The sequence below is a fragment of the Leptospira alstonii serovar Sichuan str. 79601 genome (genome assembly GCF_000347175.1).
Lineage (GTDB): Bacteria > Spirochaetota > Leptospiria > Leptospirales > Leptospiraceae > Leptospira > Leptospira alstonii.
Genome location: NZ_ANIK01000003.1, coordinates 1 through 57,671, shown reverse-complemented (window position 1 = coordinate 57,671; position 57,671 = coordinate 1). Strand labels below are relative to the sequence as shown.

Genomic DNA, 57,671 nt, shown 5'->3' with positions numbered 1-57,671 from the left:
TCCAATTCAGAAACGATCTCATACAAAAAGATCAGGAAAGAATTTCGGGACGCGATCTTCAGGATTTGGACCTTGCGATGGAGAATATTCTTCGTTACCGCGCTATCGTAGGCGCGAGAATGAATCGAATGGATGAACACGCACAGAGAGTGGACTTTGACAAATCTTATATGACCGAACTTCTTTCCAAAAACGAAGGGGTCGATTTTCCCGAAACCATTATGAACATGAAGTGGTTGGAAACCGTCCATCAGTACGCTCTCAACGTCGGATCGAAGATTATTAAACAGACATTGATGGATTTTCTGAGATAAATCATAAAGATAGAATATTCAGAAACGAAATTTCGAAGGTAAAAATTTAGAATGGGAATCGAGATTCAAACAAAGCCGTTTGGGAAAATGCAAATATCGGAGAAACAAATCCTGTCCTTTCCGGAAGGATTGCTCGGATTTGAAGACTATAAAAAATTTGCGTTGATCGAGGAAGAAGAGGAATCCGTTTTTAAATGGCTTCAATCGGTCGAAGAGGTGGATCTTGCCTTTGTGGTAATCCCGCCTTCCCTTTTTAAAAAAGAATACAAACCTTTGATTCCGGAACAGGAACTACAGGGAATCGGAATCGTCGAGATGAAAGATGGTCTAACGTTGGTGATCGTAACGATTCCGGGCGAAGATCCTTCCCTCATGACCGCAAATATGCAGGGTCCGATTCTGATTAATAAGGAAACACTTTTAGGAAAGCAGTTCATATCAAGAAACGAATCTCATTCGGTTCGGGAAAAAATCCTTGAGTCGGCCGCCGTGGAGATGGGTTAAGTGCTGGTCTTAGCGAGGCGAACGAACGAATCGATCATGATCGGCGACGACATAGAAATCGTCATCGTGGATATAAAAGGCGACCAGGTAAAGATCGGCGTTAAGGCTCCGAGAAATGTTTCCGTTCACAGAGCGGAAGTTTATAAGGACATTCAGGAAGAAAATAAAAAGGCCGCAGGAACGAAAATTAAACCGGAGGATCTCGGTAAGATCGGAGATATTCTCAAAAGGAAAGATTCCGAAAAAAAAGAATAGTCCTACTTCAAATGCGCTTCGTAGGGCTATAACCTTATATGAGTTAGGTGATAGTAATTTCCATCCTGCCGGATTTCATCTTTCTAAGGACCGTTCGGCAAATTACATTATGAATCGATTGTGTATTTTCTTTCTTTCCGTTCTTTTGTTTTCCTGTTTTGCTGGAATTCGCAAGGAACTCAATTATTCAACCGATTCGATCGCGTTCTATTCTTTTGAAAACGGTCCCGATCTTCCTTCTTGGTTGGATCGTAACGTTTCCTATCTTCAAAACCAAGAAAGAAATAATTTTAAAAATTTAATCGCGGACGCATTGTATCAAATGGGAAACAGAAATGATTCCTTATTTAACGATTCAGCGCTGCGAATTTTTTCGAAAGAATTGAGTAAAGAGATCGGAGAGCGCTCCTACGAAAAATTCGAAAGCTCTCCGTCTCATACTTATCAACTTTGGATATTAAAAAAAGAAGATATGATCAATCCGGGGAGGAGAATACGGAGAACGGTATTTCTAATTTATCCAACGGACGATTCCATTCACTTTATCTTTTTTGAATTGAATCAATTCATAGATTTTCAAATCCCGTATACGTTTCAAGATTGGTCCAATTATTCGTTATCGGAATCGAATATCAAACCCTCATTGGAAGTTTTTATTCCGACCTCCGCAATCGGAACATTATCTTATTATAAAGACGTTATGGGCGAGCCTAAAAAATTTCACATCGTTTATAAAACTCGTATTTCAGCATCCGAGCAATATAAAATGAAAGAACTACGGAAAGAAACGGAAGCGAATGCGAAGGACGTCGAAAAAAGATTGATGGAACTGAAAAACCTACTCGATAAAAAATTGATTTCCGAAGAGGAATTTAAGAAAAAGCGGGAAGAGATTCTGAAATCACTTTAGGGTTTTTGAATTGAATTCGACAGAATCAATCAAACGGTTCATCAAAATATTTAAATGCCAAAGTATAATCTTCCGTAATTTTGCTCATTGCTAAATATAAAAAAAGAAAACAAATACAAACTACTTTAAAAAAGGATAAAGTATTTTCGAAGCGGAAGATATTTTAAAAAATCGGAGCGGCTCTGTAAAAAGCCGCTCCGAAGAGAATAGTGAAGAGAATTGGATTTTCCGTTTTGAGCGGTATAGGCCGGTTCAAAACGGAAAAGTTTCCAATAATGAACATATCCACCGAACTAAGCCTAAAAGACAAAGAAAAACCGATTGTACGGATCTATTTTTTGTAGAATCGCATTTTTTGGATTCGATTCGAAATAATTTATTGAGTATTTTTTATAAGATCGAACATTCTTCTATTACTCGGGTGAAGCGCCGTGTTTTATAAAAAAGAGCGCCTTTAACCGGCCGCTTTTCCCTCTTTCTCTTGACGGTCGGCTTCGAAAGCCACTTCCAACTGGCGCATCGAGTTTTTTGAGAATTTGATAAATTCCTTTTCATCGTCTCGAATTTGGAACTGCCCTTTCAAAGTCAATTCGTCGTGGGCTCTGAATTTTTTGACTTTTTTTTCCACTTCGGAATCCATAAAACCTAATTTGCTCAGCGTTTCCCCCGCCAATTCAAGCGCGGATGCAAAAGTGTCCCTGCGAATGATTTGAATCCCGAGTTCCATGAGTTTAAAAACGTGCTCTCGATTTCGCGCTCTTGCGATGATCGTCAAATTCGGGAAATGTTTTTTAACCAGTTCAGCGACTTTTACGGAAACATCTATATCTTGAATCGCTAATATAAATAAATCCGCATGTTCGGCGCCCGCCGATCGTAAAAGACTCAGTTTGCTCGAGTCTCCGTAATAGATCTTATAGCCGAATTTTCTTGCCAAGTTGACTTGGTCCGGATTGTGTTCCAACGCGGTAAAACCGATCCTATGAACGAACAGCATCCTAGCGATGATTTGCCCGAATCTTCCGAAACCCGCGACGATGACTCGGTTCTGTTCTTCAATCGCATCTTCCTCTAAATTTTGATTTTTTTTGAAAATCAATTCGGACGTTTTATCTTTGAGGATTCCTAGGATCGGAGTTAAACCCATGGAAAGAGTGACGACTGCAACGACTAAATCGGCTTTTTCTTTCGGAAGAATGGATAAGGATACGCTCACTCCTAATATTACGAACGCAAATTCCCCACCTTGGGAAATTGTCGCGGAGAGATTTAAGGAAACCTCTGCGGAATGTTTGGAAATTCTTCCTAAAAAATAAAGTATTGTCGCTTTAACGGACATTAAGAGGAATGCGAATAAAATCACAAGAATCGGGTCTTTTAATACTTCTCCTAGGTTGATCGACATCCCCACGGCTAAAAAGAATAATCCGAGCAGAAGACCTTTGAACGGTTCTAGATTGGATTCCAATTCGTGTCTGTACTCCGAGTCCGCAAGAATCACTCCGCCTAAAAAAGATCCAAGCGCCATCGATAGACCTACTTGATCCATAAGTAAGGAAACTCCGATCACGATCAGTAGCGACAAGGCCGTGAAAATTTCGTGATTTCCGCTGGACGCGACGAGTTTGAACAAAGGTCTCGCTAGAAATCTTCCCGCTAAAACGACCGCAAGAATCGTTCCGATAGCGATTAAAATTTGTTTCATACTTCCTTGCGATCCCGGATCTGCGACCGATTCCGCTAAAAACGGAAGTATCGCCATGATCGGAATTACGGCCAAGTCCTGAAATAAAAGGATCGCAAAAGCGCTTCTTCCGTGTGTGGTATTGAGTTCGTTTTTTTCTCCCAGTGTTTGAAGGGCGAAAGCGGTGGAAGATAATGAAATGCTAATACTGATTACGATCGCTTGGGACTTTTCCAGACCTAAAAAAGAAAGAATCATAAAAAAAACGAGCGAGGTTAGAGTTACTTGAAGTCCGCCTAAACCAAAAACGGGTCTTCTCAAGACCCAAAGTCTTTGCGGTTTTAATTCGAGTCCGATTAAAAATAAAAGTAAAACGACTCCGAACTCGGAAAGATGAAGTATGCTATCCACGTCGGCGATCAATCCGATTCCCCAAGGACCGATGATCGTACCGCCGATGAGATAACCTACGACGGAACCTAATCCGATTTTTTTAAAAAGCGGTACCGAAATTACCGCGGCGGTAAGAAATACGACTAGGGTAATGAGTAAACTATGATCTTGCATTTTTTATCCTACTGATTCCTACATAATAGGGTAACATCAATTTGAACACAAATCGTCGTTTAGACCCAGAATTTCTTAGGCCGAATTTACGTTAAAACACTTAGACTTTTCTCCTTAACGATCCGAAAACAATTTCATAAAAGAGATTGTGAAAGAATGCGCGTCTCCGGGCCATCGAGAAGAAACGTAATTTCCGTCCGTAATTGCATGACCTCTTTTCAGTCTTTTGTGATTATCTCTGAAAATCGGTTTTGGTCCGAAGTGAAAATCGTTCGGATCCTTTAAGGTCGACTTGACTTCCTCTTCAACGGATTGGGGATAAGTTCGATAATAATTTCCCAACCACAATCGCGTAAGATTCCAAGCCGCCATCTCCTGCGATTTTAGAAGCGCGGTCGTTTTTTTTCCGTAAAGAATGGATCGATCCGAACCGGGAAGTTTACTTCGAGCCGCTAAAACGACTCCGTGGCAAATCGCTCCCAACGGTTTGCCGGTTGCAAAAAACGAACCTACGAATTCTTGTAGTTCCTTTGATTCCAAGTATTCTTTCATTCCAGGAGCGTGTCCGCCGGGAAGAATCAATCCTTCAAAGTTTTCGGATTTTAAATCCTTATAAGACAAAGGATTTTGATAGTGAGGATCGGAGATCATTTCATCATAAGCGGCTCTCGCTTTTTTATGAGCGATCAAAATCGGTTTCCAAATTCCAAGGCCTTTGCCGGTGAGCATTCTAAAATCGGCCGATCCGGGTTTACCGTTCGGAGTCGCAAAGAAAACTTCATAGCCGTTTTCCTTTAAAATTTTCCAAGGAATCGAGCTTTCCGAAGGATCAAAATCAACGGAAGGTATCGGGATGAGAATCTTATACTTAGGGATCATAGGATCGATTCTAACCTTTCTTTTAAAAAATCAACACCTTAAAAAAAAGGATTCGGGCGCATGGTCGGGCTAAACATTTCGATAAAAAGAAAGCCTTTTTAAAACCGCCCGACCACCAGGCTCTCTGCTCTGGTCAAGTTATTGCAAAACGATCCGATCACGGGATGGGATTTTAAAACCCAATAACTTGACCTCGCTTCGATCCTTTGCGCGGGGATTTTTGTGGGTGTTCCGACTTTTCAAGGAGTTAGTGAATAGGGTTTAGGGGTAAGGACTTTACGTACATAACATACAGCTGTTCCTAATTCCTATCCACTCGTCCCTAACATCTAATATGCAAGTGTTCCGACAAGAATGAGGTTTTTTACTTGCAAAAAGTATGATTTTCTGATAGAGAAAAATCTCCGAAATTTTCCCGCCTCCTCTCCCCTCCACCCAAAATCAGGGTGGGGCCGATCTTTTCACAGAGGATTGTCGGAATTCCGACAGATTTATCTTGCGATCCTTTGCGCGGGGGGTTTACTAAAAAATCGATATAAGATTTCGGCTCGTTTTGTAATGGAAAAATCGAGTTTTGGGAATAGCCGTAAAAATTCTCTTGACTAAAATAAAAAATTTATATTTTATAAAATTAAATTGTGCACAATCTAAATGGAGATTGAAATGAACCAGACATTATATGATTTAACGGCAACTCTGAATAACGGCAAAGAACAAAAGTTGCAGGATTATAGGGGAAAAGTTCTGTTAATCGTAAATACCGCCAGCGAATGTTCTTTTACTCCTCAATACGCGGGTTTACAAAACCTGTATAGTAAGTACAAAGCGGAAGGATTGGAAGTTCTCGGCTTTCCTTGCGATCAATTCAAACATCAGGAACCCGGTTCGGACGAGGCGATCAAAAATTTCTGTCAAAAAAATTACGGGGTTGAGTTTCCGATTTTCAAAAAGATCGAAGTGAACGGCGATAACGCTCATCCAGTGTTTCGATTTTTGACAAAGAAGGCTTCGGGGTTTTTCGGAAATTCGATCAAGTGGAATTTTACTAAGTTCATCGTGGACAAAGAGGGAAACGTAATCAAACGTTATTCTCCCATTACGACTCCGGAAAAGATCGAAAAGGAAATTCAAGAGCTTTTAAAAAAATAAAAATGGGTCCCGCCTCGGGCAGATGAGACGAGCTTTTTATGGCCGCCAAAGATCTCTTTTTAGAAAATCAAATTTGTTTTCCTCTCTATGCTTGTTCGAGAGCGGTGACGGCGCTTTATCGTCCGATTCTCGACGAAATGGGTTTAACGTATCCTCAATATCTCGTTCTTCTTGTGTTATGGAAAGAAGACGGATGTAACGTGAAAGAGATCGGGAAAAAATTATATTTGGATTCCGGAACTTTGACTCCTTTGCTGAAACGTTTGGAAGATTCGGAGCTTGTTGTACGAAAGCGTTCCGAAGAAGACGAACGTTCGGTGCGGATTTTCCTTTCCTGGAAAGGAAAGAAGCTGAAAGAAAAGGCGGCCGGAGTTCCGACCAAACTTCTCGAGAACTTAGAAGTCGATAAAAAAAGTCTTACCGATTTGAAGAAAGATTTGGATCGATTGTTACTCGTTCTTTCCGAAAGAATGGAATAAGTTTTTTGTTCAAAGGGATTTGAGTTGCGAAATCGGTAGAAAGCCGGGAGATTTTCTAATATCAGAAAATCATAATTTTTGCAAGTAACAAATCTTCCTTTTATGGGAATTCCCGCAAAAATCCCTCTTTGGATCGTTTTGATTCCAAAATCTTTCTCAACTTAGTGCGGAGTCGCTAGATCTTCCCTACTCGAAACGAATGCCTTCTTCGAAGTCGGTTTTAAACCGAAAACCCAATTCTTTTTGAATTTGATCCGAGACGACGATCGAAGATTCTTGGATGTATTCCAAATTGATTTTCTTATTTGTAAATTTTGTTAAAAGTTTGTTAACGAGGTTGAATAAAAAAAGAATCCAACCTTTGAGTTTCAATCGGAGAAAAATTTTTCCGGGTTTCAGTTTTAAAAAAAGAATTTCTACGTCTTTGGAAGATAAGGCTCTCGGATGGGCGACGTTGAATACTTTTCCGGATGATTTATTCCATTTTTGTAATATTATTAAAATGGCGGCGACTACGTCGGAAGAATGAACCATGGATTTTTTAAAGTTCGGATTTCCGGAATAAAGAAGAATTCCGTATCGAAATAATTTCAGAAGTTTATTCAAAAAACTTTTATTGGTGGGCCCGTAAACCGATGCGATTCTGAGAATTACAAAAGGGTTTTTGGATTTTCGCACCAGAGATTCGCATTCAATTTTTGAAATCGCGTAAAACGTATTTCCGTTTAACGCCGATGTTTCGGTAACCGGTCGATTCGAAAATCCGTAAACGGAAGAGGAACTCGAAAATAAAATTCTCGTCGTCCGATTTTTGGAAGCGAATTGAAGAATTTTTCGGGTCGAAAGTTCGTTTCCTCTTCTATACTCTTCCAAAGTATCCGCTTCACCGCTGACCTTTCCCGCAAGATGAACGATGAATTCCGGTTTTTCATTGAGGGAAATTTCCGAATCGTTTTCAAGATCGACTTCGTAAAAAACAAAATTGGAATGAAATCGAATCGTATCCGGAAAGGAGGAAAGTTTTCTTCCGATACAAACCGCTCTGTAAGTTTTGAGCAATTCCGGAACGAGTATTAGGCCCAGGGAACCGCTACCGCCGGTCACTAAGATCGTTTTTATGGAAACGCCTTTCTCGTTCATGCGACCATGATGATTCTTTGATAAGGATAAAGAAGAATTTTTTGAACTTTACTTCGATTTTTACTCTCGACAGATCAAAAATAAGAATCATAGTCGTGGATCAAAATCCAAACTTAGGGAAGATTACGATGAAAAAAATTTTTTCGGCACTTTTGATCTTAACTTGTATCTCGGCGCTTTCTTTTTGCAGTTCCGAAGATAAAAAACAACCTCCTAGACAAGAGTTTCAACCTAACTCCGATATCAGAACGTTCGAAGTCGGAATGATAAAAGAAGGAGACAAACGAATCAAAGCGGAAGCAGTTTTGGGAACTCCGTCCGTGGAACTGAACACGCAAGACGGCGCGGTCTTGGAATGGTACTTGGTTTCCACCGATTATCAAAAGAATTCTTATAAAACTCTGACTGAAAGACCCGCGTCGATCACGGAAGATACGAAGTTCATCAAACTTACGATCGATAAGAAAGGCGTGATTAAAAAGATGGAATATAAACTTTAAACAAAGGGTTTAATCCGCAGTATCGTCTTCCAGTAGATCCAATCCCGCGAGTCCGACTAAAAAGTCGAGAAGTTCCACGGGGTTGAATCCGATTCTAAGTCCGACATAAAGACCCAAATAAATTTCCATCTGATAAAGAAAACTTTTCGGATAACCGTCCTTCTTTTTGTTAAGCGCTTGTAACGCGTTTTGAACGGCCGGATCGTTTCGATCGAAATTTTGCCCTTCGATAAATCTTCTGTAAAACTCTTCCTTCTTTCTCTTTCTTCTTTCCGCGACGGGAATATTGTAAAAGGAAAGATAACGCAGTTTTTGGCTTTTGATATTGTATCTTTCGTTTAGGAATTCCGGAACCTGATCGCCGGGTGTTTTTGAGTTTTCCGAATTTTTTAATTCTTCGGCGGCTTCAGAAGAAATTTCTTCGGACGATTCTTCCGTTTCGGATGTTTGTGTTTCCACTCCCAAAGGAAAAAAAGTATCACCTCCTAAAATTCCAAAGATGAGTTGTTGCGATCGATACGAACCGAAGTAGCCGCCTCGAAGTCCGTAACCTTTTCCTAAATCTCTTTTTCCCGGCGAAGATTCTCCGCCTTGAAAGACAAACCCCGCCGCTAAAGGACCGATCCGGAGTCCCGCACCGTAACCCGGAGTTTCCACTCCCGCCGTAAAGATGTCTTTGAGATCGTTTTTTCTGTTTTGAAGATACGTGGCACAATTGGTCGAACTGATAAAAAAATAACTTAAGAATAATAGAAAAAGAAAAAATCCGTTGTGCTTCTTTTTGAAATTCGATAAATTCACAAACCCACTCTCTTGCGATTTGTCGGTTAGGCAACCCGGAAAAAGAAAACGAAAGTTCAGTTTTCTGATTGTTTCCGAAATTCTTAGGGTCTCAATAGCGAACAAAATGGAAGAAATAAAATCATCCGAATTCGTTTCTGCAAATATCGCGGTTTTGGGAGGCGGGCCGATGGGAATTTATCTTTCCACGTATCTTTCTCCTAAGGCAAAGGAAATTTTTCTTTGGTACGACGATCGTAAAAGGGCCGCAAAAATCGAAAAGGAAAGGGTCGCTTCGATTCTTGAAGATTCCATCACCCTGCCCGAAAACGTTCATATAAGAAGCGAGCTCGATTTTTTAAGAACCGGTTCTTGGATTCTCGTAATCGCGGTTCCATCGAGATTGATGGAAGGGGTTTTGGACGAATTGATCAAGGTCTTGGATAAAAATTCCTCTCATTTTATCTTTACGTTTACGAAAGGACTTTTATCCTCCTCCACAAGAAGAAAAACGAATTGTATTACATATTCTGAATATTTACGAAAACTTTCCGTTACGGGAGAATTCAAGGACATCGAATACACCGCGGTCAACGGTCCTAACATATTGGGAGAATTAAAACGGGGACATCATAGTTTTTACTGTTTGTCTTCTTTCGGATCCAAATCGGTGGAAATCTTTGAGACGTTATTCGACGGCTCTCGCAATCATACAAAAACGTACGAAGATCTTGTCGGTTTGGAAGTGTTCGGAGTTATGAAAAATCCGATCGCGATCGCTTGCGGAATCGCTTCCGGAATTCCCGAATGCGGAAGCAACTTCGAAGGAGAATTGATCAGTCTCGGATATTCCGAAATCATCTCCCTTTTGGAAACGTTAGGAATTCCGACCCGACTTGTTAGCGAATACGGACTTGCGGATCTGATCGTATCCTGCACTTCCCGTTATAGTCGCAACAAAGCCTACGGTCATCGGTTCGTGCATAAATTGATCTCGGGAGAAGACCAACCCAATCTGATCGAAAGGATCGAATTGTTTTTTAATCCCGCCGAGTTCATTCAAAAGGAAGTCAGTCAAAGCGAAAGTCACGTCGAAGGCGCCTTCTCGCTCGCTTCGATCATCGCATTGGCCGAGGAAAAGAATGTGGAGATTCCGCTTTATAATACGTTGTTTCAAATTCTTACGAGGAGGGTTTCTCCTACGGAGTTGATTCGTTTCGTTTCAAAGTCGACTTCCGACGAGGTTCGTCATATTTCCAAAACCGCGACAAAACGTTCCGGTTTGGGAACGGCTTCCGGTAAAAAGTTTCAAGAGGCTTTGAGTAAAAACGTACTTCGTCATATCAACGGACAACCGGGAATGACGGATCGTATCGTCAAACAATCCCCGCTTCTCGTAAAGTCTTTGGAAAAACGTTATAAAGAAGCAGAGGAAGCCGACGATATCACGGATCTTTTACAGATCCCGAAAGAGATACAACTTTGGAACGAAGTCGAAAAAAAGTTTCAGGAAAAAGGGAACAAGGATCTTACAAGAATATTAGATTTTTATGTTTCTGAAATTGCGGACGACTATAAACCGTTTTTACGGGACACACTCATTCATCTGATCGCCCCGGCTCGTTATATTTTAAGCGGTTTTAAACCGGGCGCCGGATTGCCCAAAATCGGAGGTTGTGTAAAAGAGGTAAAGGCGCTTGCTTCGAGATACGATATTCTTTATACGCCGACTCACAGATCTCATTTGGATTCCATCGAAGTCGCCTTCGGTTTAAAATGGCTCGGACTTCCGGTGCCGAGATACGCCGCCGATAAAAAAGTGATGGCGACTCCGGGACTTGCGAGCGTCTTGAAAACTCTGGGCGCCTACATGGTGGATAGAAAACGAAATCGGAATATTCTATATTTGGAATGTTTAACTCAGTATTCTACGATGATGTTGGAGGCGGGAATTCCGACCTTGGTGTATCCGGAAGGAACCCGGTCTCGAACCGGAGGTATACTTCCCATCAAAACGGGAATTTTGTCCACTTCCGTAGAAGCTTACAAACATACCGGTTCCGAAGTTATCGTAGTTCCGATCGCGTTATCTTATGAAAACGTTCCCGAGGACGAAGAGTTTTGCGGAACGGATAATAAAGTCAGCTTTAAGGATTTTTTCTACAAAAGAACCGAAGTGTATATGGATCTTTGCGAACCGATTCCGGTTTCAAGATACATCCACGAAGAAGATCCGACCGGGTTGATCGGGTTTGAAATCACGCAAGGTTGGAAAAAATACAGGAGAATTCTACCGAATCAGCTCGTCGCGCGTTTGCTCACCGGACCTGAAGTGGCGGTGAACGAGTTGAGGAACTTAATCAAAGAAACGATCCTGACTACAAAAGGAAATTATCTCACTCGGGATTCGGACGAGATTTTGAACCGAGGACTTAAGACTTTAAAGCAGAGAAAGATCGTTTCTTTGGAAAAGGAAAACGTAAAAGTATTGGACCGTAACCTGATCCAATACTATGCGAATATGTGCATCGACGAACCTTTTTAATCGACTTTGATTTTAGATGCCAAAAGAATCGCACGTTTACGAAGCGAGGAAATTTCCTCGCCTTTTGCCGAATAAGCGAGTGTGACTCCCATTCTACGATAAGGTCGTGTAACAGGTTTTCCGAATATTCTAAAATCCGATTCGGACATTCCCGATGCGATATCCAACCCTTTGATTTCCGGAGTTTTCCCGTCCGTACTTGCGAGAATCACGGCGCTTGCTCCTTTTCTTTCCTGAGTGATTTCCGGAATCGGAATTCCTAAAATCGCCCGAAGATGAAGTTCGAACTCGTTGAAGTTCTGTGTTCCGGCTAACGTGACCATTCCCGTGTCGTGCGGTCTGGGGGAAAGTTCCGAAAAATAAACCTTATCCTCGGTTAAAAAGAATTCCACGCCCCAAATGCCGAAACCGGTCAGTTCTTTCGTCACAAGATCGGCCATTCTCTCAGCTTCCTTCAGTTGAACGTCGGAGATCGCAGCCGGTTGCCAGCTTTCTTGATAATCTCCTCTTTCTTGTCTGTGGCCGATCGGCGGACAGAAAAGCGTTTTACCGTTTTTCTGAGTTACCGTTAAAAGTGTGATCTCGGATTCAAAAGCAATGAATTCTTCTACGATGACCTCCGCGGCTCCTGCACGACCTTTCGTTTGTGAAGCGTTCCAAGCTTTGGAAATATCTTTCGGAGATTGGATCACAGACTGTCCCTTACCCGATGAAGACATGAGAGGTTTGACTACACAAGGAAAACCTAATGTTTCGGTCGCTTTTATCAGCTCCTCTTCGGAAGAAGCGTATGAATATTTTGCGGTGAGAAGTTTTAGGTCTTTCGCCGCCAGATCTCGAATCGCTTTCCGATTCATCGTAAAGTTGGCGGCCTTTGCCGAAGGGACAACTTGATATCCTTGTTTTTCGTATTCGTAAAAACGTTCCGTTCTTATCGCCTCGATTTCGGGAACGATCAGATCCGGTTTATGTTTTGCTACGACTTGATCCAAAAGATTTGCATCGAGCATGTTGATGATTTCTTTTTCATGAGCCACCTGCATGGCGGGAGCGTTATCGTAAGAATCGACTGCAACGACGTATTGTCCCAACCTTTGAGCCGCGATTACGAATTCTTTGCCGAGTTCCCCGGATCCTAAGAGAAGAATTTTCTTTTTCATCTTACCGACAGATTGGAAGGATCGTTTGAAAGATCAAAAAGAAAATACGAATCCGTCTCAAAATAGTTATCTGTTCCCGCTCGGAGTTTCGAAAGAAAGTAAAAGGTTTTTTTAGGTCTTACTTCGTTTTAGTTCTGATCCGAAAAGATTGATAATCGACGTAATCGATATCGTTTTTGTTAAGACGAATCACTCCGCTCGGAGTATGGAGAATCAACTTGTCCCCGATTTGAGTAATGATCGCTCCTGAAAGTTTCGTGCCGTCGGATTTCACGACGATTTCAAGAACGTTGTAGTATTCCCGAATTTTAACCTCGTTATTAAAACCGTTCGCTTCCGCCTTGGTTTGGATATCGTGCAGGGCCTGATCCAGTTTGGAATTTTGGTCTTGTTGAATTTCGGAAGAAATGGAAGAAATCGTCGGTTGAGTCGAATCCGGATTTTGTTCGTTTAAGGCTTTCTCAATCAGATTCGAATCCGCTTGGACTAGAGTTTCTATCTCCGCGTTTTCTTGAGGAGTTTCGACAAAAGCGGTCTTTTGAAGGTCGCGATTTCCGATTTTCCGAATCGTGTCGAACTCCTTAGAAATATCTTCGTTGTTTTCCATTCTTGTCAAAACGAGTTGGATCATCTGATCGATATTCGGTTTTACGTACGAGGCCTCTCCGTCTTCTAAAACGATCTCGTTCTTCTCCAAGAACGTTATAAATTCCTTATAGAGTTCTTCGTCCTTCGCTTTGTCGACTTCAAGGATTTCCTTCGGAATTTTGAAAGCGATCGCGACCGAGCCTTCGTAAACTTTTACTTTCGGGGATTTTCCCTTCGTAAGTTCGAATGAGAACGTCGTTCCTCGAACGCCCGCAACGGTGGTCGGAGTGGAAATGAAAAAGGATTTGTTCGTTTTGAGCTTGTTAGTTTTAACCAGCAATTCGCCGGCTTGTACATAAAGATTTGTTTCTCCGTGTTGATCGTCGGAAATACTTTTTAACGTAAGTTTGGCGTAGGGCCTTACGCGGATCAACTCTCCGTTTGCGGTTTGAATATCGATCGATCCGGAAGACGTTCGGACGAGATCGTTCTCTTGCAGGATCAGGCCCGGGGTTGATCGTAATTTTTTTTCGTTCCTTGTGATTTCGACATCGCCGCTTTGAAAGATTACGACCATACCCGAAGAAACACGTTCGTTTTTGGTGAACAGGGACGAAATAAAACGGCAGGAGAAACTCGAATTCGATATGAGAAAGAAAAGAAGAAGGATTGAAACAACTCTTACTTGCATTAAAATTTCCTAAATTATATTTTTTTAACGATTTTACCGCACAAAAGAACGGATTTTCCGAAATCGGGAAATATTATATTATAAATTCAAATTATATCAAATCGCTTAAGTAATAAATTCATTCCGATTCGGGTTATTTTTAAAAAGATGGGCGTTCGATAGTATCTCGAAGTTTCATTCGATCGCTATCTCCGGATAAGACAGTGATCGTCGGTATAAAAGATTGTTTTACGGCAAACTTCGAAATTCGTTTCGCACGTATTGATTTTCTGCGTGGTCGGTCATTGTAGCCGAAGAGGGTTCCTTTCGGAGCAGGTTTTGATCCGTATCTAAAATAAAAAATATCGTCAGGACTCCGCGTAAAACGATTCGATCCTTGAGTTCGGTGCATTCGAATGGATCTTGTTTTGAAAATATCGAGATCGGGAGTTTTCGTACGGGCGGGAAAATTTTCGAAAGCGTAAGTTTTGGGAATCTATCGATTTCAGTTGACATCAAATTGGATTCACCTAATGGTTGGCTTAAAGATGAACGATCGGTTTAGACATTCTATGTTTTTATCCAAAAAAATAGCGGTATCGATTGTTTTCACCATCACCTTTCTTTCTCTGATCATCTTTTCCTTCAGCGTTGTCCAGAATCCGAACTATCTGGATAAAAATCCGGGTGTGGAATTTTCGGAGTCCATTTCGGAATCCGAGATTCAATCTTTGGAATTTGTTTTTGTTATCTTCCTCGTTTTTTCGGCGCTTACCCTTTCGAATTCTATCAATCTACTGATCGTTAAAACTAGAGAATTGTTTCTTTGCGATTGTGGTGCGTTTTCGGTATCGAATATTCTTAGAATTGAAAGACTGAATATTCCGCCTCCATACTTTCCGTTTACCTGAAAATCTTAGCTTAGGTTTTCAGGTAATAATTTTCGATTACTCTGAAATTTAGGATAAGTTAATGGAATCATTAAAAAAATCAACTCATGCCGGAGAAGCAAAACTTGTTACTCCGAAGGATTTTCTTCCGGGTCTTCTGGAAAATTGGAAATCGGATATCCTTTCCGGTTTTATCATCTTTCTAATCGCACTTCCGCTTTGTATCGGTATCGCAATCGCATCGGGAGCTCCTCCGATGGCGGGAATTTTATCGGGTATCGTCGGCGGACTTTTAGTTTCGATCTTAGGCGGTTCTTATATAACGATTAACGGTCCCGCTGCGGGTTTGATCGTCATCGTTCTCGGATCTATTGAAACGCTCGGTCACGGAGATCTGGCTGCGGGATTCAAATACACGTTAGCCGCCACCGTGATTGCCGGGGCTTTGCAGATATTCTTCAGTTTTATGAGAGCGGGGGTATTGGCTACGATCTTTCCTTCCGCGGTGATCCACGGGATGTTGGCCGCAATCGGGGTTATCATTTTTCTCAAGCAGTTTTTTACGGCTGTGGGTTATGCTCCGGCGACAAAATCGATCATTGGATTGATAAAAGAACTCCCGATCGGTTTAGTCCATCTCAATCCAGAGATTGCGATCGTCGGATTTATCAGTATTATCGTCTTGGTGGGTATTCCTTTTCTTCCGAATGCCAAACTGAAAAAAATACCGGGACCCTTGGTTGTCGCGAGCCTCGGGATTGCAATGGGAGTTGCATTTCAGTTTAACGTCGAACATACGTACTCGCTTTTGGGTAATGAATTTACGGTCGGACCGAAAAGTTTAGTTTCCATTCCCGCAAACTTCCTGGATGGATTTACGTTTCCGGATTTTAGCCGGGTCAACACCGTGGAATTCTTTTCTCAGGTAATGGCCATCTTTCTCGTCGCGAGTTTGGAATCTCAGCTTACTGTGGCCGCGGTCGATAAGCTGGATCCTTATAGAAGGAATTCCGATCTCAACAGGGATCTTTTTTCAAAAGGTGTGGGGAACTTTGTCCTGGGTTTGATCGGAGGACTGCCGATTATCGCGGAAGTCGTGAGAAGTTCCGCCAACATCCATAACGGGGCTAAAACCCGATGGTCCAATTTTTTCCACGGAGCCTTTCTCCTCATTTTCATTTTGGTTCTGCCCGGTATCGCGAGGATGATTCCGCTTGCTTCGCTCGCGGCGATTCTTATGGTTACGGGTTACCGACTTGCGATTCCCGAGCTTAAGAAAACTTGGAAAGTGGGAATGGACCAAGTATTTCTCTTTTTTATTACGATCTATTTCACGATCGCGGACGATCTCTTGGTGGGTATATTTGCCGGTGTTGTCGCAAAGTTCGCGATACATATCTTGAATATCATTCTGCCTAAGGGAATTACTTTGAATGATTTTTTCAGAATTAGATCCGAAATTCATGAAACCAATCAAAAAATTAGAATCGAATTCTACGGCTTGGCGATATTCCTGAATTTTATATCCATTAGAAAAGTATTATATAGTATTCCGAAAAGTAAAAACGTACAAATTGATTTGTCGGGGATTCTGCTGGTCGATCATTCCGTGATGGAAAATTTACTGACGTTCTCCGAAAAGTACGAAGAGGAAGGCGGAAAGTTCGAACTCGTCGGTTTGGAAAAATTAAAACCCCTTTCCAATCACCCTTCTTCCGGAAGAAAGAACGTGGCTTGGTAAAAGTTTAGCGCTCTTTCTTAAGTTTAACTGAATCAATTAGGGTAGATTTATGAGAAAGATACTTTTCGATTTTATGGGTTTGTTTCAAACGAAACGGAATACGACGAAGCGATACTTTTTTTATATTGTCTTCATATTTCTTCCGTTTGCCGCCTTTGCGCAAACGAGCACGACCGAGCCGATCGTCGAAAATAAAAACGTCGATTCCATAAAATCGACGTCGGAGGAGAGTTCGGAAAATTACGTTTCTTCCATGAAAAAGGAAGGAGTGGGCGCCGAGTACAATCGACATATGTTCATCGATCCGGATCTTTCCAAGACCGTGAACAAATACTCGAATAAACTTTGGATCAACGATTGGATCAAGTTGGGATTTTATCTGAGACCCAGGTACGAGTCCAGAAACAATCTCAACTTCGATAAATCCAATCACGCTTATACGGATCGAATCCTACAAACGTCGGCGTTTTATTTTCTAATCGATCCGAGTCCTTACGTGACTTTTAAGATTACCGTTCAAGATACTCGGGTTTGGGGAGGCGAATCTCCGGCAAACGTAGGAGATATTCGTTCCGGATTTTTCAGTAATACTCCGACTTTGAGTTCCGATCCGAATGTTCCCGGCAGACCGAATAACTCGATCGCTTCCAATAATACCAACATTCGAGAAGCGTTCGTGATGATCAAAAAACTTCCTTTGGACGCTAAGGTACAAGTCGGTAGACAGGTTTGGGCGTACGGAGATCAGCGTATGATCGGCGGAGCGAACTGGACGATCAACGGTCTTTCTTTTGACGGCGCTCGGATCATGTTCGACTATGAGAAAGTTAACGTCCATTTTTTTGCCGCAAGACCTTATTGGACTCAAAGCGGCGTGAACGGCGTGCTTTCCTCGAACGATCCTAAACTGAATTCCACTCCCGGAAATACCAACCCTTCCGCATCTCAATCGGATACGACACTTTTCGGCACATACAATAGTTTCAAAATCTTGAATGAAATCGTTTTAGACGTTTATAATATAGATGTGGTTAAAAAATGGATTCCGCAAACCGTTCCCCCTTCCTCCGCAGACGACGTTCTGGCGCAAAACCGCAAGAGACAAAACGATATGTTATATACGACGGGTTTTAGGCTTACAAACAGAACTAACAAGAACAACCTTCCGCAGGGAAAGGCCTGGGATTGGACGATCGAAAGCGCTTGGCAGAACGGTTATAACGGTCAAAGAATTCATCAACGATATTTAGGTTACGATCTTCCGGCTACGACCGAGGACGGTATTCCTCTCGCCAATTCAAGAACCGAAAGAGTCAAGTATTCGGGGCGGTTTCACGTCTTTCAAACCGGTTATACTTTTGCGGAAAAGTTGAGGGTGGGCGCTCAGTATACCTATGCGTCGGGGGATAATAACAGGGCCGACGGAAGTGTTTCCACTTTCCAAACGCTCGTCAATCCTCGTTTTGGTGTCATTCCTTATTGGAACAACGTTGCGGGCCTTTCCGAAAACATAGATACGAAAAACCTGAGTTCCTGGAATGCGAATGTCACTTACAAAAGCGAAAAATGGGGTATGTTCCAAATCGCTTATATAATCAACGACAAGGTTCAGAAAAACGACGCTTGGTATGCGATCAACGGAGGCGCAAATTCCATCGCAGGTTCCGCGCTTTCATCTCCCGTTGCTGTGTCGACTAACGCGGCAGGAGGAACCACCTCTGCGGGTTCGACCGAAAATTACACCGGAAATTCTTTAACACAATCGTACACGACGGGTAGAAACATTTATAACGAATTGGATTTAACCTGGATGTTTCAGATAAACGATAACGTTTCCGTCTGGACGGGCGCCGGTTTTTTAGTCGCGGGTAACTCCGTGAGAAATTATAGGAACAGCCCTCTACTCTATAATGGAACCACCAATCAATTCGAACTGAACGTAGCGGCGTTTGCAAAACAACATACGTCCGCAAACAGCGCTAACGTTTATTTTTTCCAAGTGAATGCGGCACTATAGATAAAGGAGATTGAATATATCGATGGTAATTTTATCCTATTTACTCGTCTTGATGAGTCTTATCGCTCCTTTCCTAATCGGTAAAGCGCTCGGTAAGAATTTTTTCGACCAGGACAGCGCTATTCTCATCGGCTTGAGTCTCCAAGCAATAGTCGGTCTGATTATCTCCGTATTCGTAGGCGGATACGAACGACTCAAAAAGAAAACGGTCCTTTTGGGATATGCCGTATTCTTTTTGAGTACGGGACTTTGTTTTTTTGCGGGAAAGACGATCTGGTTGGTTTTGTTTTGGGAATTATCCACGGTTAGCGGATTTCTTCTTTATCAGGGAGAAAATTGGACCTCTTCGTCCGCAAAAAGTTTTATCGCGCTGTTACTTGCGAGCGGGGTCGGAATTTTATGTTTCACCTATTGGATTTATTCTCCGGACGACGACCTTGGAAAATTCTTCCTTGTGTTAGGTTTGTTGGTTAAGGCGGAATTTTTCGGACTCCACTTTTGGCTTCCGGAAGTCCACGCCGGGGCTCCGCCGCACGCGTCGGCGGCGTATTCGGGAGTTTTAGTCAATCTTCCCTTGATTCTTTTTCACCAACTCGTCGTTCCTTGGATCGGAAACTCGGTGATCATAAAGATACTGATTCCATTGGCCGGATTCGGCGTTTTGTGGGCGGGACTTAGTTCCGTATTTGCAAAAGACGTAAGAAAGGCGATCGCTTACAGCACGGTTGAAAATACGAATTTTCTAATGTTGTGTTTGTTACTTTCCGCATTGTGGAAGGACAGCAACGTGGAAGGACTCAAGGTTTTGAGCGTATCCTTTTCCTTTCTTTTCTTTATCTCGCTCATTCATCATAGCATCAGTAAGACGTTTCAATTCCTATCCATCGGTTACCTTATTAGACTTTCAGGAAGTTCTAATATAGATCAGAATACGGGAATCGGAAAAAATTCCGGACTTTCCACCGCATTGTTAAGTTTAGGAACCATTAGTTTTCTCGCGTTACCCGGAACGACGGGTTTTCTTACCGAGGCGACGTTTGTCAAACTTGTTGCGGGTGTTTTGGAAATTCCGGGACAAAGTGCGATTCTGATTCTCCCTCTTTTGATATTGGTTTCGTCGGGTTTGGCATTGGGTGCGGTCGGCCATTTGAGAATCTTTTTGGGAATGGTCATTTCCAGACCTAGGACGAATTGGACGGAGAATGTTCCTCCGCGGCTGGTTCGATATTCATTGATCTTAAGCGGGTCTTTAATTCTCGCGATCTCTCTTGGAATTTCCGCTTATACGTTCTATCATTCCCCCACCAAAGATTGGTTGGATGAGAACTGGTATCGCGGTTTGGCGAGCGTAAACCTGATCGGATTTTTGACGATTCTTGTCGTCGGAGTATTCGGTTTGAGAACGAAAATAGAACGAAGAAAACTCTGGGATTGCGGCGGGAATTACAAAGGGGCCGATGTGGCGATTCCTTCGAATGGAATTTCCGATCCGCTGATCGGTTCTTTGGGAAGGTATTTCACGAATGAAAACGGAAGTTCGAAGTTGGACGAAGCGATCCTAAACGGAATCGTGAGATTGTTGGATACGTTTAAAACGCAAGTCAACGAAGCCGATGAGGAAACGATTTCGATCAATCTTGCATTTTCTTCCGCAACCGTCGTGTTGCTCTTATTTTTGATTATCGGCTTGAAACTGGCTGAAGGAGATTTATGGAAATTATTCTTGGATACCTTGACTCGGTAGTTCGGATCCTTTCGTTTTTGCTTCTTCCGTTTCTTTGCGGTGGAATCGTGCTCAAAGTTCGTTCTTATGCGCAAGGAAGAATCGGCGCGCCCGTGTTTCAAATTCTCTACGATGCGATGAGAATGATCCGTAAAAAACCGGTGGACGGACCCTTTTCCGGATTTTTTACGGAAGCGTCTCCTGTCATCGCCTTTGTCGCGGGATTGGTCGTTTGGAGTTTGGTCAGTTACGAATGGGCTTCGTTTCTTTTGATTCCCTTTTTAATAGGAATCATCCGATTCGCGTTACTCGCCTATTCGGTGGAAAACGGAACTTCCTTTGCAGGAATGGGATCGGCGAGAGAAGTGATTCTTTTCGTGTTCTGCGAACCTGTTTTGATTCTGGTTTTAGTCGTATTCGAATCTCATATCGTCGTGAACGCGAATTTTGCGAGCCTTGCGTTCGGCGGATTATTTCTGCTCGGCACTTCGTTGGTAATCTTAGCGGAACTCGCCAAACCGCCGTTTGACGATCCGAGAACCCATCTCGAACTTACTATGGTTCACGAAGCGATGCTTTTGGAGGCCTCCGGAAGCAGGCGCGCGTTTTTCGAGTTAGCGCAACAACTCAAAACGAGTTCCTTGTTTTTATTTGTCGCAAAGATCGGAATTTATCACGGGGAGTTTTTTATAAACCATACCGTTTCGAAATTCTGGTTGGACGTCGTTGCGATTTTAGGAGCGCTTTTCGTTTCGTTTTGTGTGGGATATATAGAATCGAATAGTACGAGAAGACGATGGCGTTGGATTCCCGAACTACTGGGTTTAAATTTTATCTTTATGCTCTTCTTGGGCATACTTCTCAAATTAGGATGATCCTAGGAAAATTATATGGGAACAGAATTCAGTTATTTAATTCTCCTATTGATAGGAGTTGTGGTTTTATTGGAAAATCGGATAAAACGTTTGGTGTTATTACTCGGTTTTCAAAGTGTTTTCCTGCTTGTCCCGCTTTTTGAAGACTCGGGTTTCAATACTCATAGTCTTTTTTTGGCGGGTATGATCGTTTTTTTTAAAGTAATTCTAACGCCGCTTATCCTTTTCTGGACGGCAAGAAAAACCAACTCCGTAGAATCTACGTTTCCGAAAATCGGTTACATTCCGACTTTCGCACTTTTATCGATCGGTGCGTTGATTGGATTTTTAATGTTCGGTTTTACCAAATACCGTTTTGGCGAAGTGAATCAAATGTCCTTCCTTTATACTTTTCTAATATTATATGTCGGAATGGTCGGCTTTGTGGTTCGTCGTCATTGGGTTCCGGTAATCGCTTCCTTCGGCGTTTTTGAAAACGGGACGTTTCTTCTGACACAAATTCTACGAACCGGTTTGCCGTTGGGTATAGAATTCGGTTCGTTCCTTGATGCGGTGTTTATTATCGGCGCGGCTTCGACTCTCAGAGTCAGTATGCAAAACGAGCATGAATCCGAAAAAGACGAGGTATCGACATGACTCTATTTTATCTAAACGGTATCGGGGCCGTCGTTCTCCTTATTATTTTGATCGCTTATATTTTTGCGCCGACCAGAGGTCAAAGTCGGATTGCCATGTGGTCCGTCTTAATGATCGTATGCGCTTCTTTGAGTTTTGCCGCATGGAATGCGGAAGGTTCCGCGTTACAATGGGTTCTCATCGAAGCGACGACTTTTACGGGAACGTTGCTCGTATCTTCGAGCGGGACATCAAAATCGTTTCCGATTGCCTGGAAGTTTCTTTTGATCAATTCGTTCGGATTGGGGCTTGCTTTTCTCGGGATCATAATCGTAACGGCAACGTTACACGGCATCGATCACCCCGTGGAAATTCTCGCGGGACGTATTTCGGAACATCCTGAAAATCTGTGGATTGAAATCGGGCTATGGTTGGCCATCTTCGGCTATTCCGCGAAATTGGGATTGTTCCCGAATCACGTATGGGTTGTCGATACCTACGGGGATAGTCCGAGTCAAATTTCGGCTTTGATCGCGGCTTTCATTCCGGTTTCGGTTTGTTTTGCAATTCGTCCTTTCATCCATATGGATCATCAATTGTATCCGACTACGTTCAGCGCCGCCGACGGTTTGCTGATTCTCGGTCTGGCGACGATGCTTCAGAGTATCGTTGCTTTGTATCAAAGAAACGACTTAAGAATGATGACGGCGAAAGTCGCTTTGTTTCACAGCGGGGCTCTTGCGATATTTCTTTGGATGGATCTTCCGGATTCGATTTTTAACTATTTAATGGCGGGTAATATCGTTTTAAAAGCCCTTCTCTTTTTAACGATGGGAATCGTAAGAATGGATTCGGGCGCAAGGGAATTGAGTAAGATATTTCTTTCGGAGGCGATCAATAAAAGGGCGCTTTCCCTTTATACGATAGCGATCTTCCTCGCGTTCGTACTTCCCGGATCGCCGGTCTTTGTCAGCGATCTTCTACTCTTAAAGGCGGGTTGGGCGCAAAAACAATGGTTTGTGATTTCCGTACCCTTTCTCGGTTTGGTTTTTTTTGGAGTAATCATATATAAAACCGTTCCGTTGTTTAATTTGAAACACAGGCCGTTCGCAAAGGACTTCGCTTTAACGTTGAATATTCGACTTCTTGATTCCTTACTTCTCTGTTCCACCCTTTTGGGGATCGGGATTTGGGGATTTTATCGATTGTTGCAAGGAGGATTTTGAATGCGTACTGTCACGGGATTGTATCCTAGAAAAGGTAAAAAAGGGTATCATAGATTCTGGATTTCCAACGACGGAATCGAACGAGAGGTGATCGAACATTCCGAAAAAGAAGTCATAGAAGATTCGGCAAACCCGATTTGGATTTTGAGACATTCTTTGGGCGTGGATCAGGGCGAGGAGGATTATTCGTCTTTTGATTTCGAGAAATACATAAACGTAGGTCGTAAAACGGATCTTGAAAAATTCGTAACGAAAAAAGGAATTAAGGATTTAGTATATAAGGGATTGAAGGTTCCGACTCCCATAGATCATTATTCACATGCGGTGGGGCCTATCCACGCCGGAGTTATAGAACCCGGACATTTTCGTTTTATCGTTCAAGGGGAATTGATTAAAAATTTAGACATACGACTCGGTTTTCAAAAACGCGGACTGATCGATATGATAAAAGGAAAGGGAGCGAAAGATTCACTGCCTTACGCGGAGGCGATTTCCGGAGACAGTACGATCGCTTACGGAATCGCATTTTCAAGAATTTTCGAGGAAGCGCAGAATATCGACGTTCCTCAAGAGATCGATTTTGCAAGGCTCGTACTTTTAGAGTTGGAAAGAATCGCGACTCATATCGGAGATTTGGGAGGGATCGCAGAAGATATCGGTTACTATCCGTTACACGGGGTCTGCGCTCTACAAAGGGGAGTTCCGTTAGGCGTCATGGAAGCGTTAACCGGAAATAGATTCGGGAGAGGGGCGTTGTCGCCCGGAAAGGTCGTCTTAAAATCCGGATTAACCCGTGAGAAATTGGCGGAGCTTGCGGAAAGAATTCGCGCGGTTACTGACGACGTATCGGAACATTTTCTAAGGTCCGCTTCCGTTTCCACCAATCGGGAAAGACTTCAATCCTGCGGAGTGATTCGGCAAAAACAAGTCAGACATCTCGGATTTATCGGAATGGTGGAGAAATGCACTGGACTCAGCAGAGATCTTCGTAATTTAGAAAAATCTTATACGTTTAGTTCCCCTATTTCCCTCGAATTGAACGGGGATCAGATGAGAGGGGACGCCTGGGCAAGATTTTATCTGCGGTACGAAGAATTAAAAAACAGCAGCAGGTGGCTGGTTGAAGCGATTCCGAAATTGGAAGCCGCCTTGAACCTTAAACTCGGCAAATCGACCTCAAAGTCCGCCGTCAAAAAAGGAACCTACTATTCCGCGGTAGAAGGTTGGAGAGGGCCGGTGCTCGTATCTTTGGACTTGGACGCCGACGGCACGATCGAAGAGGCTTATATCAGAGAAACTTCCGTTCCCAACTGGCACGCGCTTGAATTGGCGGTAAGGGGAGAATACATCGGAGACTTTCCATTGAACAACAAGTCCTTCAACCTGAGTTACGTAGGAGTCGATCTATGAAAATTATATTCGAAATACTGAATATTCTTCGTCCGGCAAAGACGATGAACTACAAGAAAGTTTCCCCGTTCAATCCGAACGCAAGAGGTATTCCGGTTCCCGTTTTGACTTCGAACGAGTCTTGCCTAACGTGTAAATCCTGCGAACAAGTTTGTCCGACACATTCTCTCAAAATTCATTCTAAGGATAAGATGAGTTTTGATTACGGCGCTTGTCTGCAATGCGGGAGATGTTCGGAGGTGTGTTCCGACGGTAAGATCATAGATTCCGGTTTTGTTCACGTATATTCCACGGATCGCGAGGCCTTAAAGGTAACGTATATCGGCGGAATACCCGATGAAAAACCGGAAGTAGAAACCGAAGAAGTGAAACAATTCAGGAAGATCACGAAAAAAAACGGATTCCAATACAGAGAAGTTGCGGCCGCCGGTAATAATACTACCGAAGCGGAAATCAACGCGAGCTTCAACTCTCTTTTTGATAGTGAAGCGAGCAGGGTTCGAGTGGTAGCTTCTCCGAAACACGCGGACGCATTGGTTTATTCAGGACCGGTCGGACCGAATATGGAAGGTCCGTTAGATACCGCATGGGAAACGATGCCTTCTCCGAAAGCTTTGATAGCTTGCGGATCGGAAGCGGTTTCCGGCGGGTTATTTAAACTTGGTAAACTTCCAAAAGAACCGGATTTGTTTATCGCGGGAGATCCTCCGCGTCCCGATGTGATCGTTTCCGCGTTTCGTTATCTGATGGGAATAAGGGAATTTTCTTTTCGTGCCGAACTCGCAAAATACGTTCAAAACTTAAGAAAAACAAAATAATCTAAATTAGATAAGAATTAAAAAGGCAGTCGGAGATTTTATCTATCAGAAAATCATACTTTTTGCAAGTAGCCGTCTTCGGTAGGTTGGAATTTATAAAAATCTCAATCAAACGATAACTTGAATTCCTTATGTATCATCGAGATAAAATTGAAAACTTCAAAAGTCGTTTTTGGAAATTGCAGTAATCGAAAGAATGATTCTGATTTTATAATTCTTAATCAAATTAACGAAATCTTTCGGATGTGGAGAATATTTAAAATTGCCATCCGATAAGATGACTGGTCCCGTATAACGGATCGTATACGGTCTTGAAAAAATATCCTTCTAAAACAATATCGATTGTCCCTTAATGGGTGCGATCAAAGTCTAACACCAATGTACGGAACGGACTGTTGCTCATAGTGCACATTCGGCAAACAATAAGCGTGCGGTAAGAATTCTTAAGATGTTCACGTCTTACGGATCATCGGAGTTAATTCATAAGAACCGTTGCGGCTTAACATTTTGATAGAATAAATGGAAACTCAAGCGGCTTTTGTCTTTATCCATGAATCGTTCGTTAACTTTTGAGAAACGCGGTAAATTTCAATCAACCCGGGAACCTTTCAGACCGATTTTCTATCCATAGGAAAAGAACCGAAATCATTCGGAAGGAAGCGAATTTGTGGTCATCAAAGCGGGTTTAGAAGAGGCGATCTGCAACGGTTTGGATAGACTCGGGATTTTGAATTCCGGTCACAAACCTAAAGTGACCTTTCATTCTTCCAGTCTTAATGAAATTTATCTCGCTACCGTTCCTAATCATTCCTTCGGAGTAAAGGTCATCCCAAATAAGGAAATGGCCGAAACCGAAAAAGAATCCTTGGAACAACTCTTTAGAATCGGAGTTCGCGTTCCCGAATGTTACGGAATCGTACAAGCCGGAAATTATTGGCTTTTAGTGATGGATTACGTCGAATCCGGCTCGGCTTCGGGTGCGCGCGAAGATTTAATCCGAAGTTTGAAACTGCTTTACCGGAAAGATTCGAATTCTTGGGGATGGAAACGGAATAATTTTATCGGAACTCTTTCCCAAAAGAATCAATGGTATTCTTGCTTTGAAAAATTTTTCTGGGAAAGTCGCTTATCAACGCAATCGGATTTGGCCTTCTCGCGAAAATTAATTACGCTTAAAGATGCAGAAAACGTAAAATACGTTTTTCAAAAATTCACAGAGGAATGGTCTCTCGATCAAAGTAGCCCGAGGTTGATACACGGAGATCTTTGGACCGGAAACGTTCTCACGGGAAAAAACGGACATTCTTATTTGATCGATCCTTCGATCTCATTTTCACATCCCGAACAAGATCTCTCCATGTTGAGTTTGTTCGGTAGTTCCCTGAATTTGGAGGAGATGCAGCAGATTCTTTCTTCCTGCGGAATCGAAGATCCGGAACATTTCAAAGATAGAATTCCATTTTGGCAGATGTATCCCGTTTTGGTTCACATCAATCTTTTCGGACCTTCCTATTTATCTTCTCTCAGACAAATTCTGCGTTATTACGGTAAAAGTTAATTCCGATTTGGATTTGTGAATTGCTTGATCAATCCGTTTCAAAAAAGAAGATGAACGGATCATGAAACTTTCCGGAAATACGATATTGATCACCGGTGCAACTTCGGGAATCGGTCTCGAACTTGCAAAGAGGTTTGCGGGTTTGGGAAACACGGTTCTCGCTTTGGGAAGAAACAAGGATTCCCTTTCCGAGTTGTCGTCGATTCCCGGAATAAAAACCATTCGTTGCGATCTTACAAAGTCGAAGGATTTTGATACCTTGATTTCTTTGATTCGCAAAAAATATACTTCGCTTAATATTTTGATCAACAACGCAGGGATACAATTCAATCCCGATTTTTCGAAAGATTCGGATCAAAGCGTTTCGATCGAAAAGGAAATTCAAACAAATTTAACCGTTCCGGTTCGTCTTATATCTATCTTGATCCCGATTCTAAAATCGCAACCTAAGTCCGCGATTGTGAACGTGACTTCGGGCTTAGCCTTGGTTCCTAAAAAATCGGCTCCTCTCTATTGCGGAACAAAGGCGGGTTTGCATCTTTTTACGGAGGCGCTTCGTTATCAAATGGAAGGAACCAACGTTAAAGTGATCGAGATGCTTCCTCCTCAAGTGGATACTCCGATGACGGAAGGAAGAGGAAAAAACAAGTTGACTACCTCCGCATTGGCCGACGAATTTATTTCCGCCCTGGAAAGGGATCGGGAATATATCGGAATCGGAGTTGTGAAGTATTTGAGGTGGGCCTTGCGTTTTTTCCCGTCCTTGATTTACGGAATCGTAAAAAACGCCTAATGTGCGTTATTTGAATAATCGTTTGTAAGAGTATACGGCGCATAACGTTGAAAATCGATCGAATCGTCGATTTTAATTCGATATCCATTTCGACGGAAAACCGAAACTAAAATAGGAAAAGAGCTCGTCTTGAATTTGAATACAAAACCATTTAAATCCGAAGAAAGTTTGATAGACGTTCGAAACGTCGTAAAACGTTTTAAGAACACGGTCGCGGTGAACGATCTCAGTCTCCAAATTCGAAAGGGAGAATTTGTCGCTTTGCTCGGACCGAACGGAGCCGGTAAAACGACTTTGATCGAAATGTTGGAGGGAATTCAAAAACCCGACGCCGGTTCCATATCGATACTCGGAACCACTTGGAAGGAAAGCGAAACTTTTCTTAGATCCAAGGTCGGCTTGGCCCTTCAGGAAACCCGTTTTATGGATCGGATTACGGTTCAGGAAACTCTCAATCTTTTCGGAACTTTTTATAAAAGTAAAAAGGAACGTTTGAGGGAAATTCTAGAATTGATCAATCTCGAAGAGAAACAAAAAACTTACGTCGGCAATCTTTCCGGAGGTCAAAGACAGAGATTGGCCCTGGGAGTTTCTATATTAAATTATCCTGAAATTCTTTTTTTGGACGAACCTACGACCGGATTGGATCCGGGGGCAAGAAGGGACGTTTGGAAAATTTTGGATCGTCTCAGACAAGATAAAACCACGATGATTCTTACCACTCATTATATGGAAGAAGCGGAAACCCTTTGCGAAAGAATCATCATCATGGATAAGGGGAGAATTTTAGATCAAGGAACTTTGTCCGATCTTCTCGGAAGAACGGACGGAGGCGAGATCATAAGGCTTTCCATGGAGGACGGTTCCAATCCCGAAAAATGGCTTCCGTCCAAAGGAATGTATAAGTTCTTTTGGAATTCCACGAAGTCCGAAGCGAGGATTCACGTTTCCGCGATTACGGATTATCTTCCGGAATTGATGCAAACGATTTCCGCTTCCGGAAAAAGACTGAACATATTGGAATGTCACAAAAAAACGTTAGACGATCTTTTCCTCAGCATGACGGGAAGAGGACTGGAAGAATGAAACAGATATTTCAACTGGTGAGCATTCAGCTCAAGGCATTTTACAGGGAACCTGGAATTCTATTCTGGGCTTTCGTATTTCCGATCGCAATGGCCGGAGTTCTCGGAGTTGCGTTTAAAAATCGAGGATCGGAAGAGGTAAGAATCGCCGTATTAGAAAATTCTTATCAACTCGAAGAGCTCAAAAAAATTCTGGACCCGTCTCAAAACGTACAAAATATCCGAACGGAAGAATCGAAACTAAACCCCTCCGATTCGAGATCCGTTTCGTTTCCTTCTTTGAAATTTTTGATTCTTTCAAAGGAAGAGGCGATTCGAGATCTCAAAAGAGGAAAACTCAACGTAATCGTCGAAAGGATGCGGGACGGAAAGATTCACTTCTCCTTCGATTCCGAAAACCCGAACGGTCAAAGAGATTATCTTTTGATCTTGGCAAAGATCCGTTCGAGTCGTACGGACTTAGAATCGCAGGTGGACCGTTTGGATTCGAAGGGAACGAGATATATCGATTACTTGGTTCCCGGAATGCTTGCAATGGGTGTGATGAATTCCTGTCTTTGGGGTGTGGGTTGGAATCTGATCGAAATGAGGATGAAAAAACTTTTACGAAGAATGTCGGCGACTCCGATGAATAAGTTGTATTTTTTTCTTTCCTTCTTTTTTACGCGATTGGTCGTGACGGTCTTCGAATCCGCAATCCTGCTGGGCTTCACTCTTTCTACATTTGAAAACGCATGGGAAGGTTCCGTCGGAGCCGCGATTACGGTTTATCTTTCCGGAAACTTTGCGTTTGCCTGTATCGGAATTTTCATCGGATCGAGAGCTGCGAATTCTCAAGTCGGAAACGGACTCGTAAATGCGGTTACGTTTCCTATGATGGTTCTTTCCGGAATTTTTTTCTCTTATCAAAATTTTCCCGAGGTCGTACTTCCGATTATCAGGAATCTTCCGTTGACCTTGATGGCCGATTCATTGCGCGCCGTTTTTATCGAAGGGGCGGGTTTTTCTTCGGTGATTCCGAGTGTGATTTCATTGTTGGTTTACGGAGTCGTATTTCTTTTTATAGGAAATAGAATTTTTCGCTGGTCTTGATTCCTGAGAATTAAATAGTTTTAGAGATGTTTTCCTCTTCTTTGAGACAAGTCGCGTATTCTACTTTTCTAAAACCGTTTTTTCTTTCCTTGGATCCGGAGGCGGCACACGAGCTCGCAAAAAACTTACTCGGCATCGGTCAAAAACTTCCCGGCTTTTTAACTTTGATAGAATCGATGACGTCGTATCAAAGCGATCGTTTAAAAACAAAAGTCGCCGGAATCGAATTTGAAAATCCGTTGGGGATGGGAGCGGGTTTTGATAAAACGGGAGAACTTTATCCTTTTCTTTCTCGAATGGGTTTCGGTCATATCGAAGTAGGAACGATCACGGGACAGGCGCAGTCCGGAAATCCGAAACCGAGGGTGTTTCGATATCCGGAGGATCGGGCTTTGATCAATCGAATGGGTTTTAATAATCCGGGCGCCGATTTGGCCGAGAAAATCATTGTTTCCCAAAAAAAAACGAAGATCCGCGGGATCAACGCGGGGAAAACGAAAATCGTTCCCGAAGAAAAAGCGGTCGAAGATTACGTTTATACTCTCAAAAAACTTTCACCTTACGCGGATTATGCGGTTGTCAATATCAGTTCGCCGAACACTCCGGGTTTGAGAAATTTTCAAAAACAAGAAAACTTCGTATCTTTGATCCGAGGAATTCGAAACGGGCTCGGTAAGAATTTTATAATTCCGTTATTCGTAAAGTTCGCTCCCGATATGGAAACAAAAGATCTTGAAGCCTTGCTTGACACATCTTTGAGTTTGAAAGTCGACGGCGTCGTTTTAACGAATACGACGATCGATAAGTCGTCCTTGAAAAAATATCCGAACGTGGAAATGGAGGGCGGTCTTTCCGGAACACCTTTGAAAAATCGTTCCACCGAATTCGTTCGGATCGCATATCGAATTTTAAAAGGAAGAATTCCGATCGTCGGAGTCGGCGGAATCGATTCCGAAAAAGCGGCTTTGGAAAAAATTCTTGCGGGCGCTGATTTAATTCAAATTTACACTGGTTATATTTATCAAGGTCCTTTTTTTCCGCTGAGAATTTTGGAATTTCTGGATCGGTTCGTAAAAATACAAGATCTAAAAACCGTATCGGATTTGGTGGGAAAAGAAAAGGAAGTTCGTTTGGGTTCGAAGTAGTTTAGGATTGTTTTAGAATATTACGATTTTATTAAATATAAATTAGGGAATGAAGGTTATGTTGAAAAGATCATTGGCTCCGATTTTAATTCTTTGTTTTTTTGCGTGGGGTTGTCCTCTAAATCGAGGAAAGAACGACGATTCAAAAAACTTGGAGCTTCTTTTGGGATTGTATTTAATCAACGAAGCGAATTATTATTGCGGACCGGAAGAAAACGTTCGAACCAGCGGAAGCGCGCCCGATTTTAGCGTGTCGAATTCCAATTTAAGTCAGGTTCTTTTAACGGAAAACAACGCATACTCGGACGGTGGAACGGCTTACCTTGTCGGAACGGTGGAGTTTTCCGGAATCGGAAGAAACAATCCGATGGGAATCGTTTATGCCGAACAAAATCATCCGTTCTCTTCCAATCCGAATCGTTTTATTTATCCTCTTTGGTCGAATGCTTCGGGAACTTTAATTCAGGATAGTGGAAAAAGCGAGTCCTTAGGATATAGATCCGCGACGACCGCCTTTCCGATCGGTTCGACCCCGGGTTATTACGCTCCCAGCGCCGGGTATAACAATTTCAACCGTAACATTTTGGGCGCTAATTTTATCCTACCGAGCGCTCCGAATCCGTCGATCATAACTCGAAAAGTTACCAATAATACGGTTCAAACTTGCGAAGAATATAAATTTCGCGCGGAGCAGAGCGGTTTATTGGGAAGTTCTTCTTCGGGTTTGAATAAGGTTTGGCAATCCAGAAAAAAATTGAACATCAACTTGATCTTTATTCCTGCCGCGGTAACGACGCCGACGGTAGCGGGTATGGCGACGATGATTCAAACCTTAAAAGAAATTTATTCCCAAAATACCGTAAAGATCGACGTAACCGTGACGGCCTCCGTTGCTGCTGCGGGAAATACTTATTTAACGATCGATAATATTATCGACGATTACGGAGATGTGAACGATTCATTAGGAACTCTTTATAGAACCAACCCGTCGAACGTACAGGATCCCAATTCTTTAAACATTTATATCACGAGGGATTATCTGGTTTCGAGCAGCGCACCCGCGGGGATTTTAGGAATTTCATCCGGTATTCCCGGAATTCCGGTTACGGGTACTCCGAAATCGGGCATGGTCGTATTTATCGAAAATCATAGAACCGCTTCCGGTTGTGGTGCGGTGGGACAGGATTTGATCTGCGAATCGGACCAGGTATTTCTTGCAAAGACGATCGCTCATGAAGCCGGACATTATTTAGGTCTTTATCACGTGGTCGAAAAAGACGTAATCAAAGGACAATATTCTTTGGACCCGCTTCCCGAAACGCCGGAGTGTAAGGATCAAAACGGAAACAATATCGTGGGTTTGGGAGAATGTTTAGGCGAGGGATTTTACGATAGCGGGGGACTCAATCTGATGTTTTGGGCGGGAAATCCGAAAATCAATCAAACTCAATTGACGGGAGAACAAGGTTGGGTGCTTCGCTCACATCCTCTGGTATATTAAGAAAATGGAATTAAATAATCGTATGATGAAAATAAAAATAAGTTTTTACGGCGCAATTGCGGCGCTCCTATTCGGCATTTTTTCTGGAATTCAAGCACAGACCTTGGATCAAAATCAATATGAAAAGATTAAAGCCGTAGTTACACAAACCGGTCATATCGAAAAAGAAACTTTGGTTCGGGAAATTTATGCGATCAACTCAAATCCTCAGGAATATCTGATCGCGATCGCAAAAGATCCGGAGTTGAGAGTGTATGCGGTTTCTCAGATTAACGAATTGATCGCGGACTTCGGGGGAAATTCCGCAAGGAATTATTTGGAATCCACCATCTCCAACGAAAACGCGCATCCTTCGATCCGAAGTTCGGCGGTTTTTTCTTACGGAAAAACATTCTATTTTTCGGATAGGAGTCATACGGAGAATTTCCTAAAACAATATTCTTCCAACGATCGGATCGGGGCTTCCATTCAAAGTACTTTAAAAGGACTTCGTACCGGAAAGGTCGATTCGGTTCGATTTTCAGAGAGATTGAAAAAGGAAAATTTGGATCGGATCAAGGAAAAGAATTTAAGAAAACCGGGTTCTTCGATTCCTTAAAAGAAAAACGCATGTTGTTCGGAGAGGAATTTTTGTAGGTTTGCCGGTTTTTATCCGAAATCAAAGCGGGTTTTACGTTCAGTTTTGATCATAAAAAACTTTATAATATTCTAATCTTAAGTTCTGTGTAATAAAGTGAGTTCGGTATAACAAATGCGAAAGCGATTATATGTTGCGATCCTTAGAGGGAACATTGAATTTCTTATGAGCCCAAATTCTTTTACGCCGAACTCACGTTAATAGGGTGTTAGGAATTCTGCATATCAAAGGTTGAGATATATTTCCATTTAAGGAGAAGGTTCGTTTGTATTTCCGGAAACCTGTCTGCAAATTCCTTTTTCTTTCCAATCCAGCTTCCAATCCGTTGCGGAAGGATCCTCTTTGAACAGTCTTACGATCAGGTTCGAGCACGTATAACGAATGTTAAATTCGGAAACTTCGTATTCTCCCGAATAACGATACCAATGCGTATCCAAATCGCTTCCCGCCATCGGTTCGCTGATTTTTAGATTTTCGATCGTTTTTCCTTTCCATCGATCTTGGAGTAAACTTTCCTCGATCAATTTAAGAGCGGTTTCTTTATCAGGGGATTCTTTGCCCGGATCGGAGAGAACTATATTTTTACCAAAACCTAACTCTGAAAACAACCAACCTTTCGTGCGGATAAAAACGTAATTCGCTCCGACTTCGGTACGCGTTATGCTACCGTCTTTGCGTTTTGCGGTGACTAAAAACGGAAATTTATATAAAATATCCGCGTTGGGTTTGGAGTTTTCGATAAGAACGGGTTCTCCGTTGCTTTCTATGGATTGGATTTTATCGCCGGTATTCTTTTTAAGCCAATGAGTTTGAACGTCCTTTTTTGCTTTTTCCTCGTCCGGAGGTCCCGCTAACTGTGCGCCTAACACGGCCGGTATTAAAACGAGTAAAACCATTCCTGCTAACGCAAAGACATTTTTCATAGCCCATTATTAACGTCCTCTTTTGCCCCTTGTCAATGAATTTAAAGTTGACCGGAGAGCGGTAAAACGAGAGACAAAGTTCATTGAAACAAGTTCATTTAATCAGACACTCTAAATCGGATTGGGAAAGCGGATTCAAATCCGATCAAGAGAGGCCTCTTTCCAAAAGAGGAAGGAAAAACTCTCGATCCCTTCGAAAGTATTTAAAAACGATAGAATTCAAAGTAGACCTCTTTTTGATTTCGGATTCCAAAAGGACTATGGATACTTATAGGATCATCGCTAAAAGCGGGGACCTATCCTCCGAAACGATCGTTACGAAAGAATTATACGAATCCGATAGCGAGGATATTCTCGCGATCATCAGGGATTCGAATTCTAAGTTCAAGGATGTGGCCTTATTAGGCCATAATCCCGCAATCGAAGAAATTGCAAATCGACTCATCCGAGGTAACGAAGATTTATCGTTTTCCGAATCCGTGTTCCTTAAATTTCCCACATCCGGTTTTCTGAGTATACAAGTCGAAACTTCATCTTGGGAAGAATTAGGAAAGGTTCCCGGAAAAATAATTCGATTTTGGATACCCGGATGAAAAAGATAGGTTCCGACATTTTACATCCTCGTTTTAGTCGGGATGAGATTTCTGAAAAAGTAAAATCTATCGCTTCTGAAATAACAGAAGATTATAAAAAACTAAATCCGATTTTTATCTGCGTATTAAAAGGCGGAATTTACTTTTTTACGGACTTAACAAAAGCGATTCCTTATTCTACGGAAATCGATTTTGTTCAGGCAAGATCTTATTCAGGAACGTCCTCAACCGGAAGGATCGAGCTGTTAAAAGACATCGATACCGATCTCTCGGATCGCCATGTGATTCTCGTGGAAGATATTTTAGATACCGGTTTTACTCTTCAATATCTCGTAAGACATATCTTTACTCGTAATCCCGCAAGTCTGGAAATCGTAACACTACTTTTAAAAGAAAGAAAAAACATCTTGGAATTCCCGGTCAAATACGTGGGTTGGAGAATTCCCGACGAGTTCGTTGTGGGTTACGGTATGGATTTCGACGGAAAGTACAGAAATCTGCCGGATATTTGCGTTTTGGAATCGGGGGAATTTTCCGTTTAATATTTTCTTTGCGAGTTTGAAAGAAACGATTCGTTTTTTAGGAGATTGTTTCTTCGTAAACAATGTCGTTTTAAAATTTCGAATTACCGTATGATTTTTTATGACTCGGTTTTTGCCGGGCGGGTAAAAAAAATGTTTTTTAGTTTGAGAATCTTTCATACCTTTGCATGCGGGGTGATTTACAGCTTATCGCAAAATTATTGAAATACGTAAAGGCCGTAATCAATTCCATAAGTTGAGAGGATAATCGGAATAAGAACGATTAAAAGCGGCGATACTTGTCGGAGTTCCGACAAGTTTATCTTGAGATCTAAGCAACATGCGAATTTGGTTATTATAAAAACAACGAAATGTCGGGTTTGCTATTATCCGAAATAGGGCAAGATCTGATAGGAAAACAACCGAACGCTTATCGTAAAAACCAAGGCGCGGTAAGAAATAAAGTTTAGGATAAAACCGTAGATGGAGCATCATTCACTTTCCTTGTTAAACGACATAGCGTTAAGCATCATCTTCGCTACGTTCTTTTCGCATATCGCCAGGGTTACGAAACAACCTTTGATTCTGGGTTATGTGGCCGGGGGACTTTTGCTTGGGCCGAATTTGGGTTTGGGTCTTGTGGTTAACGAAGAGAGTATCGAGTTGATTTCCGAGATCGGGTTGATTCTTCTTTTGTTCATCATCGGTCTTGAAATCGATTTGAAAGAACTGGCTCGTATGGGGAAATCCATGTTCATCCTCGGTATCACCCAGTTCGTATTTTGCGTATTGTTCGGGCTTTTATTTTTTAAGGGAATTCTTGCGGGTTTTGCCGGTAAATTCGATCTCTTATATTTTGCGATCGCGCTTGGCATCAGTTCCACGATGATCGTGGTTAAACTTCTGCACGATAAATTCGAAGTAAGTACGATCGCAGGTCGTCTTACGATCGGAGTTTTGGTTCTTCAAGATATTTGGGCGATCATTTTTATGGGAGTTCAACCCAATCTTCAAAATCCTCAGATTTTAAAGATTGGGGGTTCGCTTGGAATTGGTTTGGTCCTTATATGCGTCGCATTTTTAATCAGTAGATTCTTTTTATCCAGATTGTTTCAAGCCGCGGCTTCCAAGCCGGAGTTGATCTTGATCACTTCGATCGCTTGGTGTTTTTTACTTTGCGGTCTTGCGGAAAGAGCGGGTCTTTCCAAAGAGATGGGCGCCTTGATCGCCGGAGTCAGCATCGCCGCGTTTCCTTACGGCGCGGACGTTATCGCGAAACTTTCGGGGATCAGAGACTTCTTCATCACTCTTTTTTTCGTCGCACTTGGAATGAAAATTCCGATTCCTTCGATTCAGATTATCAGCGTTTCTTTGATAGCGGTTGTGTTTGTGATTTTCAGTAGAGTGATTACGGTTGCGACCCCGGTTTATTTTTCCGGCAAAGGGCTCAGAGCCGGAATCGTGACCGGTTTGAACTTAGCTCAGATCAGCGAGTTCTCGCTCGTGATTCTCGCATTGGGAATGGGTTACGGACATATCAGCAAAGAATTGGAATCCACCGTTTTGACTTCGATGATACTCGCTTCCGTCGTTTCCACATATATAATCTTATTCAACGATCCGATTTCAAGATTTATCTTAAGGATATTGGGGATGATCGGTCTGAAAGAAAAAGAGAAAGAGGAAGATCAAACCGAATCCCATATCACGGGCCAACCGAAAAGAGATATCGTCATTCTCGGTTATTTTAGAATTGCACAAGGTCTTTTGGAAGAAATCGAACGTGAAAAACCGGAATGGCTCAATCGAATTTTGATCGTGGACTTCAATCCGGTCTTTCGTCAATTTCTGGAAGCGAAAGGGATTCGTTGGGCTTACGGCGATCTGGCGAATCCGGAAACGTTGCATCATCTTGGAATCGAAGATGCAAGATATGTAATATGTACGATCTCCGATATGATTCTCAAGGGAACGACCAGTCGTAGGCTTTTGGAATCGCTCAAAGGAATTTGTCATCGCAGACAACCTTCCATTATTCTTACCACGGACGACGTGCAAGAGGCCAAGATTCTTGTGGAAAGCGGCGCGGCTCACGTAATTGTTCCGGGTAGAATCAGCGGAATGTCTCTTTTTAAGGAAATGAATACGATCGTGGATCGTTCCGACAAAGGTCGTGTGAAAACTGAGCCTGTGAACTTTTCCCTTGAGACAAAGGAGAAAAAACCGATAGGAAAAAAAGTCCGTTCCAAGTCTAAAGTTAGAGTGAAGTAAACAAATTGGTTCGTTCGCCTTGTAATAAAATCTGTACGATGGATTTTGAATCCGGTTATTGCCGGGGATGTTTTAGGACCATCGACGAAATCGGAAACTGGTCCCGTTACACCGACGACGAAAGAGAGGAACTATTCTTAACATTGAAAGTTCGCAAGGAAGAAATTCTTTCTAAGAGAAAGTGATTTCTAAAGAAGTAGAAAACAAAAATAGTTTAATTATCTCAAACAAGATTTCTAATGTGCGAAAACTTAAGATGTTATTTTTAAAAATTTAATATAAAATCATAAATAATTTAAATTGGCTGTCGGTTAATAAAATTATGAGATTAATTAATTTTTCTGAAATTTACATACTGCGTTCTGAAAATAATTTTTTAAAGCCCTTGAGTCGGAAATAACATTGAAGGGGAAGCAGCATCTCTTTTATATATTAATTATAGGATGATTCAAATTCCGACGAAGAAACTCTTTCTAACCGTCTTCAGTTGGTTTTCGTTTGATTCTTGAGATAGTTTTCAATTTCCATCCCGATATCCTTATCCCATTTTTTTTGTAAATAATTGATATATGCGGAGTGTAATTTGATAAAACGATTCATGTCGGAATGAAAAAAAGTTTTTGCGGAAGTTTCATCGCATATCTTTCTTTGAACACAATGTATCAGGGACGTATAAAAACCTACAAGGACGTCGATATCTTTACCTGCGTTATTTGCCTTTATGATTGATAAAGATTTCAATTTGTAGGCTTCATTTTGTTTCTTTGCGTCGTTTTTATTCGCTTCTAAAGCGGATTCCAGTTCTGGGTATTCTCTTTCCCACATTTCAAATAACCTTTGATTCGAAGTGGAAATTTCTCCGGTGGAATAATTCGATACGTAACCCAGTGTGGATTTTATCTTTTCGGCTTTTACATCTTCCAAATACTCGTTTAAACTGAAAATCCCTCCACTCACTCCGGCCAACAAACTGGTCAACAATGTGATTCCCGTAAGTTTTTCGTTCAATCCTTTCCAATGAATGTTCATTTTTGTTTTACCACTTTGTAGTTATTATGAAGCGAATTCAGTTTTTTGCATATTTGTAGCTTTGTATATTTTTCAAAGATACCAACTCCAATCTTTTGATTGATTATCATTGAGTTAGGAGCGACAGAATGTTTTGGCTATGTTCTGAATCCTTCTCCGTAAACTCGATCCGCTTTTGACCGACATCAAGATTGAAAGTAAATAACGCATGGACCAATCTCTTTGAGTGCAGTCGGCGTAGAAAAGAATGAAGTTTCCGCAGATGTAAAGTTTGGTCAAGTATGATTTGGGAGGGAAGGGCCGTGGCTATTCAGAAGTTATGTGAAAGCTCTAACACAACGCGTATTGAAATCAGTTCTAAAAAACCGACTTCAAACTTTAGAATTGTAGGAACTCCTGAATTGTTTCTTAGGAGGGGGGCGGAACTTACCGAATGATTATAACGAATTGGTTGAGGGATTTTAAAACTGCTACGAACCTTTTCAAAGGAGACTTTTATAAACCTCTAAAGTTTCGAGGGCGGCCTTTTTCCAAGTGAATCTTGCGGAATTCCTTTTCCCTTTTGCGACTAAGTTTTTGTTCCGACTTTTTAAAAAATCTCTCAGAAGTTTTTCCAATTCTTCCGGTTTGTCGGGAGAGAAGTAAAACACGCTGTCTTGAAGGACTTCCGGCATTACCGTCGCGTTGGAAGAGATCACCGGACAACCGCAGGCCTGCGCTTCTAAAGGAGGAAATCCGAAACCTTCGTATCTTGAAGGGAAGATGAAAAGTTCCGCACAAGAATAAAGACAACGAAGTTCATCCAATGATAACCTTTCCATGGGGAGAATTCGATTTTCATAGTCGCCGATATCCGCTTGCAGGTAATCTGGAATTTTTCCCGACGCGCCGCCTAACACCCATTTGGTCTTTAAAATCTTGGAATTCCAAAGAGGTTTTAAAACGTTGAGAACGAAGTTTAAATTCTTATGACCTTTTCCGATTCCGACGCTCAAAAGATATCCTTCTTTGAGTCCGTATTTTTTCAGAAAATTCTTTTTTTCCGCAGAGGTGGCGGGATAAAAAACGGATTGGTCGATTCCGTTATAAATCGTTTTCGTTTCCTTTTTAGAAAAACCGAAAACGGATTCTAAATCTTTGGCCGTGTATTCGGAAACGGACACGATCTTTTTTGAAAACAGTCGAAGCAAACGAAAGACTACCTGCATATAAATTCGTTTTACAAAACTTGAATGGAATTCCTTCATTCGAAACGGAATGATATCGTGAATCGTTACGATCGATTTTTTAAGATAACGCAAAGGTGCGTTGAAATGGGGAACGTCCAAAAGGTCCATTCTCCCCATTAAAGGATGACCTAAAAACTCGGAAAGAGAATAGATCGGAGAATGGTAAGAGATCACGGGATAAGAAAAATCTTTTTCCTTTTTGGAAGAACTCGATTTGGATTCGGGATCGTTCGGAATTTCATCCGAGCCGGAAAACTCATGGCACAAAATCCCTTCGTTCAAAATCGTTTTTACGTCTCCAAAAAGAAAAATCCGAATCTTCTCTTTTGCGGCGGCCGGGCCGAGATATTTCAGAAGACCGCGGATTCGCATCCCGATTCCGGAATGAGCGATCATACGCGAATCCAATCCGATCGTCAAAGTGTCGTTCTTTTCTACTTCCTCTTTGTGGCTTCTCATGATCGGACAAAAATGACTCGGTGTTGGAAATCTGCAAGAAAATGAAAATCCGATGGAAGATTCAAGAGGCAGTTTCGAGAATGGGAATGAAAACGTCGGATTCTTGAAAAAAAGTTAACCGAAAGAATTCGGAAAGAATCTAAAGAGAAGTTCCCGATCTGACACGGGAAAATCGAACGAAGAGAGTATCAATTGGAAGAAGATATTGTAAATATTTTGAAATCGATCGGAGAAGATCCGAATAGAGAAGGTCTTCTCGACACTCCGAAGCGAGTGAAAAAAGCCTACGACTTTCTGACATCCGGCTATCGCGCCGACATTACGAAAATCGTCAACGGAGCCATCTTCGAGGAACCCACCGACGGTATGGTTCTTGTTCGAGATATCGAAATGTATTCACTTTGTGAACATCATCTTTTGCCTTTTTACGGAAGAGCCCATGTGGCCTATCTTCCCAATAAAAAAATCATCGGGATCAGTAAGATTCCTCGGATCGTAGACGTGTTTGCTAGAAGACTTCAAGTTCAGGAACGCCTCACCGAACAAATCGCGTACGCTATTCAAGAAGTTCTTGAGCCGCAAGGAGTCGGGGTGGTCATCAAAGCGAAACATCTTTGTATGATGATGAGAGGAGTCGAAAAACAAAACTCCGAACTTTTCACCTCTTGTATGTTAGGCGCTTTTAAAGAAAACATGGTAACCCGTTCCGAATTTTTGGATCTCATTCGAACGGGATCCACTTAAGGATCATCCTAAAACCCGTTCCAGACTGCGGTGGCTAGTTGATGGATTCTTTCCGTTTCAGAGCCGGTTGTACGGATATGCGGAGGTTTCGTAATTTCGTTTCCGCAATTTGGTGGACAGAGGGAAAAAAAGAAACATTCTTTGCCGAATCCGGAGGAAGTTATGGCAAAAGAACGAATCGTTCCACCATCCGCAGAATTTAAAAAAAATACGAACATCACTCTCAAAGATTATAAATCTCTTTATAAAGAATCCATTGAAAATCCGAACAAGTTTTGGACGAGAGAAGCCAACCGGTTGACTTGGTTTAAAAAATGGACCAAGGTTTTAAGTCACGATTTTAAAAACGCAAAAGTGGAATGGTTTAAGGGCGGAAAACTCAACGTTTCCTACAACTGCTTAGATCGACATATCAATACTCCTCTAAAAAACAAAGCCGCTTTGATTTGGGAAGGGGACAATCCCGCGGAATCCAGAATTCTTACATACTTCGACCTTTATAGGGAAGTGAATCGTTTTGCAAACGTTCTCAAGGGATACGGAGTAAAAAAAGGGGATCGAGTTTTAGTTTATCTTCCGATGATTCCCGAATTGGCAATTACAATTCTTGCATGTACTCGGATTGGCGCGATTCATTCCGTCGTGTTCGGCGGTTTTTCTCCGGAAGCTCTTCAAAGTAGAATCGACGATTGTAAACCGAAGTTGATTGTCACGGCGGACGGAGGTTTTAGAGGCGGCAAACCCGTTGAACTCAAAAAGAACGTGGATCTTGCTCTCGAAAAATCCAAAGAGAACGTTAAAACCGTAATCGTTGTTCGTCGTACGGGCAACGAATCCGGTCTGACTTGGAAAGACGGTCAGGATCATTGGTATCATTTTTTGATGAACGATCCGGATTTACCTTCTTATTGTAAACCGGAGTCGATGGATGCGGAAGATCCTCTTTTTATTCTTTATACTTCCGGTTCCACCGGAAAACCGAAAGGCGTTCTGCATACTACGGGTGGTTACCTTCTCGGAACTAATTTAACATTTCATTATGTATTCGATATAAAACCGGAAGATACGTATTGGTGCACGGCAGATATCGGTTGGGTGACGGGGCATTCTTATTTAGTCTACGGCCCTTTATCCAACGGAGCCACTTCCGTAATGTTCGAGGGGGTTCCTTCTTATCCGGATGCCGGGAGATTTTGGGACGTCATCGATAAGTACGGAGTGAATATCTTTTACACGGCTCCGACCGCCATCCGCGCTTTGATGAGAGAGGGTTTAAGCCATATCCAAAAAAGAGATTTGAGTTCTCTTCGTCTTTTGGGTTCAGTCGGAGAACCGATCAATCCCGAAGCTTGGGAATGGTATTTTAAGAATATCGGAAAAAGCAAATGTCCGATCGTCGATACTTGGTGGCAGACCGAGACGGGATCGATTCTAATCACGGCTTTGCCGGGAGCCATTCCGCAAAAGCCTGGTTCGGCGACATTACCGTTTTTTGGAGTTCAACCGGTCTTAGTGGATAACGACGGAAAAGAACTTACGGATAAGGGGGACGTTTCCGGAAATCTATGTATTAAAGCTCCTTGGCCTTCGATGATGCGAGGAGTTTACGGAGATCCGAAACGATTCTTTGATACGTATTTCTCCCAATTTAAAGGATATTATTTTACCGGAGACGGAGCGCGAAGAGATAAGGACGGTTACTATTGGATCACAGGTCGAGTCGACGATGTGATTAACGTTTCCGGACATAGGATAGGAAGCGCCGAAGTGGAAAGCGCGCTCGTAGAAAACAAATCCGTTGCGGAAGCTGCGGTGGTCGGATTTCCGCACGATATCAAAGGTCAGGGAATTTACGCTTATGTGACGGTAAAGGAAGGTGTTGCGACTAACGACGATTTGAAAAAGGATCTAATCGCAACCGTTGAAAAGGTGATCGGTAAGATTGCGAGACCGGACGTGATTCATTGGACGCCTGGGCTTCCGAAAACTCGTTCGGGAAAAATTATGAGAAGAATTTTGAGAAAGATCGCCTCGGGAGAATTCGAGGGCCTTGGCGACACTTCGACCCTCGCGGATCCTTCCGTGGTTCAGAAGTTGATCGAGGACAAAAGAAAATTTCACAGTTAATTTGGATTTACACTCTAAGGATCGCGAAAGGCTCGGGAGATTTTTCTAATATCAGAAAATCATACTTTTTGCAAGTAAAAAGCTTCATTCTTGTCGGAACACTTGCGTTTTATTGCATATAAAGCCCTTGTAAAATCCTAAAATCATGTTGACAGAAATCAGGCAGCTTGATGAACAAAAACGGAAAAATTTTAACCTGACATCGTTCTCAAAAATTAATTTTTAGAAAGAGGAATAAAAATTTGATAGGACCGAAAAGAATCGTCTGCCTAACGGAAGAAACGACCGAGTTATTTTATTTACTCGGAGTGGAAGAACGTATCGTAGGAATCTCCGCGTATACCGTTCGACCTTTCAGGGCCAAACAAGAAAAACCGAAGGTTTCGGCGTTCATCAGCGGAAATGTTAAACGAATTCAAGAATTAAAACCGGATCTTGTCATCGGCTTTTCGGATATTCAAGCGGAACTTGCAAAGGAACTGATCTCGGAAGGATTGAACGTACTCGTTACCAATCAAAGAACGATTACGGAGATTTTTGATACGTTATCGCTTTTCGGATCGATCGTAGGAAAGGGTAACGAAACACGAACTTTGATCGAAGGTTGGAAAAGAAAGTTAGACGAAATCGAACGAAAGTATTCTACTCGAAGTCGTCCTTCCGTTTTCTTTCAAGAATGGGACGAGCCGATCATTACGGGGATTTCCTGGGTCGGCGAGCTGATCGAGCTCGCGGGCGGAAAAGATTGTTTTGAACATCTCAAAACAAAATCCTTGGCCAAAGATAGGATCATCACATCGATGGATGTGGCAAAAGCAAATCCGGACGTTTACGTAGGTTCTTGGTGCGGAAAGCCCGTGAATTTTGAATGGGTGCAAAAACATCCGGATTGGCAAAATATAAATGCGATTCGCAATCGGAAAGTTTACGAGTTGAACCCTTCGATCATTCTTCAGCCGGGCCCCGCATTGTTCGAAGAAGGGATCGATCAGCTCGTAAAATTGATTCATTCTTAGTTCGTTTAAGAATCTGTTCCAAAAATTTGTTTGTTTTTATTGTTTCTGATATTGCTTTGAATTGTTTGATTTAGATCATCTCGCCATAAGCAAGAAAATCGATATTGCTAAATCCCTTCTCCTGAAGTATTTTTTTCATTTTATCGCTACATAATATCGCGTTACTGAATTCATCGACACGAAAAAATATAGCATTACTGCCAATGTCGGAAGATGATACAAACAATCCTTTTCCTGATTCTCGGGGTTTATACACTGATATCAATTTCTGAGATGATGCGTTCCAAAGATGTTCTTTAACTTCTACTTCTACTTCTACTCCTACTAGTTCTCTTCGGACTCGCCTACATTCTTCACATTGATCGATAATCTTCGTTGTTGTTTGGGACAAAAACGGTACTTGTTTATCCACTATAAGTTCAACAAGCGGCGGCCCTTGATAAGGTAAATACACTCTAGGTTTTCTTTTCGTTTTTCTTACCGGTGGTCGTAATTTCGGATCTTGTACCATCTCAACGGGACCGGAGCTGAGTTCTCCGACAATTTCATTGAGCGCTCTAAATACGGTTTCTTTGACAACCACACGTCCACCCGAAGGCCACGAAAAATCGCCTATATGGTCCGATCCTTCTTCCCATTCGATTACCAATGGACTCGGCGCTTCATCATATTTGCCTCCGATTCCACACAAGCTACATGGAAATGGTTCGACAAGTTTTGCGGGACTTCTAAGCCAACATTCGGCATAGATCGGATCGATGAATTCGGAAATTCTCCAGATGTTTGATTTTATCATTTTTTATAGGGTCTCTATTTTCTATTTTAAGCTTTTGTAGAATTATTTTGATTTTAAGATTATTCTTTATCTTTAAAGTTTTTGAAACTTTTCACGAAATTGATTTTAATTTTTGTGAAAAATTTTCGCGCAAAGGATCGACACAGGGTCAAGTTATCGGATTTTAGAATTGATTTTCGTAATCGGGTGATTTTGCAATAACTTGACCAGAGCCGAGAGCCTGATGGTCGGGCAGTTTCAAAATGGTTTTCTATCTTAGCCAAAAAGGTTGCCGACTATGCGCCCGCATTCGATGTTAAGTTTTAGTGGTTAGGGCTGTCATTTTTATTCTAGAACCTAACCCGCTCGAAGTAGGAACTCCTACGAAAAGATTTACGAACCGCAAAAACCGAGTAAAAAGAACGAATTGAGAACTTACTAAATATTATAAAAACAGCAAGGATCGGGTTTTAAAAACTCGGGGTTTCGGATAACATTCTAATATGGATCATTACAAAAAAATCGCCGCCGCAATTCAATTCATACAAAAACATTCGGTTTCTCAACCCGAATTGGACGAAATCGCAAAATCCGTAAACTTAAGTCCGTTTCATTTTCAAAGACTTTTTACGGAATGGGCGGGCGTCAGTCCGAAACAGTTTTTGCAATACATTACATTACAAAATGCTAAATCCATACTTTCCAGACCGCAAGCCACTTTGTTCGATGCAGCGTTCGAGACCGGTTTGTCCGGAACGAGCCGATTACACGATCTGTTCGTAAAGATAGAGGGAATGACCCCCGGGGAATTCAAGAACGGAGGTGAAAAACTCAAAATTCGATACAGCTTTCAAAAGAGCGTCTTCGGCGATTACGCGGTCGCTTCCACTGAAAAAGGAATTTGTAATTTATTTTTTTATGATGTGTCCGAAGAACAAATCGTTTCCGAACTGAAAGAACAGTGGGATCAAGCCGATCTGATTCCGCAAACGGACGAGAATCAAAATCGAGTCGTTCGATTTTTCGATAAAACATGGAAGGGAAAAGAGAAAATCAAACTTCATCTCAAGGGAACCGATTTTCAAATCAAGGTCTGGGAAGCGCTTCTTAAAATTCCGGAAGGTAAATTGTCCTCTTACGCAGATATAGCGAGTTCCATCGGACAAGAAAGCGCTTCGAGGGCGGTGGGAACTGCGATCGGCAGAAACCCGATCGGATACCTGATTCCTTGTCATCGAGTGATTAAAAGTACCGGGGGGATAGGAGAATATCGTTGGGGTTCCGAAAGAAAAATGGCTATGATCGGTTGGGAAGCGAGCAGGACAAACAATTTAGTTTTGGACAAATCCTAAGATCGAAAATTCGGAAAAAGATTTTGAAATTGTACGGAAACGAGCGTACTACGGATTCCTTTACATCCTGAAAGTTTCTTCTTCCAACTATTTTCCGGCTAATCACCCGAGATTTCGAACAAAATATTAAGAATGAGTGTAAAAATTCCATCGTTCTGAAATTACAATTTGTCTTTTTATAATACGGCCACAAGATTTCCGAAAGAGTTTCCGCTTTTCATTTACTTAAATTAAATTTTATAAACGTTTGGTGTATGTCCAATCAATCTATAGAATCCATTCGCAAAAAGGGAGAAGCGCTTACTTATTACGCCAGAATGGGAATTATGGTCATGATGTTGATCTCTTTGGCTTCGAGTTTTAAAGCTCTTCAGTATCAGATCAAAATCATTCATTCTTCCGCCGCTTTTTTCATGTTTGTTTACACCGTTTTCGGTTTTATCCTATATAAAAAATACGACGTCAAGCATTGGGTTCATAACTTATTTATAATATTTGATTCTCTTATATTGAGTATGACGATTTTTTTGGACAGTATGGTCTCCTCGGAAATCGTCGCTCCCGTTCTCAAAAACGCGATCCTTTATTCGGTTTATTATTTTATAATCGCCTATTCCGGTTTGTTGGGCAGACCCAATTTTGTGCTCGCAACCGGTTTGTTTTGTTCGATAGGATATGCGATCGCCTTGACCAACGCCGCGTTTCACGGATTACAGTTTTCCGAAGACAACGCGATTAATATGAAACCTGGTTATATTAAACTCAGCGCGGAAATCACCAAGATTGTTTTTATGGCCGGAGTGAGTTTTATTCTTTATCGTTTGATGAATTTATTCGACGACCTCTATAAGGAAGCCTCTTCTTATTTTGAGGAGAATAAGAGTTTTCTAAATAAGTTGGAGAATAACAGAAAGATAATTCATTCTTCCGCGGAAACCTTGGAGACTTCGGTGACGAACTTTTCGGAATTTACGAGTTTGACCAGCGCAAAGATGGAATCGCAAGCCGCTTCTCTGGAACAAGTCAACGCGGTGATCGTGTCCTTATCGAAAGGTTCCGAGAATAACGCCGATTCGATTCGAATTCAAAATGAAAATCTGATCGAACTCAATCAAAAATCCCAGATCCTTTTGGACGTGATCGCGAAAATATCCGAACATTCAAAAGGTTTGGATACGAATGCGAAAGAAAGTAAAATGGAAATGGAAGTCGTAAAAGAATCCGTTGAAAAAACCGGCGAGTTCTTAAAGAACATCTCGAATTCGTTTCAGCGCGTGGATGAGATCAATCGTATCCTCGGAGAAATCGCGGATAAAACAAATCTTCTTTCCTTGAATGCTTCGATTGAAGCCGCTCGTGCGGGCGCCGCAGGACGCGGGTTTGCCGTAGTCGCTCAAGAGGTAAGTAAACTTGCGGAATTTACAGCCACAAATGCGAAGATGATTTCCAAGGTCGTTCAAGAGTCCCTTGAATTTATCGAAGAAGCCAATCGGGCTTCCCAAGGTACGGGACATTTAACCCAAAATCAAAGCGTTAAAATCAGTCTTACCGTTTCTAAAATCGAAGAGATGAACGGGTTGTATGAACGCGGAACCAAGATCGTAAACGATTTCGTAAAAAATCTCGAGAAGGTAAAAAAGTTATCGGACGAATTGTTTTATTCCACGGAAGAACAAATGACCGGTCAAAAAGAAATGATGAAGGCCATGTTGGAGTTGGAAAAAGAAGTCAACGAGATCACACAGGAATCCGGAAAAATTCAAGACGGAGTTTTGCAGATCAAAACGCAGTCGAAAGATTTGAAGGCTTTGAGCGTCGTTTAAATCGATTTCGTTGAAACACTTCCGATTTACAATTTAGATCCTCTTTCCAAAACTGTCCTTGAAGAAATCATAACTTTCTTTTTAAGGGGAACGGATTCATGCCTCATAGCGTAAAAGCGGCCGTCATCGGTGGAACGGGACTTTATAGTTTGGACGGAATGGAATTGATCGAAGAGATCCACCCCGATACACCTTGGGGAAAACCTTCCGACAAAATCAAAATCGGTAAGTACAAAGAAAAGCTGATCGCGTTTTTACCGAGACACGGAATCGGACATTTTCTTTCACCGCCTGAAGTTCCGAATCACGCGAACATCTGCGCTCTCAAACAACTCGGCGTCGAGGAGATCGTTGCATTCAGTTCGGTCGGGAGTTTGAGGGAAGAGATCAAACCTCTCGATTTCGTTTTACCTTCTCAAATCATCGATCGCACTCGTTCCAGAAATTCCACATATTTCGGAAACGGAGTTGTCGCACACGCACCGTTTGCGGAGCCGTTTTCTCATAACCTAAGTAAAAGAATCGAACAAACCGCTAAAAAGATCGGTTTGGAAATTCATACGGATAAAACCTTGGTTTGTATGGAAGGGCCGCTTTTTTCCACGAAGGCCGAATCCCATCTTTATCGTTCTTGGGGCGCGGACATCATCAACATGACGGCGCTTCCCGAAGCGAAACTCGCCCGCGAAGCGGAGATCGCCTATCAGATGATTTGTATGTCTACCGATTACGATTGTTGGAGAGAAGGCGAGGAATCGGTCACGGTTGAAATGGTGATCGCGAATCTTACGAAAAACGCGGAGACCGCTAAAAAACTTCTTTCGGAACTGATTCATGAAATCGGAAACGGGGACGACCTGAGTTTAAAAAATAGTACGCGTTATTCGATCATCACAGCGCCCGAAAAAAGAAATCCCGAGACCGTAAAAAAACTCAACGTTCTTTTTCCGGAATATTTTTAATCCGATCAACGATTCATTTAGGATTTACCTATATAAGGGCGGCTCCGGCAAAGCCCAAGGAATGGACCGGGCTCTCCGCTTCAATCTGCAAAGCAACATGAGGTACGACCGTATTCATTAGAATTTTATCAAGTGCATGTTGCATTGCAGTATTTATGCTTCGATCCCTTCCGCATTCGTAAAACCGAATTCACTCGAATCAAATTTCATCCAGACTTTTTTTCAAAGCCCGGTGATATTCCGGGTAAATCGTAAGATCGTTGTGGGAACCGTTCGGGATCGTAAAAAGAATCGCGTCCCGGTTTCGTTCTTTCAGTTTTTTGAATATGATTTCAGAGTTGGAATAGGGAACGATTTCGTCCTGCGTTCCGTGAAAGATCCTGATTTTAGAATGTACGACTTCCAGTTTGGTCAGATTCCAAAATTGAAAACGTAACATCCAAGGTCGCAGGAAGGGATAATAATTTTTAGCCAGGGACGGTAAATCAGTAAACGGGGTTTCTAAGAACAAATTCAGATCCGGATTTTTAAAAACCAGGTTTGCGGCAACCCCGGTGCCGATGGAGCGACCGTAGATAACGATCTCGTTTCTGGGAATCTTAAGTACGTTGAGCGAGTAATCCAACCATAACTCGGCGTCTTCGTTCATCGATTTTTCCGAAATACTTCCCGAATTTTTTCCATAACCTCGATAATCGGTGATTAGGATATTCCATCCGAGAGGAAGAAAGTCTTCGTAAATTCCTCCCCAAGTTCTCAAACTTCCCGCGTTTCCATGAAAGAACAAGACCGTTTTTTTGGAGACGTTACTCTTCGATTGAAAGAAAAGTCCGTAACTCGTTTCTCCGTCCGGCGTATCGAGTTTGATTTCTTGAAATTCATTCGAAAAACGGAATATAAAATTTTCGGGAAGTTTTTCCGGAAAAAAAATCAATCGGTCTTGATTCCACCAAACGAGAAACAAAAACAAAAGGACGGCGGCTAATAAAAATATAAAAATGAGATTCATGGATCGTTTCATACGATGATTAGGGGGTTGGAAGGATTTCCTTTTTCCAAAGTTCTTTTCCGTATGCGTCGAATATCTGTAGAACCAGTTTTCTTTCACCCCGTTTTCCGCTTACGGAGACCGTTCCGAAATTCCTTTTATCGACAAGGGTTCCTTCCACACGCAAAGGATTTTTTTCCGAAATCGGAGAATGATACCTGGAGGTTAAAGGCGAAACCGTAAAATCGTAAATCGGTAAGTCGTCCTCGTCGAAAAAATTCAACTCGGTATGATGCCTGTCGCCCGTGAGAAAAATCAGATTTTTAATTTTTAGGTCTCGAATTGCTGAAAGAATTTTTTTCTTTTCTTCGGGATAGGTCGCGTAATTTTCAAAAATGGAATTCGGATTTAAGAATTGTCCGCCGATTGCCACAAACTTGAATGTGGCTTTTGAATACGCCAAAGAATTAACGAGCCACTGAAACTGTTTTTCCCCCAAAATCTGTCTTGGGCTTATCACCTTATTGTTGTTAGCCGTTCTGAAAGTTCGGTTATCCAAAAGAAAAAACTGAACGTCTCCCCAAATAAAGGAGCCGTAGATTCCTTCCTTAGCATAATTCGGATTTCCCCAGTGGAGTTTGAACATTTCTTCCGAAGTATCCCTCATCCAAAAGGAGGAATCCCCGTCGTTCGGACCGAAGTCGTGGTCGTCCCAAATCGCATAATGATGGACCGATGCAAAAAGTGGAGCGAGTTCGGGAATTCCACGCTGATGTCTGTAACGGTGTAAGAAACCGGTTTTTGAATCCCAATCAGGTTCTCTTAAATAGATATTGTCTCCGAGCCAAAGCATAAAATCCGGTTTTTTGGAAAGAATGGAATTAAAGATAAAGTATTCGCCGCCGTAGGGTTTTCCCGGAGCGTCGAATTCGGTTTCATTAACGTAAGCGCAACTACCGAGCGCAAAAGAGAAGGAGGGCGGATCTTGACGGGACGCATAGGCAAAAAACGATTGCGCTTGAAAGATTTGAGGATGCTCCTCCTTGATCCTTTTTCCGTCTATGAGTATATTATAATGATACTTTCTACCGGGTTCGACGCGGTTTGCGATCAGCTTTGCGATAAAACCAGTCGCCGACTTCGTTTGAATCTCTTCGGAAAAAAACCTGTTTTTAGGATTTCCAATTTCAGAATATTCTAATGCAACTTGGGACGTTTTATCGGTTTGAACCCAGACTAAAGCTTCCTTTAAAGTGGAATATCCCAGGATCGGTCCGGAAACGATTTTTGCCGGTTCCGCATTGATTTGAAAAATAAAAATGAACGGAAAATAATAAAGAAACGTTTTGTGTTTTAGAATTCGAAATTTCATATATGGATTCCTTTTGGCAAATAATATTGCGGTGATCGTAAAAGATTCACGGGTTTATGATAAGACTTTAAATTACAATACGGTCAATGAAAAAAGTTTTCATCGGACCTGTAAGTCCATTCAATGATTATTAGAGTTGTTGAAAAATTCCATAGCCTAGTTCAACAAAACTGCTTCAATCGTCCATTTCCATGAAACAGAAATAAATGGAGGATTCATTTTTCAACGACTCTATTGAATACTTATCTAACAAAAAAAGAAATGGTTGTTGTGGTTTTATTACTAGAGGAGTGATTTGTATGAACGTATCTCCGTAATTGTTTTGCGCGAATTTAATGAAAGTTTTGAGACAAATTTTATGAAAAAAGAATTTGAACGTTTTAAGAAACGCATAGATCGAAGATAAAAAATCGCCCCCGCTTCTTTTACTCGTTGTCATGATAATTCTAAAAAATTCTTTCCATACAAACCGGATTCTTCTTTCTTTTTCTCTTTTTTGGAATACATAAAAAGGACGAGGTTGGTCCTTGAGTTTGGAATTTCTTCATAGAAAAGAGTTATTTAGAGAGGAGGCTTTTTGGGGAGGATCTTGGAAGTCCGGAGATCCCAGTCAAAAAATTTCCGTATACAATCCCGCAAACCTTGAGGTCTTAGGTTCCGTTCCTTCCTTAGGTCCAAAGGAAACTTTGGAAGCGATTCAAACTTCCGTACTGGCGTTTGCAGATTGGTCGAGTAGGCCCGCAAAGGAACGTTCGATTCTCATTCGAAACTGGGCCGAAAAAATGAAAAAAAATCGGGAAGACCTCGCAATTCTAATGACTTTGGAACAAGGAAAACCTTTGAGCGAGTCGAGGGGTGAAATTGACTATGCGTCTTCTTTTCTGGAATGGTTTTCAGAAGAAGCAAAACGTACTTACGGAGACATCATTCCAAGTCATAGAAAAGATACGAAGATTGAAATATTAAAACAACCTGTCGGCGTGTGCGGAATTTTAACTCCTTGGAATTTTCCTTCTTCGATGATCACCCGTAAAGCGGGTGCGGCTTTGGCCGCGGGTTGTACGGTAATCAGTAAACCTTCCGAGTTGACGCCGTTCTCCGCGCTCGCGTTAGTCGCGCTTGCACAGGAAGCGGGAATTCCGGAGGGAGTTTTGCAAGTCCTGACGGGTTATCCGGAAAAAATCGCGAACACTTTAATCGATCACACGGACGTAAAGAAGATCAGCTTTACCGGTTCCACTCGCGTAGGAAAACTCATCATGGAAAGAAGTTCTAAAACGTTAAAACGACTTTCTTTGGAGTTAGGAGGAAACGCTCCCTTTTTGATTTTTGACGACGCCGACCTGGAAGCCGCCGTTAACGGTGCGATTCTTTCCAAGTTTAGAAATTCGGGACAAACCTGCGTTTGCGCGAATCGATTTTTGGTTCAAAAAGGGATTTATGACGAGTTTATAAGTTCGTTTTCAGAGGCGGCTTTAAAATTAAAAACGGGAAACGGATTTGAAAAAGACGTGAACATGGGTCCGTTGATAAACGAAGCGGCGGTCCGCAAAATGGAAAGTCATATCGAAAATGCAAAATCGACCGGAGCAAAACTCGTTGTCGGAGGAAATCGGATCGAACCTGGTAAATTATTTTTTTCTCCGACCGTCGTTTCGGAAGCAAAAGAAAATTCCCTTTCGATGAAAGAGGAAATTTTCGGGCCGATCGCTCCGGTATATCGGTTTGAGTCGGTTGAAGAAGCGATTCAAATCGCGAATTCTACGCCTTCCGGATTGGCGGCTTACGCTTATACCGAGGATTATCGCAAGATTCGACTTCTTTCGGAAAAGATCGAGTCGGGAATGTTAGGAATCAACGAAGGCCTCATTTCCAGCGAACAGGTGCCCTTCGGCGGAGTGAAAGAATCCGGTTTTGGAAGAGAAGGATCGAAATACGGAACGTATGAATACCTTAACGTCAAATATGTCTGCATCGGCGGCTTTTAAGGAACAATAAACGTTAGTTTATATTTTGCCCAAAAAACAAATCTTTTATTATAAAAATCTAACGTTGTAGAGTTCAAACTCTTTCTTTTTCAAACGGAAGGACATACGGTTTTTATAACTTCTTAGACACATTCTTTTTAAAGAACGTCATTTACACAATATCGTCAGCGCTTCTCGACTTCTTATATTTTCGATCTTTGCTATTCGTAACATTCATACTTGTTCCGAATTTCCTTTTTGCTTGACGGTAATAATTTGAAGAGTATTTAGAGTGCCTGTATATGGATCTAATCTATTTAAATTATTTCTCTTTGGCTTCGTTGATCGGAGTTCTTTTTATCGGTTTCACAACGTTCTTTTTCTTTTCCATTCAGGAAAAAGCGTCCGGTACGATTTATCTGAGCGTCGGTATCTTATGCCTCGGAATATTTCATCTCGGTTATATGGTGGGTTTTCCTTTTTACGGACCTTCGTCCGTGTTTCATAGATGGATCGTGATCCCTTCTCCCTTTTGGGGATTTTTATTTCTCATCATGTTCTTTCTTCACTATCCGCAACCCGTTTCCAAAAAGATAGTGATCCCGATTTTTTCGATCGCTCTTTCGGGCATAATCATCGTCTGTCTCTGGTATTATTACGAATCGTTCTTTGCAAAAAGGGTTTTTTATTTTTCAGGCCATTATTGGGACTTTCAGATCAATCTTTTTTATAAGGTTTATTCGGGAGTTATTCTTCTTTATACCTTCCTTTTTACGTCGATCGGTTTTTGGAGAATGATAAAACTGAAAGGAAAGGAAAGGGTCATCACAGGAATTATCCTTATACCTATGACGTTAGTCACTCTTGTCCCTGGTATATTCAACGCAATGAGCAGGGACGGAGCGGTTTCCAGGGAATTGTATCAGACGGTTTTGGATATTTCTCTCGTAATCGGTTTGTTTGTCGTGCTCGTAGGTTATATCAATTATACGAGCGAAAAAACCTCCATTCTTTCCAGAATCACCGGGATCACCTTGGCTACTTTTTTTCTGATCTTGCAGATCGTTAGCATATTCATCTTCAATCAATACGAAGAATCATACGACTTGATCAAAAGAAAAGAGGTCCGACTTTCCGCATCCGGTTCGGAAGTTTCCAAGGACGTGGAATACGTTTTCGAATACGATCCCGAAACGGATTCGATAAAGTCCTTCTTTCCGAAAAATTCCAAACAACCGGACGAATCCGTGTTGAGAGAATTCCGTTTTTTTAATATAGCCCATAAACTTTTCAAACTTCCTTCTCTTCCTAAAGAGAATTTTAAAGAAAGGGCGGAGGATATATTAAGCAGTTCTCCTTCCGGTTTTGAGGCTTATAAAGCTGGAGTAAGAGAATATCTTTTTTCCAAAAAAGAAACTCAACTTTCTGGGAAAGACATAGAATCGTTTTTCGATAATTTGGAAAATAAGTCGGTCGTACTCAGGAACAAATACTTTCATTTACCTCCGAAGGAAAAAAACGATCCGGTCTCTTTGGATAAACTCTTTCAATCGGATGTTCCGGGAATCGGCGGAACTCTCAAGGAACTCAAAAAAGCCGCATTGAATCCGAACGTGACGGATTCGGCTACAAGAGATCGGATTTTCAATACACTTCTTACACAGATAAGAAAACCGGACGAGAGAACGTATAAAGGAGAAAGAATCTACGAATTGGGAGGACAGATCCCCGAACATTACATTTCTTATTTTTACATGTCCGGAGGAAAAATTTACGAGGTCGGGTTTCGATACTTGTCATTACGGGAATTTCTAAATCCTACCGGTAAAATTTTGTATATATCCGCGCTTTGTATTTTGTTTCTCGTTTTGTTCGGATTTCGCTTTTTCTTTCAAGGGGCTTTGCTCAATCCTCTCGAAGACGTAGTCATCGGTTTGAGAGAGGCGAATTCCGGAAACTTGGAATATCGTCTTCAAGTGAAAGTAGAGGACGAAATCGGATTTATCTCCCGTTCGTTTAACAGAATGGCGAGATCGATTCAAGCCGCAAGAAAACGTCTGCAGGAATATGCGGATGAGCTCGAGGAAAAGGTAAAAGAAAGAACCAAAGAATTGCAACAGACCTTGGAAGAAGTCCAGGAGTTGAAACAACAACAAGACGGAGATTATTTTTTAACTTCCTTATTGATCAAACCTTTGGGATCGAACAAAGCTCGTCAGGAAAACGTAAAAGTGGATTTTCTGATCGAACAAAAAAAGAAATTCTCTTTTAGAAGATTCAAGGATGAAATCGGAGGAGACATCAATATCTCCAACGGAATCGAACTACAGGATCGATATTTTACCGTATTCTTAAACGCGGATGCGATGGGTAAATCCATGCAGGGAGCGGGAGGTGCGCTCGTACTCGGGGCCGTCTTCGAATCGATCCTAGAAAGAACCCGAATGGTGGTCTCGATGAAAGAACAGTCTCCCGAACGTTGGATGAAAAACGCGTTTTTGGAGTTGCATAAGGTTTTCGAAAGTTTCGACGGTTCCATGCTCGTATCACTTGTGTTAGGCGTTATAGACGACGAAGCGGGTTTGTTGTATTTCATCAATGCGGAACATCCTTGGACGGTTTTGTATCGGGATGGAATCGCAAGTTTTATCGAAGACGATCTTATGTTCAGAAAGTTGGGAACCACGGGAATGGACGGAACCGTATTTATCAAAACCTTTCAAATGGAACCGGGAGACGTAATTATCGCCGGATCGGACGGAAGAGACGATCTTCTTCTCGGCACGGATTCCGAAGGCGGAAGGGTCATCAACGACGACGAGAAACTTTTTTTGAGGCAGGTTGAAGAAGGCAACGGGGAATTACAATCGATCTACGAGGGAATTCAAAAACACGGAAGTTTAACGGACGATTTTTCTTTGGTTCGAGTTTCGTTTAAAGAAAATCCGAGTCGATCTAAAATCGCACAGGTGCACGAAAGAGAACAAATCAGGGAACTTCTCAAAAAGGCTAAAGAAGGAGCGGGAAATAAGGAAATCGAAGAAGCGATTTCTTTTCTTGAGCAGGCCGAATCCTTAAACAATCAAATTCCCGAAGTGAAAAAACTCTTAGTAAGTCTTTTTCTTAAAAAGAAGGATTATAAAAACGCGGCGATCTACGCCGAAGATTATCTGAATTTAAAACCGGTCGATAAGGAAATTCTTTATATCGCGTCGAATGCGGCTCGTAAGGCGGGAAGTTTTCAAAAAGCATTGGACTTCGGAGAAAGATTGAAACTGAGAGAACCGACTCATATCAGGAATTTGGTGAATCTCGCCCAGATTTACATCGCATTGAAAAATTACAATCGCGCTATGGAAATGGTTGAAATTGCGCTTTCCGTGGATCCGAAACACGAAGTCATTTTAAAAATTCAAGACGTTCTGAGAAAGTATTCTCAGAATATGGTGGAAACCGAGTCGTAACGATCCTTTATCTAGGATGGATCGTTACGTTCGTTTTGATCGAATTCGCAATAAAACAAATTTTATGGGCTTTTTCGTGAAGGCCGACTAACGTTTCAAAATCCGGAATTTTTTCCCCTTCAAAGGTTATTTTGGGATGAAGTTCGATTTTGGTAACGACCATCTTTCCTTCTTCGTTTTTTTCCAAGGTTGCTACCGCATTGTCCTGATAGTCGGAAACGATAAATCTGCTCTTTGCGGCGACTGCAAGGAAGGTCAAAAAATGGCAACTGCACACGGAAGAAGCCAATAGTTCTTCCGGATTTGTATATTCCGCCTTGCCGTACGTTTCCGGCGTGGAAGATCCGTATAATTTTTGACCGCCTTCATACTGGATCGAGTGAGTCCTATCGTAGGAATCGTATTTAAAATCTTCAGGTCCTTTTTTCCAAAGTAAACCGATTTTGTATTCGGACATGTTCGTTTCCTTAGGTTAACGTGTTCTACGGTTGAAAGTTTGGGCGAATCCGGTTCTTGGCTTTGCCAAGCACCGGACCGCGCTTTCTGCTCCAATCAACAAATTGATAGGTTGCTCTAAAAGTGAAATTCTTTCGTCATTCCAATTTGTTGATTCCGCTTCAATCGCTTTCGCATTTGTTATATCGAATTCATGTTAGGTTGTATTTCAAAGTTTATTCCAAAATCTGTGTTCCCGAGCATTACCAGAGGCGAGAATGTGCAGTAAAAGCTTAACTGAATGGAAGGAGATCGACTATTAAAAGATTTTTACTACTTTGTATCTACTCCTACCACTTTCCTTTTCGAAT

Annotated in this window: 49 protein-coding genes and 1 pseudogene (1 of these 50 running past the window's edge); 36 read left to right on the top strand and 14 right to left on the bottom strand. The window is 41.9% G+C overall.

Going from position 1 to position 57,671, the window contains the following annotated elements:
* From LEP1GSC194_RS00570 to LEP1GSC194_RS00555, 4 genes are all read left to right on the top strand, one after another.
* Nucleotides 1-314, top strand: partial view of a flagellar hook-associated protein 3 gene (locus LEP1GSC194_RS00570; protein WP_021064489.1) — the 3' end only. Its footprint begins 952 nt before the window's first position; only the last 314 of its 1,266 coding nucleotides appear in the window; its start codon lies beyond the left edge, outside the window; it ends in the stop codon at nt 312-314.
* 51 nt (nt 315-365) lie between these two features.
* Nucleotides 366-818: a flagellar assembly protein FliW gene (gene fliW / locus LEP1GSC194_RS00565; protein ID WP_020771961.1), complete on the top strand. Its 453-nt coding sequence runs from the start codon at nt 366-368 to the stop codon at nt 816-818.
* Nucleotides 819-1,073, top strand: coding sequence for a carbon storage regulator CsrA (csrA, locus tag LEP1GSC194_RS00560; protein WP_036040488.1), 255 nt, complete (start codon nt 819-821; stop codon nt 1,071-1,073).
* 109 nt (nt 1,074-1,182) lie between these two features.
* A complete protein-coding gene (locus LEP1GSC194_RS00555; RefSeq protein WP_020771841.1) occupies nt 1,183-1,983 on the top strand; it encodes an LA_1326/LA_4305 family lipoprotein in 801 nt (266 codons plus the stop codon).
* Nucleotides 1,984-2,437: 454 nt separating this feature from the next.
* Here LEP1GSC194_RS00555 and LEP1GSC194_RS00545 read toward each other — a convergent pair whose 3' ends face one another.
* The gene (locus tag LEP1GSC194_RS00545) at nt 2,438-4,234 is read right to left on the bottom strand and encodes a monovalent cation:proton antiporter-2 (CPA2) family protein (protein WP_020771845.1); all 1,797 of its coding nucleotides are present in this window, start codon (nt 4,232-4,234) and stop codon (nt 2,438-2,440) included.
* 114 nt (nt 4,235-4,348) lie between these two features.
* A complete protein-coding gene (locus tag LEP1GSC194_RS00540; RefSeq protein ID WP_020771778.1) occupies nt 4,349-5,113 on the bottom strand; it encodes a type 1 glutamine amidotransferase domain-containing protein in 765 nt (254 codons plus the stop codon).
* A 663-nt stretch (nt 5,114-5,776) separates the two neighbouring features.
* Between LEP1GSC194_RS00540 and LEP1GSC194_RS00535 the strand changes: the two genes are divergently transcribed.
* Both LEP1GSC194_RS00535 and LEP1GSC194_RS00530 read left to right on the top strand, forming a co-directional pair.
* The gene (locus tag LEP1GSC194_RS00535) at nt 5,777-6,262 is read left to right on the top strand and encodes a glutathione peroxidase (protein WP_020771860.1); all 486 of its coding nucleotides are present in this window, start codon (nt 5,777-5,779) and stop codon (nt 6,260-6,262) included.
* A gap of 38 nt (nt 6,263-6,300) precedes the next feature.
* Entirely contained in the window at nt 6,301-6,741 is a 441-nt protein-coding gene (locus LEP1GSC194_RS00530; protein ID WP_020771790.1) for a MarR family winged helix-turn-helix transcriptional regulator, read from the top strand.
* Between the two features lie 186 nt (nt 6,742-6,927).
* Here LEP1GSC194_RS00530 and LEP1GSC194_RS00525 read toward each other — a convergent pair whose 3' ends face one another.
* Nucleotides 6,928-7,881, bottom strand: a complete 954-nt coding sequence (locus tag LEP1GSC194_RS00525; RefSeq protein ID WP_020771874.1) for an NAD-dependent epimerase/dehydratase family protein — start codon at nt 7,879-7,881, stop codon at nt 6,928-6,930.
* A 95-nt stretch (nt 7,882-7,976) separates the two neighbouring features.
* Between LEP1GSC194_RS00525 and LEP1GSC194_RS00520 the strand changes: the two genes are divergently transcribed.
* Nucleotides 7,977-8,381, top strand: coding sequence for an LIC13410 family lipoprotein (locus LEP1GSC194_RS00520; RefSeq protein ID WP_086005130.1), 405 nt, complete (start codon nt 7,977-7,979; stop codon nt 8,379-8,381).
* 9 nt (nt 8,382-8,390) lie between these two features.
* Here LEP1GSC194_RS00520 and LEP1GSC194_RS00515 read toward each other — a convergent pair whose 3' ends face one another.
* Entirely contained in the window at nt 8,391-9,182 is a 792-nt protein-coding gene (locus LEP1GSC194_RS00515) for an LIC13411 family adhesin (RefSeq protein WP_036040568.1), read from the bottom strand.
* 106 nt (nt 9,183-9,288) lie between these two features.
* On the opposite strand from LEP1GSC194_RS00515, the gene LEP1GSC194_RS00510 reads away from it, so the two are divergent.
* On the top strand, nt 9,289-11,706 hold the full coding sequence (locus LEP1GSC194_RS00510; RefSeq protein ID WP_020771876.1) for a 1-acyl-sn-glycerol-3-phosphate acyltransferase: 2,418 nt from the start codon (nt 9,289-9,291) through the stop codon (nt 11,704-11,706).
* On the opposite strand, the gene purT is transcribed toward LEP1GSC194_RS00510, so the two are convergent.
* The gene (purT, locus tag LEP1GSC194_RS00505) at nt 11,703-12,866 is read right to left on the bottom strand and encodes a formate-dependent phosphoribosylglycinamide formyltransferase (protein ID WP_020771926.1); all 1,164 of its coding nucleotides are present in this window, start codon (nt 12,864-12,866) and stop codon (nt 11,703-11,705) included. The genes LEP1GSC194_RS00510 and purT overlap by 4 nt on opposite strands.
* A 118-nt stretch (nt 12,867-12,984) precedes the next feature.
* Complete coding sequence (locus LEP1GSC194_RS00500) at nt 12,985-14,145, bottom strand: FecR family protein (protein ID WP_020771764.1); 1,161 nt, start codon at nt 14,143-14,145, stop codon at nt 12,985-12,987.
* A 512-nt stretch (nt 14,146-14,657) separates the two neighbouring features.
* Here LEP1GSC194_RS00500 and LEP1GSC194_RS00490 point away from each other — a divergent pair.
* From LEP1GSC194_RS00490 to LEP1GSC194_RS00450, 9 genes are all read left to right on the top strand, one after another.
* The gene (locus tag LEP1GSC194_RS00490) at nt 14,658-15,035 is read left to right on the top strand and encodes a hypothetical protein (RefSeq protein WP_020771966.1); all 378 of its coding nucleotides are present in this window, start codon (nt 14,658-14,660) and stop codon (nt 15,033-15,035) included.
* A 61-nt stretch (nt 15,036-15,096) separates the two neighbouring features.
* On the top strand, nt 15,097-16,755 hold the full coding sequence (locus tag LEP1GSC194_RS00485; protein WP_020771753.1) for a SulP family inorganic anion transporter: 1,659 nt from the start codon (nt 15,097-15,099) through the stop codon (nt 16,753-16,755).
* A 73-nt stretch (nt 16,756-16,828) separates the two neighbouring features.
* On the top strand, nt 16,829-18,772 hold the full coding sequence (locus LEP1GSC194_RS00480; RefSeq protein WP_036040565.1) for an alginate export family protein: 1,944 nt from the start codon (nt 16,829-16,831) through the stop codon (nt 18,770-18,772).
* 22 nt (nt 18,773-18,794) lie between these two features.
* Complete coding sequence (locus LEP1GSC194_RS00475) at nt 18,795-20,516, top strand: proton-conducting transporter transmembrane domain-containing protein (RefSeq protein WP_020771862.1); 1,722 nt, start codon at nt 18,795-18,797, stop codon at nt 20,514-20,516.
* Nucleotides 20,483-21,370, top strand: a complete 888-nt coding sequence (locus tag LEP1GSC194_RS00470) for an NADH-quinone oxidoreductase subunit H (RefSeq protein ID WP_020771855.1) — start codon at nt 20,483-20,485, stop codon at nt 21,368-21,370. The genes LEP1GSC194_RS00475 and LEP1GSC194_RS00470 overlap by 34 nt, the downstream gene beginning before the upstream one ends.
* 15 nt (nt 21,371-21,385) lie before the next feature.
* On the top strand, nt 21,386-22,006 hold the full coding sequence (locus tag LEP1GSC194_RS00465; protein ID WP_020771756.1) for a hypothetical protein: 621 nt from the start codon (nt 21,386-21,388) through the stop codon (nt 22,004-22,006).
* A complete protein-coding gene (locus LEP1GSC194_RS00460; RefSeq protein ID WP_020771951.1) occupies nt 22,003-23,211 on the top strand; it encodes a proton-conducting transporter transmembrane domain-containing protein in 1,209 nt (402 codons plus the stop codon). Before LEP1GSC194_RS00465 ends, LEP1GSC194_RS00460 begins: the two co-directional genes overlap by 4 nt.
* Nucleotides 23,212-24,621, top strand: coding sequence for a hydrogenase large subunit (locus tag LEP1GSC194_RS00455; protein ID WP_020771857.1), 1,410 nt, complete (start codon nt 23,212-23,214; stop codon nt 24,619-24,621).
* Nucleotides 24,618-25,439 (top strand): NADH-quinone oxidoreductase subunit B family protein, encoded by an 822-nt coding sequence (locus tag LEP1GSC194_RS00450; RefSeq protein ID WP_020771796.1) that lies wholly within the window; start codon nt 24,618-24,620, stop codon nt 25,437-25,439. Before LEP1GSC194_RS00455 ends, LEP1GSC194_RS00450 begins: the two co-directional genes overlap by 4 nt.
* A 165-nt stretch (nt 25,440-25,604) precedes the next feature.
* Here the strand turns inward: LEP1GSC194_RS00450 and LEP1GSC194_RS22805 are convergent.
* A pseudogene (locus tag LEP1GSC194_RS22805) lies at nt 25,605-25,760 on the bottom strand (glycosyl hydrolase family 18 protein); the annotation flags it as partial.
* Between the two features lie 346 nt (nt 25,761-26,106).
* Between LEP1GSC194_RS22805 and LEP1GSC194_RS00445 the strand changes: the two are divergent.
* The 7 genes from LEP1GSC194_RS00445 (at nt 26,107) to LEP1GSC194_RS00415 (ending at nt 33,211) form a co-directional block, all read left to right on the top strand.
* Complete coding sequence (locus tag LEP1GSC194_RS00445) at nt 26,107-26,997, top strand: fructosamine kinase family protein (protein ID WP_020771776.1); 891 nt, start codon at nt 26,107-26,109, stop codon at nt 26,995-26,997.
* Nucleotides 26,998-27,058: 61 nt separating this feature from the next.
* Complete coding sequence (locus LEP1GSC194_RS00440) at nt 27,059-27,790, top strand: SDR family oxidoreductase (RefSeq protein WP_020771889.1); 732 nt, start codon at nt 27,059-27,061, stop codon at nt 27,788-27,790.
* Nucleotides 27,791-27,919: 129 nt separating this feature from the next.
* Nucleotides 27,920-28,876, top strand: a complete 957-nt coding sequence (locus tag LEP1GSC194_RS00435) for an ABC transporter ATP-binding protein (protein ID WP_021064499.1) — start codon at nt 27,920-27,922, stop codon at nt 28,874-28,876.
* Nucleotides 28,873-29,967, top strand: a complete 1,095-nt coding sequence (locus LEP1GSC194_RS00430; protein ID WP_020771811.1) for an ABC transporter permease — start codon at nt 28,873-28,875, stop codon at nt 29,965-29,967. The genes LEP1GSC194_RS00435 and LEP1GSC194_RS00430 overlap by 4 nt, the downstream gene beginning before the upstream one ends.
* Before the next feature lie 26 nt (nt 29,968-29,993).
* A complete protein-coding gene (locus LEP1GSC194_RS00425; protein WP_020771765.1) occupies nt 29,994-31,112 on the top strand; it encodes a quinone-dependent dihydroorotate dehydrogenase in 1,119 nt (372 codons plus the stop codon).
* 58 nt (nt 31,113-31,170) lie between these two features.
* Nucleotides 31,171-32,613 (top strand): M43 family metalopeptidase leptolysin, encoded by a 1,443-nt coding sequence (locus LEP1GSC194_RS00420; protein WP_020771835.1) that lies wholly within the window; start codon nt 31,171-31,173, stop codon nt 32,611-32,613.
* A gap of 22 nt (nt 32,614-32,635) precedes the next feature.
* Nucleotides 32,636-33,211, top strand: a complete 576-nt coding sequence (locus LEP1GSC194_RS00415) for a hypothetical protein (protein WP_020771850.1) — start codon at nt 32,636-32,638, stop codon at nt 33,209-33,211.
* Between the two features lie 287 nt (nt 33,212-33,498).
* Here LEP1GSC194_RS00415 and LEP1GSC194_RS00410 read toward each other — a convergent pair whose 3' ends face one another.
* Nucleotides 33,499-34,173, bottom strand: coding sequence for a hypothetical protein (locus tag LEP1GSC194_RS00410; protein WP_020771771.1), 675 nt, complete (start codon nt 34,171-34,173; stop codon nt 33,499-33,501).
* Nucleotides 34,174-34,256: 83 nt separating this feature from the next.
* Between LEP1GSC194_RS00410 and LEP1GSC194_RS00405 the strand changes: the two genes are divergently transcribed.
* The 4 genes from LEP1GSC194_RS00405 (at nt 34,257) to LEP1GSC194_RS00390 (ending at nt 37,743) form a co-directional block, all read left to right on the top strand.
* The gene (locus LEP1GSC194_RS00405; RefSeq protein WP_017808684.1) at nt 34,257-34,766 is read left to right on the top strand and encodes a SixA phosphatase family protein; all 510 of its coding nucleotides are present in this window, start codon (nt 34,257-34,259) and stop codon (nt 34,764-34,766) included.
* Nucleotides 34,763-35,308, top strand: coding sequence for a hypoxanthine phosphoribosyltransferase (gene hpt / locus LEP1GSC194_RS00400; RefSeq protein ID WP_017808683.1), 546 nt, complete (start codon nt 34,763-34,765; stop codon nt 35,306-35,308). The genes LEP1GSC194_RS00405 and hpt overlap by 4 nt, the downstream gene beginning before the upstream one ends.
* Nucleotides 35,309-35,770: 462 nt before the next feature.
* On the top strand, nt 35,771-37,558 hold the full coding sequence (locus LEP1GSC194_RS00395) for a cation:proton antiporter (RefSeq protein ID WP_020771846.1): 1,788 nt from the start codon (nt 35,771-35,773) through the stop codon (nt 37,556-37,558).
* 5 nt (nt 37,559-37,563) lie between these two features.
* Nucleotides 37,564-37,743: a DUF1289 domain-containing protein gene (locus LEP1GSC194_RS00390; protein ID WP_020771767.1), complete on the top strand. Its 180-nt coding sequence runs from the start codon at nt 37,564-37,566 to the stop codon at nt 37,741-37,743.
* 298 nt (nt 37,744-38,041) lie between these two features.
* On the opposite strand, the gene LEP1GSC194_RS00385 is transcribed toward LEP1GSC194_RS00390, so the two are convergent.
* Both LEP1GSC194_RS00385 and LEP1GSC194_RS00380 read right to left on the bottom strand, forming a co-directional pair.
* Nucleotides 38,042-38,587 (bottom strand): hypothetical protein, encoded by a 546-nt coding sequence (locus LEP1GSC194_RS00385; RefSeq protein ID WP_020771851.1) that lies wholly within the window; start codon nt 38,585-38,587, stop codon nt 38,042-38,044.
* 482 nt (nt 38,588-39,069) lie between these two features.
* Nucleotides 39,070-40,275 (bottom strand): glycosyltransferase family 4 protein, encoded by a 1,206-nt coding sequence (locus tag LEP1GSC194_RS00380; protein WP_020771948.1) that lies wholly within the window; start codon nt 40,273-40,275, stop codon nt 39,070-39,072.
* A 192-nt stretch (nt 40,276-40,467) separates the two neighbouring features.
* On the opposite strand from LEP1GSC194_RS00380, the gene folE reads away from it, so the two are divergent.
* The 3 genes from folE (at nt 40,468) to LEP1GSC194_RS00365 (ending at nt 44,162) form a co-directional block, all read left to right on the top strand.
* Entirely contained in the window at nt 40,468-41,019 is a 552-nt protein-coding gene (gene folE, locus LEP1GSC194_RS00375; RefSeq protein ID WP_020771742.1) for a GTP cyclohydrolase I FolE, read from the top strand.
* Nucleotides 41,020-41,181: 162 nt separating this feature from the next.
* Nucleotides 41,182-43,146 carry an acetate--CoA ligase gene (acs, locus tag LEP1GSC194_RS00370; RefSeq protein WP_020771833.1) on the top strand — a complete coding sequence of 655 codons (1,965 nt, stop codon included), beginning with the start codon at nt 41,182-41,184 and terminating at the stop codon, nt 43,144-43,146.
* A gap of 242 nt (nt 43,147-43,388) precedes the next feature.
* Nucleotides 43,389-44,162, top strand: coding sequence for a cobalamin-binding protein (locus tag LEP1GSC194_RS00365; RefSeq protein ID WP_020771869.1), 774 nt, complete (start codon nt 43,389-43,391; stop codon nt 44,160-44,162).
* Between the two features lie 70 nt (nt 44,163-44,232).
* Here LEP1GSC194_RS00365 and LEP1GSC194_RS00360 read toward each other — a convergent pair whose 3' ends face one another.
* Nucleotides 44,233-44,958, bottom strand: coding sequence for a hypothetical protein (locus tag LEP1GSC194_RS00360; protein WP_020771747.1), 726 nt, complete (start codon nt 44,956-44,958; stop codon nt 44,233-44,235).
* 482 nt (nt 44,959-45,440) lie between these two features.
* Between LEP1GSC194_RS00360 and LEP1GSC194_RS00355 the strand changes: the two genes are divergently transcribed.
* The 3 genes from LEP1GSC194_RS00355 (at nt 45,441) to mtnP (ending at nt 49,074) form a co-directional block, all read left to right on the top strand.
* Complete coding sequence (locus LEP1GSC194_RS00355; protein ID WP_020771768.1) at nt 45,441-46,289, top strand: bifunctional helix-turn-helix domain-containing protein/methylated-DNA--[protein]-cysteine S-methyltransferase; 849 nt, start codon at nt 45,441-45,443, stop codon at nt 46,287-46,289.
* 254 nt (nt 46,290-46,543) lie between these two features.
* Nucleotides 46,544-48,112, top strand: coding sequence for a methyl-accepting chemotaxis protein (locus LEP1GSC194_RS00350; protein WP_020771914.1), 1,569 nt, complete (start codon nt 46,544-46,546; stop codon nt 48,110-48,112).
* Between the two features lie 98 nt (nt 48,113-48,210).
* The gene (gene mtnP, locus LEP1GSC194_RS00345; RefSeq protein ID WP_020771922.1) at nt 48,211-49,074 is read left to right on the top strand and encodes an S-methyl-5'-thioadenosine phosphorylase; all 864 of its coding nucleotides are present in this window, start codon (nt 48,211-48,213) and stop codon (nt 49,072-49,074) included.
* Between the two features lie 199 nt (nt 49,075-49,273).
* Here the strand turns inward: mtnP and LEP1GSC194_RS00340 are convergent, their stop codons facing one another.
* Both LEP1GSC194_RS00340 and LEP1GSC194_RS00335 read right to left on the bottom strand, forming a co-directional pair.
* Entirely contained in the window at nt 49,274-50,095 is an 822-nt protein-coding gene (locus LEP1GSC194_RS00340) for an alpha/beta hydrolase (protein ID WP_021064480.1), read from the bottom strand.
* A gap of 7 nt (nt 50,096-50,102) precedes the next feature.
* Nucleotides 50,103-51,434, bottom strand: a complete 1,332-nt coding sequence (locus LEP1GSC194_RS00335; protein WP_020771894.1) for an alkaline phosphatase D family protein — start codon at nt 51,432-51,434, stop codon at nt 50,103-50,105.
* 527 nt (nt 51,435-51,961) lie between these two features.
* Here LEP1GSC194_RS00335 and LEP1GSC194_RS00325 point away from each other — a divergent pair.
* Both LEP1GSC194_RS00325 and LEP1GSC194_RS00320 read left to right on the top strand, forming a co-directional pair.
* Nucleotides 51,962-53,422: an NAD-dependent succinate-semialdehyde dehydrogenase gene (locus tag LEP1GSC194_RS00325; protein WP_020771925.1), complete on the top strand. Its 1,461-nt coding sequence runs from the start codon at nt 51,962-51,964 to the stop codon at nt 53,420-53,422.
* A 281-nt stretch (nt 53,423-53,703) separates the two neighbouring features.
* On the top strand, nt 53,704-56,865 hold the full coding sequence (locus LEP1GSC194_RS00320) for a SpoIIE family protein phosphatase (RefSeq protein WP_020771988.1): 3,162 nt from the start codon (nt 53,704-53,706) through the stop codon (nt 56,863-56,865).
* Between the two features lie 7 nt (nt 56,866-56,872).
* Here the strand turns inward: LEP1GSC194_RS00320 and LEP1GSC194_RS00315 are convergent, their stop codons facing one another.
* Complete coding sequence (locus tag LEP1GSC194_RS00315) at nt 56,873-57,322, bottom strand: OsmC family protein (protein WP_020771757.1); 450 nt, start codon at nt 57,320-57,322, stop codon at nt 56,873-56,875.
* Nucleotides 57,323-57,671 lie beyond the last annotated feature (349 nt).

Bases quoted from the DNA above. Each gene is read 5' to 3' on its own strand.
- fliW (WP_020771961.1), top strand. From the start codon at position 366: ATGGGAATCGAGATTCAAACAAAGCCGTTTGGGAAAATGCAAATATCG.
- LEP1GSC194_RS00555 (WP_020771841.1), top strand. From the start codon at position 1,183: ATGAATCGATTGTGTATTTTCTTTCTTTCCGTTCTTTTGTTTTCCTGT.
- LEP1GSC194_RS00545 (WP_020771845.1), bottom strand. From the start codon at position 4,234: ATGCAAGATCATAGTTTACTCATTACCCTAGTCGTATTTCTTACCGCC.
- LEP1GSC194_RS00540 (WP_020771778.1), bottom strand. From the start codon at position 5,113: ATGATCCCTAAGTATAAGATTCTCATCCCGATACCTTCCGTTGATTTT.
- LEP1GSC194_RS00535 (WP_020771860.1), top strand. From the start codon at position 5,777: ATGAACCAGACATTATATGATTTAACGGCAACTCTGAATAACGGCAAA.
- LEP1GSC194_RS00530 (WP_020771790.1), top strand. From the start codon at position 6,301: ATGGCCGCCAAAGATCTCTTTTTAGAAAATCAAATTTGTTTTCCTCTC.
- LEP1GSC194_RS00525 (WP_020771874.1), bottom strand. From the start codon at position 7,881: ATGAACGAGAAAGGCGTTTCCATAAAAACGATCTTAGTGACCGGCGGT.
- LEP1GSC194_RS00510 (WP_020771876.1), top strand. From the start codon at position 9,289: ATGGAAGAAATAAAATCATCCGAATTCGTTTCTGCAAATATCGCGGTT.
- purT (WP_020771926.1), bottom strand. From the start codon at position 12,866: ATGAAAAAGAAAATTCTTCTCTTAGGATCCGGGGAACTCGGCAAAGAA.
- LEP1GSC194_RS00500 (WP_020771764.1), bottom strand. From the start codon at position 14,145: ATGCAAGTAAGAGTTGTTTCAATCCTTCTTCTTTTCTTTCTCATATCG.
- LEP1GSC194_RS00490 (WP_020771966.1), top strand. From the start codon at position 14,658: ATGGTTGGCTTAAAGATGAACGATCGGTTTAGACATTCTATGTTTTTA.
- LEP1GSC194_RS00485 (WP_020771753.1), top strand. From the start codon at position 15,097: ATGGAATCATTAAAAAAATCAACTCATGCCGGAGAAGCAAAACTTGTT.
- LEP1GSC194_RS00480 (WP_036040565.1), top strand. From the start codon at position 16,829: ATGGGTTTGTTTCAAACGAAACGGAATACGACGAAGCGATACTTTTTT.
- LEP1GSC194_RS00475 (WP_020771862.1), top strand. From the start codon at position 18,795: ATGGTAATTTTATCCTATTTACTCGTCTTGATGAGTCTTATCGCTCCT.
- LEP1GSC194_RS00470 (WP_020771855.1), top strand. From the start codon at position 20,483: ATGGAAATTATTCTTGGATACCTTGACTCGGTAGTTCGGATCCTTTCG.
- LEP1GSC194_RS00465 (WP_020771756.1), top strand. From the start codon at position 21,386: ATGGGAACAGAATTCAGTTATTTAATTCTCCTATTGATAGGAGTTGTG.
- LEP1GSC194_RS00460 (WP_020771951.1), top strand. From the start codon at position 22,003: ATGACTCTATTTTATCTAAACGGTATCGGGGCCGTCGTTCTCCTTATT.
- LEP1GSC194_RS00455 (WP_020771857.1), top strand. From the start codon at position 23,212: ATGCGTACTGTCACGGGATTGTATCCTAGAAAAGGTAAAAAAGGGTAT.
- LEP1GSC194_RS00450 (WP_020771796.1), top strand. From the start codon at position 24,618: ATGAAAATTATATTCGAAATACTGAATATTCTTCGTCCGGCAAAGACG.
- LEP1GSC194_RS00440 (WP_020771889.1), top strand. From the start codon at position 27,059: ATGAAACTTTCCGGAAATACGATATTGATCACCGGTGCAACTTCGGGA.
- LEP1GSC194_RS00430 (WP_020771811.1), top strand. From the start codon at position 28,873: ATGAAACAGATATTTCAACTGGTGAGCATTCAGCTCAAGGCATTTTAC.
- LEP1GSC194_RS00425 (WP_020771765.1), top strand. From the start codon at position 29,994: ATGTTTTCCTCTTCTTTGAGACAAGTCGCGTATTCTACTTTTCTAAAA.
- LEP1GSC194_RS00420 (WP_020771835.1), top strand. From the start codon at position 31,171: ATGTTGAAAAGATCATTGGCTCCGATTTTAATTCTTTGTTTTTTTGCG.
- LEP1GSC194_RS00415 (WP_020771850.1), top strand. From the start codon at position 32,636: ATGATGAAAATAAAAATAAGTTTTTACGGCGCAATTGCGGCGCTCCTA.
- LEP1GSC194_RS00410 (WP_020771771.1), bottom strand. From the start codon at position 34,173: ATGAAAAATGTCTTTGCGTTAGCAGGAATGGTTTTACTCGTTTTAATA.
- hpt (WP_017808683.1), top strand. From the start codon at position 34,763: ATGAAAAAGATAGGTTCCGACATTTTACATCCTCGTTTTAGTCGGGAT.
- LEP1GSC194_RS00395 (WP_020771846.1), top strand. From the start codon at position 35,771: ATGGAGCATCATTCACTTTCCTTGTTAAACGACATAGCGTTAAGCATC.
- LEP1GSC194_RS00385 (WP_020771851.1), bottom strand. From the start codon at position 38,587: ATGAACATTCATTGGAAAGGATTGAACGAAAAACTTACGGGAATCACA.
- LEP1GSC194_RS00380 (WP_020771948.1), bottom strand. From the start codon at position 40,275: ATGAGAAGCCACAAAGAGGAAGTAGAAAAGAACGACACTTTGACGATC.
- acs (WP_020771833.1), top strand. From the start codon at position 41,182: ATGGCAAAAGAACGAATCGTTCCACCATCCGCAGAATTTAAAAAAAAT.
- LEP1GSC194_RS00360 (WP_020771747.1), bottom strand. From the start codon at position 44,958: ATGATAAAATCAAACATCTGGAGAATTTCCGAATTCATCGATCCGATC.
- LEP1GSC194_RS00355 (WP_020771768.1), top strand. From the start codon at position 45,441: ATGGATCATTACAAAAAAATCGCCGCCGCAATTCAATTCATACAAAAA.
- LEP1GSC194_RS00350 (WP_020771914.1), top strand. From the start codon at position 46,544: ATGTCCAATCAATCTATAGAATCCATTCGCAAAAAGGGAGAAGCGCTT.
- mtnP (WP_020771922.1), top strand. From the start codon at position 48,211: ATGCCTCATAGCGTAAAAGCGGCCGTCATCGGTGGAACGGGACTTTAT.
- LEP1GSC194_RS00340 (WP_021064480.1), bottom strand. From the start codon at position 50,095: ATGAAACGATCCATGAATCTCATTTTTATATTTTTATTAGCCGCCGTC.
- LEP1GSC194_RS00335 (WP_020771894.1), bottom strand. From the start codon at position 51,434: ATGAAATTTCGAATTCTAAAACACAAAACGTTTCTTTATTATTTTCCG.
- LEP1GSC194_RS00320 (WP_020771988.1), top strand. From the start codon at position 53,704: ATGGATCTAATCTATTTAAATTATTTCTCTTTGGCTTCGTTGATCGGA.
- LEP1GSC194_RS00315 (WP_020771757.1), bottom strand. From the start codon at position 57,322: ATGTCCGAATACAAAATCGGTTTACTTTGGAAAAAAGGACCTGAAGAT.